49 protein-coding genes, 2 tRNA genes and 1 pseudogene (2 of these 52 cut by a window edge) are annotated in these 57,671 nt (G+C 35.0%); 16 read left to right on the top strand and 36 right to left on the bottom strand.

What is annotated here, in order from left to right; genetic code table 11:
* A protein-coding gene (mscL, locus tag BA1379B_RS00535) for a large conductance mechanosensitive channel protein MscL (protein ID WP_035005692.1) crosses the window boundary here: on the top strand, window positions 1–128 show its end. 286 nt of this gene lie to the left of the window's left edge; 128 of the gene's 414 nt are visible here — the last part of the coding sequence; the start codon falls outside the window, past its left edge; its stop codon occupies window positions 126–128.
* Between the two features lie 437 nt (window positions 129–565).
* Here mscL and BA1379B_RS00530 read toward each other — a convergent pair whose 3' ends face one another.
* On the bottom strand, window positions 566–3,142 hold the full coding sequence (locus BA1379B_RS00530) for a DNA translocase FtsK (protein ID WP_078692281.1): 2,577 nt from the start codon (window positions 3,140–3,142) through the stop codon (window positions 566–568).
* A gap of 269 nt (window positions 3,143–3,411) precedes the next feature.
* On the opposite strand from BA1379B_RS00530, the gene BA1379B_RS00525 reads away from it, so the two are divergent.
* The 3 genes from BA1379B_RS00525 (at window position 3,412) to rpoH (ending at window position 6,955) form a co-directional block, all read left to right on the top strand.
* Window positions 3,412–4,842: an aldehyde dehydrogenase family protein gene (locus BA1379B_RS00525; protein ID WP_078673543.1), complete on the top strand. Its 1,431-nt coding sequence runs from the start codon at window positions 3,412–3,414 to the stop codon at window positions 4,840–4,842.
* Window positions 4,843–4,879: 37 nt separating this feature from the next.
* On the top strand, window positions 4,880–5,881 hold the full coding sequence (locus tag BA1379B_RS00520) for an RluA family pseudouridine synthase (RefSeq protein ID WP_035005687.1): 1,002 nt from the start codon (window positions 4,880–4,882) through the stop codon (window positions 5,879–5,881).
* 156 nt (window positions 5,882–6,037) lie between these two features.
* Window positions 6,038–6,955, top strand: coding sequence for an RNA polymerase sigma factor RpoH (gene rpoH / locus BA1379B_RS00515; protein ID WP_078692280.1), 918 nt, complete (start codon window positions 6,038–6,040; stop codon window positions 6,953–6,955).
* Window positions 6,956–7,034: 79 nt separating this feature from the next.
* On the opposite strand, the gene BA1379B_RS00510 is transcribed toward rpoH, so the two are convergent.
* Window positions 7,035–8,468 carry a hypothetical protein gene (locus BA1379B_RS00510; RefSeq protein WP_078673540.1) on the bottom strand — a complete coding sequence of 478 codons (1,434 nt, stop codon included), beginning with the start codon at window positions 8,466–8,468 and terminating at the stop codon, window positions 7,035–7,037.
* A 221-nt stretch (window positions 8,469–8,689) separates the two neighbouring features.
* A complete protein-coding gene (locus BA1379B_RS00505) occupies window positions 8,690–9,979 on the bottom strand; it encodes an adenylosuccinate synthase (protein ID WP_035005682.1) in 1,290 nt (429 codons plus the stop codon).
* A gap of 751 nt (window positions 9,980–10,730) precedes the next feature.
* Between BA1379B_RS00505 and BA1379B_RS00500 the strand changes: the two genes are divergently transcribed.
* Window positions 10,731–10,806, top strand: a tRNA-Phe gene (locus BA1379B_RS00500).
* Window positions 10,807–11,099: 293 nt separating this feature from the next.
* On the opposite strand, the gene BA1379B_RS00490 is transcribed toward BA1379B_RS00500, so the two are convergent.
* Together BA1379B_RS00490 and BA1379B_RS00485 are read right to left on the bottom strand one after the other, a co-directional pair.
* Window positions 11,100–11,315, bottom strand: a complete 216-nt coding sequence (locus tag BA1379B_RS00490; RefSeq protein ID WP_051668833.1) for a hypothetical protein — start codon at window positions 11,313–11,315, stop codon at window positions 11,100–11,102.
* A gap of 4 nt (window positions 11,316–11,319) precedes the next feature.
* Window positions 11,320–11,943 carry a lysozyme gene (locus BA1379B_RS00485; protein WP_078673539.1) on the bottom strand — a complete coding sequence of 208 codons (624 nt, stop codon included), beginning with the start codon at window positions 11,941–11,943 and terminating at the stop codon, window positions 11,320–11,322.
* Between the two features lie 124 nt (window positions 11,944–12,067).
* On the opposite strand from BA1379B_RS00485, the gene BA1379B_RS07100 reads away from it, so the two are divergent.
* Together BA1379B_RS07100 and BA1379B_RS00470 are read left to right on the top strand one after the other, a co-directional pair.
* Complete coding sequence (locus BA1379B_RS07100) at window positions 12,068–12,277, top strand: hypothetical protein (RefSeq protein WP_335617746.1); 210 nt, start codon at window positions 12,068–12,070, stop codon at window positions 12,275–12,277.
* 854 nt (window positions 12,278–13,131) lie between these two features.
* A complete protein-coding gene (locus tag BA1379B_RS00470) occupies window positions 13,132–13,644 on the top strand; it encodes a hypothetical protein (RefSeq protein ID WP_236829045.1) in 513 nt (170 codons plus the stop codon).
* A 128-nt stretch (window positions 13,645–13,772) separates the two neighbouring features.
* Here the strand turns inward: BA1379B_RS00470 and BA1379B_RS00465 are convergent, their stop codons facing one another.
* The 3 genes from BA1379B_RS00465 to BA1379B_RS00450 form a co-directional block, all read right to left on the bottom strand.
* Window positions 13,773–14,480 (bottom strand): hypothetical protein, encoded by a 708-nt coding sequence (locus BA1379B_RS00465; protein WP_235692181.1) that lies wholly within the window; start codon window positions 14,478–14,480, stop codon window positions 13,773–13,775.
* Window positions 14,481–14,711: 231 nt separating this feature from the next.
* Window positions 14,712–15,155, bottom strand: coding sequence for a type II toxin-antitoxin system HicB family antitoxin (locus tag BA1379B_RS00460; protein ID WP_078673538.1), 444 nt, complete (start codon window positions 15,153–15,155; stop codon window positions 14,712–14,714).
* 1,571 nt (window positions 15,156–16,726) lie between these two features.
* Window positions 16,727–16,802 (bottom strand) — tRNA-Thr (locus BA1379B_RS00450).
* 466 nt (window positions 16,803–17,268) lie between these two features.
* Here BA1379B_RS00450 and BA1379B_RS00445 point away from each other — a divergent pair.
* From BA1379B_RS00445 to BA1379B_RS00425, 5 genes are all read left to right on the top strand, one after another.
* Window positions 17,269–17,475, top strand: a complete 207-nt coding sequence (locus BA1379B_RS00445; protein ID WP_035005680.1) for a SlyX family protein — start codon at window positions 17,269–17,271, stop codon at window positions 17,473–17,475.
* 774 nt (window positions 17,476–18,249) lie between these two features.
* Window positions 18,250–19,683: an amino acid permease gene (locus BA1379B_RS00440; protein WP_035005679.1), complete on the top strand. Its 1,434-nt coding sequence runs from the start codon at window positions 18,250–18,252 to the stop codon at window positions 19,681–19,683.
* A gap of 37 nt (window positions 19,684–19,720) precedes the next feature.
* Window positions 19,721–20,398 (top strand): energy-coupling factor ABC transporter ATP-binding protein, encoded by a 678-nt coding sequence (locus BA1379B_RS00435; RefSeq protein WP_035005677.1) that lies wholly within the window; start codon window positions 19,721–19,723, stop codon window positions 20,396–20,398.
* Window positions 20,395–21,018: an energy-coupling factor transporter transmembrane component T family protein gene (locus BA1379B_RS00430; protein WP_035005675.1), complete on the top strand. Its 624-nt coding sequence runs from the start codon at window positions 20,395–20,397 to the stop codon at window positions 21,016–21,018. The genes BA1379B_RS00435 and BA1379B_RS00430 overlap by 4 nt, the downstream gene beginning before the upstream one ends.
* Before the next feature lie 4 nt (window positions 21,019–21,022).
* The gene (locus tag BA1379B_RS00425) at window positions 21,023–21,577 is read left to right on the top strand and encodes a biotin transporter BioY (RefSeq protein WP_078673537.1); all 555 of its coding nucleotides are present in this window, start codon (window positions 21,023–21,025) and stop codon (window positions 21,575–21,577) included.
* Window positions 21,578–22,179: 602 nt separating this feature from the next.
* Here BA1379B_RS00425 and lldD read toward each other — a convergent pair.
* Together lldD and BA1379B_RS00415 are read right to left on the bottom strand one after the other, a co-directional pair.
* On the bottom strand, window positions 22,180–23,331 hold the full coding sequence (lldD, locus tag BA1379B_RS00420) for an FMN-dependent L-lactate dehydrogenase LldD (RefSeq protein WP_078673536.1): 1,152 nt from the start codon (window positions 23,329–23,331) through the stop codon (window positions 22,180–22,182).
* A gap of 89 nt (window positions 23,332–23,420) precedes the next feature.
* Complete coding sequence (locus BA1379B_RS00415; protein ID WP_078673535.1) at window positions 23,421–24,509, bottom strand: 2'-deoxycytidine 5'-triphosphate deaminase; 1,089 nt, start codon at window positions 24,507–24,509, stop codon at window positions 23,421–23,423.
* Between the two features lie 325 nt (window positions 24,510–24,834).
* Between BA1379B_RS00415 and mutL the strand changes: the two genes are divergently transcribed.
* Entirely contained in the window at window positions 24,835–26,673 is a 1,839-nt protein-coding gene (gene mutL / locus BA1379B_RS00410; RefSeq protein ID WP_078673534.1) for a DNA mismatch repair endonuclease MutL, read from the top strand.
* A 119-nt stretch (window positions 26,674–26,792) separates the two neighbouring features.
* Window positions 26,793–27,026: a DUF2093 domain-containing protein gene (locus tag BA1379B_RS00405; protein ID WP_035005667.1), complete on the top strand. Its 234-nt coding sequence runs from the start codon at window positions 26,793–26,795 to the stop codon at window positions 27,024–27,026.
* A gap of 44 nt (window positions 27,027–27,070) precedes the next feature.
* Here the strand turns inward: BA1379B_RS00405 and lpxK are convergent, their stop codons facing one another.
* From lpxK to BA1379B_RS00360, 9 genes are all read right to left on the bottom strand, one after another.
* Window positions 27,071–28,093: a tetraacyldisaccharide 4'-kinase gene (gene lpxK, locus BA1379B_RS00400; protein WP_078673533.1), complete on the bottom strand. Its 1,023-nt coding sequence runs from the start codon at window positions 28,091–28,093 to the stop codon at window positions 27,071–27,073.
* A gap of 2 nt (window positions 28,094–28,095) precedes the next feature.
* On the bottom strand, window positions 28,096–29,406 hold the full coding sequence (gene waaA, locus BA1379B_RS00395) for a lipid IV(A) 3-deoxy-D-manno-octulosonic acid transferase (protein WP_035006648.1): 1,311 nt from the start codon (window positions 29,404–29,406) through the stop codon (window positions 28,096–28,098).
* 10 nt (window positions 29,407–29,416) lie between these two features.
* Window positions 29,417–30,172 (bottom strand): lysophospholipid acyltransferase family protein, encoded by a 756-nt coding sequence (locus BA1379B_RS00390; RefSeq protein ID WP_035005663.1) that lies wholly within the window; start codon window positions 30,170–30,172, stop codon window positions 29,417–29,419.
* Window positions 30,173–30,247: 75 nt separating this feature from the next.
* Entirely contained in the window at window positions 30,248–30,493 is a 246-nt protein-coding gene (locus tag BA1379B_RS00385) for a DUF4170 domain-containing protein (RefSeq protein WP_035005662.1), read from the bottom strand.
* Window positions 30,494–30,537: 44 nt separating this feature from the next.
* The gene (locus BA1379B_RS00380) at window positions 30,538–31,341 is read right to left on the bottom strand and encodes a 3'(2'),5'-bisphosphate nucleotidase CysQ (protein ID WP_078692279.1); all 804 of its coding nucleotides are present in this window, start codon (window positions 31,339–31,341) and stop codon (window positions 30,538–30,540) included.
* Entirely contained in the window at window positions 31,328–32,656 is a 1,329-nt protein-coding gene (locus tag BA1379B_RS00375; RefSeq protein ID WP_078673531.1) for a TldD/PmbA family protein, read from the bottom strand. The genes BA1379B_RS00380 and BA1379B_RS00375 overlap by 14 nt, the downstream gene beginning before the upstream one ends.
* Before the next feature lie 90 nt (window positions 32,657–32,746).
* A complete protein-coding gene (locus BA1379B_RS00370; RefSeq protein WP_078692278.1) occupies window positions 32,747–33,589 on the bottom strand; it encodes a patatin-like phospholipase family protein in 843 nt (280 codons plus the stop codon).
* Between the two features lie 390 nt (window positions 33,590–33,979).
* Entirely contained in the window at window positions 33,980–34,537 is a 558-nt protein-coding gene (gene rsmD, locus BA1379B_RS00365) for a 16S rRNA (guanine(966)-N(2))-methyltransferase RsmD (protein ID WP_035005657.1), read from the bottom strand.
* 1 nt (window position 34,538) lies between these two features.
* On the bottom strand, window positions 34,539–35,918 hold the full coding sequence (locus BA1379B_RS00360) for a pseudouridine synthase (RefSeq protein ID WP_078692539.1): 1,380 nt from the start codon (window positions 35,916–35,918) through the stop codon (window positions 34,539–34,541).
* Window positions 35,919–36,191: 273 nt separating this feature from the next.
* On the opposite strand from BA1379B_RS00360, the gene BA1379B_RS00355 reads away from it, so the two are divergent.
* Window positions 36,192–36,644, top strand: coding sequence for a nucleoside deaminase (locus BA1379B_RS00355; protein ID WP_035005656.1), 453 nt, complete (start codon window positions 36,192–36,194; stop codon window positions 36,642–36,644).
* Between the two features lie 117 nt (window positions 36,645–36,761).
* Here the strand turns inward: BA1379B_RS00355 and BA1379B_RS00350 are convergent, their stop codons facing one another.
* From BA1379B_RS00350 to gshB, 17 genes and pseudogenes are all read right to left on the bottom strand, one after another.
* Window positions 36,762–37,328, bottom strand: coding sequence for a hypothetical protein (locus BA1379B_RS00350; RefSeq protein WP_035005655.1), 567 nt, complete (start codon window positions 37,326–37,328; stop codon window positions 36,762–36,764).
* 226 nt (window positions 37,329–37,554) lie between these two features.
* Window positions 37,555–40,470 (bottom strand): isoleucine--tRNA ligase, encoded by a 2,916-nt coding sequence (gene ileS, locus BA1379B_RS00345; RefSeq protein ID WP_078692277.1) that lies wholly within the window; start codon window positions 40,468–40,470, stop codon window positions 37,555–37,557.
* 266 nt (window positions 40,471–40,736) lie between these two features.
* Window positions 40,737–41,657, bottom strand: coding sequence for an outer membrane beta-barrel protein (locus BA1379B_RS00340; protein WP_236829044.1), 921 nt, complete (start codon window positions 41,655–41,657; stop codon window positions 40,737–40,739).
* A 136-nt stretch (window positions 41,658–41,793) separates the two neighbouring features.
* Complete coding sequence (locus BA1379B_RS00335; RefSeq protein WP_078692276.1) at window positions 41,794–42,582, bottom strand: outer membrane protein; 789 nt, start codon at window positions 42,580–42,582, stop codon at window positions 41,794–41,796.
* A gap of 146 nt (window positions 42,583–42,728) precedes the next feature.
* Window positions 42,729–43,610, bottom strand: a complete 882-nt coding sequence (locus BA1379B_RS00330) for an outer membrane protein (RefSeq protein WP_078692275.1) — start codon at window positions 43,608–43,610, stop codon at window positions 42,729–42,731.
* A 375-nt stretch (window positions 43,611–43,985) separates the two neighbouring features.
* Window positions 43,986–44,309: a hypothetical protein gene (locus BA1379B_RS00325; RefSeq protein WP_035005647.1), complete on the bottom strand. Its 324-nt coding sequence runs from the start codon at window positions 44,307–44,309 to the stop codon at window positions 43,986–43,988.
* Between the two features lie 641 nt (window positions 44,310–44,950).
* A complete protein-coding gene (locus BA1379B_RS00320) occupies window positions 44,951–45,571 on the bottom strand; it encodes a ribonuclease D (protein WP_035005646.1) in 621 nt (206 codons plus the stop codon).
* Window positions 45,543–46,958, bottom strand: coding sequence for a dipeptidase (locus tag BA1379B_RS00315; protein WP_078674133.1), 1,416 nt, complete (start codon window positions 46,956–46,958; stop codon window positions 45,543–45,545). The genes BA1379B_RS00320 and BA1379B_RS00315 overlap by 29 nt, the downstream gene beginning before the upstream one ends.
* 75 nt (window positions 46,959–47,033) lie before the next feature.
* Window positions 47,034–47,908: pseudogene (mutM, locus tag BA1379B_RS00310) on the bottom strand (bifunctional DNA-formamidopyrimidine glycosylase/DNA-(apurinic or apyrimidinic site) lyase).
* Window positions 47,909–47,937: 29 nt separating this feature from the next.
* Complete coding sequence (locus tag BA1379B_RS00305; RefSeq protein WP_078692274.1) at window positions 47,938–49,185, bottom strand: aminopeptidase; 1,248 nt, start codon at window positions 49,183–49,185, stop codon at window positions 47,938–47,940.
* Window positions 49,186–49,216: 31 nt separating this feature from the next.
* The gene (locus BA1379B_RS00300) at window positions 49,217–50,065 is read right to left on the bottom strand and encodes a cell wall hydrolase (RefSeq protein WP_078673524.1); all 849 of its coding nucleotides are present in this window, start codon (window positions 50,063–50,065) and stop codon (window positions 49,217–49,219) included.
* A gap of 438 nt (window positions 50,066–50,503) precedes the next feature.
* On the bottom strand, window positions 50,504–51,220 hold the full coding sequence (gene phoU / locus BA1379B_RS00295) for a phosphate signaling complex protein PhoU (RefSeq protein ID WP_035005639.1): 717 nt from the start codon (window positions 51,218–51,220) through the stop codon (window positions 50,504–50,506).
* Window positions 51,221–51,247: 27 nt separating this feature from the next.
* Window positions 51,248–52,006: a phosphate ABC transporter ATP-binding protein PstB gene (pstB, locus tag BA1379B_RS00290; RefSeq protein ID WP_035005638.1), complete on the bottom strand. Its 759-nt coding sequence runs from the start codon at window positions 52,004–52,006 to the stop codon at window positions 51,248–51,250.
* Window positions 52,007–52,048: 42 nt separating this feature from the next.
* Window positions 52,049–53,341 carry a phosphate ABC transporter permease PstA gene (gene pstA / locus BA1379B_RS00285; protein ID WP_078673522.1) on the bottom strand — a complete coding sequence of 431 codons (1,293 nt, stop codon included), beginning with the start codon at window positions 53,339–53,341 and terminating at the stop codon, window positions 52,049–52,051.
* The gene (gene pstC / locus BA1379B_RS00280) at window positions 53,338–54,786 is read right to left on the bottom strand and encodes a phosphate ABC transporter permease subunit PstC (RefSeq protein WP_078692273.1); all 1,449 of its coding nucleotides are present in this window, start codon (window positions 54,784–54,786) and stop codon (window positions 53,338–53,340) included. The genes pstA and pstC overlap by 4 nt, the downstream gene beginning before the upstream one ends.
* 62 nt (window positions 54,787–54,848) lie before the next feature.
* Window positions 54,849–55,895, bottom strand: a complete 1,047-nt coding sequence (locus tag BA1379B_RS00275; protein WP_035005633.1) for a PstS family phosphate ABC transporter substrate-binding protein — start codon at window positions 55,893–55,895, stop codon at window positions 54,849–54,851.
* A 101-nt stretch (window positions 55,896–55,996) separates the two neighbouring features.
* Complete coding sequence (gene gshB / locus BA1379B_RS00270) at window positions 55,997–56,935, bottom strand: glutathione synthase (RefSeq protein ID WP_078673520.1); 939 nt, start codon at window positions 56,933–56,935, stop codon at window positions 55,997–55,999.
* A gap of 88 nt (window positions 56,936–57,023) precedes the next feature.
* On the opposite strand from gshB, the gene BA1379B_RS00265 reads away from it, so the two are divergent.
* On the top strand, window positions 57,024–57,671 hold the 5' portion of the coding sequence (locus BA1379B_RS00265; RefSeq protein ID WP_078673519.1) for a molybdopterin-synthase adenylyltransferase MoeB. Its footprint extends 141 nt past the window's final position; 648 of the gene's 789 nt are visible here — the first part of the coding sequence; its start codon is at window positions 57,024–57,026; its stop codon lies beyond the right edge, outside the window.

Raw genomic sequence — 57,671 nt, 5'->3', positions numbered from 1 at the left:
TTTTCCTTTTTGTCAAAGGTATCAATAAAATTCGCCGTCAACAAAAAGAAGCAGAAAATCCAACAGACATGTCTCTTGAAGAAAAACTTTTAACAGAAATCCGCGATTTATTAGCCAATAAAAAATAAGTTTACATATATAGCTCTTTAATCATGGAACATAGAAAAATAATTCTGACCTTTGTTCCGTGATTAAGTTTTTAAACTAATAAGTTTGATTCCCAATCCCTTTTACATTATTTGGCACCTAATAAAATCGAAACCGGTTCCAATAAGCGCTTACACAATGCCTACTATCTATTTGATCATAAAGCTATATCGTTCGTACAATTTCTTATCGTCTCTATTGCAACTGTTATCTCTCATTACAATTTTGAAGTCTGTTTTTCCTCTATAAGAATAGATGGGTGACAATTTATTAAACTGAAATCTTCAAATAGTTCTTTTACTCTACCACTTTTTATTCAATCTTATGAAGATTTACCATAAAATATGAGCTTTTAAAAATGAATCATTTAGCTCTAATATAGATCTGATAGTTATAAGATATTAATATCGCTTTTAAATCACTTACTAAGCAAAATTTCACGTTTCCCTACATGATTAGCAGCCCCAACAATACCCTCCTCTTCCATTCGTTCTACAAGAGCAGCCGCTTTATTATAGCCAATTGAAAGACGACGCTGAATATAAGACGTTGAACATTTTTTATCACGCAATACAATTTTAACTGCTTGCACATAAAGCTCTTCACCATCTTCACTAGAATTTCCTGCTGCAACAATTTCAGAAACAGAATCAGCAACTTCAGAATCGTCATCATCCTCCTCACTATCTGTTACTGTTGCTAAATAATCAGGTTTCCCCTGCTTTTTAAGGTGTGCAACAACTGACTCTACTTCTTTATCAGAAACAAAAGGTCCATGCACACGCACAATACGGCCACCACCAACCATGTGAAGCATATCTCCCTGCCCTAAAAGGGTTTCAGCACCTTGTTCACCTAAAATTGTACGACTATCAATTTTCGATGTAACTTGAAAAGAAATACGAGTAGGAAAATTTGCCTTAATTGTGCCTGTAATTACATCAACAGAAGGGCGCTGTGTAGCCATAATAAGATGAATACCAGCAGCCCGAGCCATTTGTGCTAAACGTTGAATAGCGCCTTCAATCTCTTTACCTGCCACCATCATGAGATCCGCCATTTCATCAACAATAACAACAATATAAGGCAACTGTGTCAAATCCATAGTTTCTTCATGATAAAGTATTTCTCCACTTTCCTTATCAAAGCCCGACTGTACAGTACACATAATTGTCTCACCTTTTTCCACAGCAAGCGCAACCCGTGCATTAAAACCATCAATATTACGTACACCCAATTTAGCCATTTTTCGGTAACGTTCTTCCATTTCACGAACCACCCATTTTAAAGCCGTTACAGCTTTTTTAGGATCAGTTACAACAGGTGTTAGAAGATGCGGAATACCATCATAAATAGATAATTCCAGCATTTTAGGATCAACCATAATCAAACGACACTGCTCTGGCGAAAGTCGATAAAGAATCGACAAAATCATTGTATTAATAGCAACTGACTTTCCTGATCCTGTCGTTCCAGCAACTAATAAATGAGGCATTTTTGCCAATTCTGCTGTTACAGGATCACCATTAATCCCTTTCCCTAAAGCGAGAGCTAATTTAAATTCGCTATCACCAAAAGTACTTGATTGAATTAATTCGCGCAAATAAACAGTCTCACGAACTGCATTTGGCAACTCAATTCCAATAACATTCCGTCCAGGAATCACAGCAACACGAGCAGAAATAGCAGACATAGAACGAGCAATATCATCAGAAAGGCCAATAACACGTGATGATTTAACCCCAGCTGCTGGTTCAAATTCGTACATTGTTACCACTGGCCCTGGGCGAACATGAATAATTTCACCCTTAATGCCAAAATCTTCTAAAACACTTTCCAAAAGCCCTGCACTACGCTCCAATGTTTCTTGCGAAATAATTGCGCCATCCTTAAAAACAGGTTCTTGTAATAAATCAATTGGAGGAAATTCATAAGCACCGCAGTTTACAGAATGCAAACTTGGTATAAAAGCTGAATCACGACCACGAAATGGTACACCTGTCGTTTTCTGTCCGCTTTCTTTTTCTCTCATTGGAGAAGCATTCACTATATCCTCTCTTACTGTTATGCAATCAGTAACATGGGACAAGTTATTATGCGCTACAGCATCCGTTATATTGTTTGCTTCATAAATAGATTCTTCAACAACAGAAGAATCTTGGCTCTTTATAACTTCATTATCTTCGTCTTTCAAAGAAGATTCAACATGACACATTTGAATTTCTTGAACAACTTCACTTTCCGTATAATTCAAATCAAAAAATTTTTCAGAATCCTTGATCTCTCCTGTTGAAGCTTTTGATTCACCCATATTACAAAGCTGAGGATGATGAAATTCAAACACACGATAAAAAGCAGTAATTGATTCATCAATAACAGAATCAGTCTCCAATAAATCTTTATTATGAATAAAATTAACCAATGCTTCTTCTCTTGAAGTCTTCTGATTAATTTGTCCTAATATAAAAGGATCGCACTCAAAAAATGCATCATCAGACAAATAATCAGATAGATATAACGTATGATCTGTTTTTTGGGTTACGTTTTCTTCTTCTATCACAGATGAATGATGTACTCTATTTTCTTTAATTGGCGTAACCATAGTCTGTTGTATAAATTGTTTAAAAGCAGCTGAAGAATAAAGCGATGCTTTCTTTTCAGACAACGAAATATTTATTTCATTTTCTGTCAATTGAGATTCCATTTCCACCCTATCTAATTTCGTCATATCCGTAAATCTTTGCTGCTTTTTCCCCGTAAAACCTTTAAATTGTTTTGCAAAAATTGGATCTGTTTCTATACGACGACGCAAAATCTCTACTTCTGGTGTTCGGGTAAAACGTACGTTCTGCCCAAGAGAAAATGCTTTTTTCCACACCGCAGGATAAGAAAGCATTTCAACAACATTCGCTGATGAATCTTTTTTTGATACATCTTCTTCACTTTTATCAGCAGGACAAGACGTAGAAATAGATTTTGTTTTCAAATGACGCATGATAACCAACAAATTATAGAAATGAGAATAATTATTTTACAAAGAGAATACGTAATTTTATATTATGAAGGTTAATAACCTTTTGCCAAACGTTAAATTTTTTAAAATTCGCAATAAAAGAAATTAATTAAAGAAAAATATAATTCACTGATATGGTAATGTGATACTGCTCTTATGCTTTAAACCTGTTCGCTTTTCATTGAAAAACCTCTTGTTACAAAAGCAAACTGTATTCTATAATTTACAGACAAAGAAATGGTAAATAGATTATGTTAAATAAGAGACAATTTTATATCAACGGTCTATGGGAAAATCCAAATACAAACAATGATCTTCATGTTATTAACCCATCAACAGAAGAAATCTGTGCTGTTATTAGTGTTGGGAATATCAAAGACGTAGATAAAGCAATTACAGCTGCCAAAAATGCTTTTCAAAATTGGAAAACAACTACACCAAAACAACGTCTTGCCTTTATTGAAAAAGTTTTAGAAATTTACGAAAAACGCTCTGAAAATATTGCCAAAACTATTTCAATGGAAATGGGTGCACCTATTGATATGGCGCGAAATTCTCAAACTGCTGCTGGTAGCTACCATATTCGCAATTTTATTAAAGCTTTCAAAGACTTTTCTTTTCAAAAAGTTTTAATAAAAGGCTGTAATCATGCAGTTTTGCAATATGACCCTATTGGTGTTGTCGGATTGATTACACCATGGAATTGGCCCATGAATCAAATAACTTTAAAAGTTATTCCTGCATTATTGGCTGGCTGTACTATGATCTTAAAGCCCTCTGAACTTGCTCCTCTTTCTGCAATGCTTTTCGCTGAAATTTTAGATGAAGCTGCTTTACCTGCTGGTGTTTTTAATTTAATCAACGGTGATGGAATCAATGTAGGCTCTTATTTATCTTCACATCCAGATTTAGAAATGATCAGTTTCACTGGCTCAACAAGAGCAGGAAAAGCTATTTCTAAAAATGCTAGTGATACCTTAAAACGGGTCTGCTTAGAACTAGGAGGGAAAGGGGCTAATCTTATTTTTGCTGATGCTTCTGATGATGCGATTCAACGTGGCGTAAACGACTGTTTTCATAATAGTGGGCAAAGCTGCAATGCACCAACACGTATGCTTGTAGAGCATTCGATCTATAATAAAGCTGTAACAATAGCACAACATATTGCTGCAAAAACAATAGTAGGACTAAGTTCTCAATCAGGAAATCATATTGGTCCCGTAGTATCAAAACAACAGTACGATAAAATTCAAGCGCTTATTCAATCTGGAATCGACGAAGGAGCAACTCTTGTTGCTGGTGGTACAGGTCTCCCTATAAATATGAAAAGAGGTTATTATGTACGGCCAACAGTCTTTGCTGATGTGAAACCGCACATGCGTATTTTCCGAGAAGAAATATTTGGTCCAGTTCTTTCAATTATTCCCTTTAATACAGAGGAAGAAGCTATAACCTTAGCCAATAATACAGAATATGGTCTCACCAATTATATACAATCACAAGACCGAAATAGATGTCAACGTATTGCTACACAACTACGTTCTGGTATGGTAGAAATTAACGGATACGATTTGCCTGATGGCAGTTATTTTGGGGGTGTAAAACAATCTGGACGTGCTCGTGAAGGTGGACGTTGGGGAATTGAAGAATTTTTAGATACCAAAGCGATTTCATATTGGTAAAAAATCCCATAAAAAACCTCAAAAAGAGGATCATGTAGTGACACAACACATAACGAATGAAAATGCATGTGGACAACGAATTGATCAATGGCTCGCTAAACAATATAAAGGTGAATTATCACGTTCACGTTTGCAAACTCTAATCCGCGAGGGTTATTTAAAAATTGATGGTCAATTAATAAAGGAACCAAAAACAAAATTAAAATCTAATCAAATCATTGAATTAACAATACCGACTCCTAATGAGGCACAACCTCAAGGTGAAGCTCTAGTTCTTGATATTTTGTTTGAAGATAATCATATTATTGTTATTAATAAACCAGCTGGTCTTGTTGTCCATCCTGGCAATGGTAATTGGACAGGAACTTTAGTAAACGGACTTATTTATCATTGTCGTGATAGTTTATCTGGTATCGGAGGTATTAAGCGTCCTGGTATTGTTCATCGTCTTGATAAAGACACAAGCGGTGTTATGGTTATCGCTAAAAACGACCTTGCTCATAGAAACCTTAATGCACAATTTGCTGATCATGGACGAACTAGCGCATTAGACCGACGTTATCATGCTGTCATTTGGGGTTCTCCTAATCGCAATATTGCGACAATTGATACGTTCCTTGCTCGTTCTTCTCGTGATCGAACAAAGCGCACTGTTGTTCATAGTGAATATGCTCATGCTCGCCGTGCTATTACGCATTTTTCTCTATTAGAAAAATACGGAACCTGTAATGATACAACATCTTTGGCTAGTCTTCTAGAATGTCGTCTAGAAACCGGGCGCACACACCAAATTCGCGTCCATATGTCTCATATTGGTCATCCCCTTATAGGAGACAAAGTATACGGAAACGCTTTTAAAACAAAATCAAATACTCTTGATCCTGAAATTAAAAATACAATCGATCAGTTTAATCGGCAAGCGCTCCATGCAACTAGTCTTACCTTTGAGCACCCAGCTAACAGTGAAATTATGTCTTTTTCCTCGCCATTTCCAAAAGATCTGGCTGACCTTCTCAACCATTTAAAAAAACTTAATTGAAACCTTTAATCATTACAAGATTTTATAATAAAATATCCAGTTTCGAATAAAATCAAGAATTATAATAGTGTAAATAAAGAAAGAAATGTGTTATATATATAATGTTTGTAAATAAAATTCGCCTTTAAGGGAATTCATGCAAAAGGAGGGTGCTCTATGGCCCATATAAATTTACCATCATTTATAGCAAATGATAATGGTCTGAACCGTTATTTAGAAGAAATTCGCCGTTTTCCAGTACTTGAGCCACAAGAAGAATACATGTTAGCTAAGCGTTATCGTGAGTATAATGACCCAAAAGCAGCGCATAAATTGGTAACCAGTCACTTACGTCTTGTAGCGAAAATTGCAATAGGATATCGAGGTTACGGTTTACCCATTGGAGAAGTTATTTCAGAAGGAAATATTGGACTTATGCAAGCTGTTAAGCGTTTCGAGCCAGAACGTGGTTTTCGGCTTGCAACTTATGCAATGTGGTGGATTAAAGCATCAATTCAAGAATATGTTCTGCGATCATGGAGTTTAGTGAAAATAGGAACGACTGCTAATCAAAAGCGTCTTTTTTTCAATCTTCGTAAATTAAAAAATAAACTTCAGATGCTTGATAACGGTGATCTCAATGCGCAACAAGTTAAAGAAATTGCAACACGATTAAAAGTTACAGAAGATGAAGTGGTATCAATGAACCGTAGACTTAATGGTGATGCTTCTCTTAATGCTCCTCTTCTTACAAATAAAGGTGAGAGTTATGAATGGCAAGACTGGTTAGTTGATGATTCAAATAACCAAGAACAAACTTTAATTGAGCAAAATGAATTAGAGAATCGTTATTCCATATTAATACACGCTATGGATAATCTTAATGAACGCGAGAAACGTATTTTTAAAGCTCGCCGTTTAAGAGATGATCCGCTAACGCTAGAAGAACTCTCAAATGAATTTAACATTAGCAGAGAACGCGTTAGACAGATTGAAGCGCGCGCATTTGAAAAAATACAAAATTTCATTACAACCTCTGCTTTATTCCAGAAGAAAGTACGAAATCAGGTTGATTTGCATAAATCTGAAAAGTAAAAGAAACTTAGCATCATAACGTATATTCATACTACAAAATGATTTATTTAAAGTAGGTTGAGAACAACTTCAGTGTTTTTTACATCAAAGGCTTATGATTGTTTTCTTTCATAAGCCATTTTCCAATAACCTCTTTAAAAATGGCTTGGCCTGCTGGTCCTTTTGCAAAATTTAATTCATGCATACGGCCATTTTTATCGCTTATCACTAAATGAAACCAATCTAGATCACGTATCAGCTGTAAATTTCTATCAAGAAACGGGTGATTGCCAACCAATGCAAAAACGAAAAAATCATTATCAATCTTAGCAGTTACAGTTCCAACTAAAGTTTGACTGATCGATTTTCCACTTTCCTTAAAAGTCAATGATTTAATATTATTGATTGCTTGTCCTGAAAATTTATCAGAAATAATAAAAATTAGATCTATAATATAAGCGGCATGCAAAGCTTCATCAGTATTACGACGTAAAGTTAACCGTAATGATAACCCTTCATCTGGAATTGTAATATCACCTCTTATAGCCAATTCTCCTTGAATCCCTTTAACAGAATCTTCTGTTATCAATGACCATGATACACTACCCGTCGTTGCTTTTCCTGAATCATGTTTGGTAGCCATTTGATATAATACAGCCTCACCTACCTGCCCAAACGATTTTAAATTAGTTGCAACAACTGTTGATGTCCCTTCTGCACTTGGAGATTCGGTTCTTTCAGCTGGACCAACATCAACCTCACTTCCATCCTCTAATAAGCGTTGTGTTAATTTTCGATTTGTTTGAGTTGCTTTCTGTAGTGCGTTCGACGTTTGAATATTTTTCTCCTGCAAATTTTTATTGCCCGATATAAATATGCGTCCACTAACAAAAAAAATACCACTAAACAAAATAATAATAGTAAAAAAAGAAACAACACTTACTAAAATATGCTTCTGCAGCGATGAACGATTAGCGCGCCGTAAAGCTTGCGAAAAGATATGTGACACAATATGAGCATTATCCACTTGCGAAGTAGACACTAAAAGAGCATTATTAGACATATCTTTTTTAATATTCTGATCCTTTTCATGGGCATTAAAAGCGTCTAACTTAACAAGTTCCGCATCCGGTATATCTGACATTACAGATGCCTCATCACAAATCTCATTATCAACTAAATGAGGAATAGATAATTGTTGCTGTTTTTCTGTAGCCAAAACCGAAGCATTATTTTCTAATGATGATATAGAGCTTTGCTCATTTTTCTCACCACTGTTTCTGTCTGTACAATTCCATCCTATAATTAAAGAAAGTTGTTCTTTTTCAACAGCTAAATATTCCTCTTCAACAATCGTAATAGCACTTTGCAAAGCACTTCTTTGCGCTTCTATTGCTTCTTTTGGCAATTTCATATTTACGATTGTATGCTCTAATGTTTTAGTAGCATGCTCATAAATTTGTTTACGTAATCTGGGCGTAATATCTTTTTGCGCATTAATTTTATTTTTTAAGATCCCAACGAAATCTATCATATTCTGTATAGTCTTTCTTAAACTTAAGAGGAAAACTCCTCAGTTTACAAAATTAAAGCGCTAATCATTCATTACTTTAGCCCTCAACTAACGTAATTGACATTAGTAGAAACGATATAGCAATCTAGATGAGTACAAAAATAAACAACGCTATTTTGTACCTTGTCTATTATATAGTCTTAGATGCTTATTTTTGCTATCATTAAGGTATAAGATAAAACTTAATCCCCAAAAGGATCAGCAATGAGGATTGTATCTTTTCGCTCAGGGCTAGTTGATAATAAAACTACTGGTATACCAATTAATTCTTCAATATAGCGCACATATTTGATAGCTTGCGCTGGTAGTTCTGTCAAATTTGATACACGCGCTGTTGTTTCTTTCCAACCCTCTAATGTCTCATAAATAGGCTGAACACGGGCTTGCGCTCCCATAGAGGATGGCAGATAATCTATTCTTTTACCATCAAGTTCATAACCAATACAAACTTTAATTTCATCTAAACCATCAAAAACATCAAGCTTTGTCAGTGCAAGACCATTGACGCCACCAATAGTCACCATCTGACGCACTAAAACAGCATCAAACCAACCACATCGACGTTTCCGACCAGTCACAACACCAAATTCATTTCCGCGCTCTCCAAGAAATTCACCAATTTTATTCATTTCTTCCGTCGGAAATGGTCCTTCTCCCACACGCGTTGTATAAGCCTTTGCAATACCCAATACATAATGAATTGAACTAAGACTCAAACCAGAGCCAATAAAAGCCTGCCCAGCAACTGTATTAGAAGAGGTTACATAGGGATAAGTTCCAAAATCATTATCCAATAATGCACCCTGTGCACCTTCAAATAGAATACGCCGCCCTATACGGTAACTTTCATCCAAAAGACGCCACGTACACTCCATAAAGGGTAAAATTTCATCTGCGACTTGCATCAATTCGTCATAAATTGTTTGTGGATCAATTTCTGCAACCCCCATACCACGACGTAAAGCATTGTGATGCCCCATAAGCCTTTCAATCTTTGGCATTAAAGTATCAGCCTCTGCCAAATCTACTACTCGTATGGAACGGCGACCTACTTTATCTTCATAAGCAGGACCAATACCACGTTTTGTCGTACCAATTATCAAACCAGAAACATTACTATCCCGAGCTGTATCAAGATCACGATGCACAAAAAGAATCAAAGGAGCATTTTCAGCAACACGCAAAATTTCCGGTGTAATCTTTATACCCTGAGCACGTAATTTTTTTAATTCTGCAACAAAATGATGGGGATCAATAACTACACCATTCCCGATAATTGATAGCTTTCCACGAACTACACCAGATGGTAACAGTGATAATTTATAACTAATCCCATCAATAACCAATGTATGACCAGCATTGTGCCCACCTTGATATCTTACTACAATATCCGCCCGCTCAGACAACCAATCTACGATTTTACCCTTGCCTTCATCTCCCCATTGTGTGCCGACAACTACTACATTGGCCATAACTTTCTCCGTTGTATTTGGAAAATAACACCAGTGTTCAAAAACAAATGGTTCTTTATAATAAAATTTTATAGCAAGTGTGCCTATTCATTTCAACTTTTTGCTTATTTTCATATGAACAAGCATTTTTAAATCACCAAAATAGACTGCACGTCAATATTAAAAAATACCTCTCTTCATTCAAACACATCACAACTCTTTAAAAAGCCTATACTCTAATACTCACAACAGCAATAACAAAGACCATAATCGTTGCACAATAAAAGTATTATACATATTTGGATAATTTTTCTTAAAGATAAGGTCAAACCATCATCACTACCGACCACAACCTTTCCTAATAACAAAACAATGTAACTTAAAGACGATCAAACTTCCCTAAAATCTAAAGTTCCAGTTTTAAACTTAATAATATTATTATGGCTTTTTACAAATCAATCATTAAGGAAAAAAATATTAGAATATTTTCTCTTTAAAAAATTTTTAAAAATTTCTCATTATACTAATAATAAACTTTCTTCTAACCTACATTATATATTATTCTGAATTTATTATCTTGATGATCACTTTATATTTGGGATACTTGAATGTTTCTCTTAATATATGAAAAAATAGAATATAGTGTAGCTTCACATTCTGAAATAGATACCAAAGAATAAATTTAAAAAAATAGATTATTTTTATTTTGGCGACTAGACAGAAAAAATTTTGATGTTATAACCTCACGAACTCTATGAATTTGTTGAGATATGCCCAGATAGCTCAGTTGGTAGAGCAGCGGACTGAAAATCCGCGTGTCCGTGGTTCGAATCCGCGTCTGGGCACCATCTGCTTTTTAGCAACACATAACTTATTGATTTTATTTATCTTTTTTAAGGTGAGGGATACAAAAATAAAGGTGAGGGAATAGGATTTTAGATTCTTCTCTAAAATCTGTGACAAATTAATCCTGTTTTTTGATCTCTTTATCTTTGTGTTTTAACTTTTTGGACCTGTTTCCATCCACACAGCTGTTCACCATATTTGTTATGCTTCAAGATTTGTTTGGCCAAGTTGATACTGATGACAGTGAGATCTTTCTGATCTAAATACAGGGGAGACCACGATACAAGAAAAGCTTCTACTTCCGCACCCACTGAGAAAGATCAGAACGCACATCGCCATCACTTTGCTTATTAACTTCATTTTCTATTTCCAGCCGGGTTATTGCTCTCTTGATAAGGGTTTCTGTTTGTTTTTGCTGTTCAGTCTTCTTGCCTAAACGAAAAGCTCTTACTAAGGCTATAAAAAAGCGGCTATAGCCGCCGTCATCACCACACAATATTTTCTTCCCCACACGATCACAAACGTTCCTCCCGTAAGCGCTTAGCAATCAAGATTAACCCCACACAGGACGCAAGAACTATAATCGTTGCTAAAACCCATTGCACAGGTCCACTTCCTTCTAACAATTCTGCAATTCCCGAAAAAGAAGCTATGAGAGGAGCAAGAATTTCTGCTTTTAAAAGCTTGGGTGATTCTTGTTTTTCAACAAGCTGATAATTAGACGAAACATAAGCGCTCTTCGCCCATAATCCTGCTTCTGCTGCACGACGGTGCACTAAACCCTTTAAACGCTTGCCTCCCGCTTTTGTCCATTTCTGCAATTCAATGGGGACAGATTCGTAATCGCCTTTATTAAGCTTTTTCAATAAGGTAGAATTTTGGAAAGCTGTAATCCCTATATTATAGCAAAAAGAAACAAGAGCTCCAAACTGCTCATCACTTAAGTCAACATAAACCGCTTTCTCTACCGCTCGCTCATATTGACGCAAATCAGTTAAAAGAATCGTTTCGGCTCTTCTTTCGTAAAGATGACGGAGAGGAAGTATGGTATTCAATTCCTTAAGTTCATTTTTGAGGAATGTGGAAGGAAAACCCTGCAAGCGCAGTTCATCGATCATTTTTTCAGGGCTTCCAAGCATTCATCGGTTGCTTTTTGGTGCTCCATTAAAGCGCTTAAAAAACATGCTGCATCCTGATCAAAGCAATGATCTTATTTAAGGTCGCATAAACCATTCTACGGCTAGCATAAAAAAGAACCCGGATTTGCTTTGGGTCAGCAATATCATCAATAGCAAACGGATTATTGAGCATTATGAAATTAAGCTGACGGCAGGAAAAATTGATGCGGTGTATTTTGAAGAAGTACGCCAACGTGTAAGGACAAATGCAGCACGGGTTTGTGATAACTTATTAGCAACCTTAACAACGCAGTGTAAGTATTATCATATCCCTTATGTAAGAAAGAGACAATAGGGAAAAGAAATGCCTCGAAAGAAGAGATGATGAAAACAGTATATGCCAAAGGCATACGCTTCAAGATGATAATGAAGTAGATGCTTTGGCAATTTTATATTTAAGGAAAAAAGAGGAAATACATATCTAATGCAATGCCATGGATAAGATTCCATTTGGATGACTGGATAAGTAGGACAGATAGCATAACATTGGAATAACGTGATGTTTATATAATACTTCTTGTTCATATATACGACAAAAAAGCACCAATTAGAGAAGATTTTTGAACGCTCACACGCGTTTGCAATTTTTCACAAAAAGTTTGCAAATATCTTTAAGTAGATTTGGAAGGGAAGTTTCAGCAAATTAGTGAGAACTGCTGATTGTTTTATGATTTTATATGCGTTTTTAAGAGTGACTAAAAAGTTTTTTTAAGATATAATATTTTCCTGAAATTGTATATAGTATCAGATTTATAAACTAAATGAATCCTTATAATACAAATTAAGAATTTTAGGATGTGTAAATTTCAAAGTATTTGTTAAAAAAGCATAAACAGCCAATATCAATGTAAAAAATATTGCATTAGTCATGAAGTTCTTTCGTGTACTTTTGAAATAACAGAGTGTTTCTCTAATCTTTATGAAAGGTTAGGGGATTTTAGTGCTTAAAGCGATCATCAACTATAGATAAATCATAGATGAGGTTAACTAAAAGAAACTGGCTTTAATAAAAGACATTGCTATTAAAAGAAAAGCAAACGCGAAAAAACTAAAGTTAGTTTATAGCTTCTATCAGAAAATAATTTAAGAAATTGAAATCATTATTTTTCACAGGAAATAAGTATGTTTACAGATAAGTAACTAAGAGCCTTGTTTGGTATTATAACTTTTATATTTTTATGTTTTTCAGGAATAACAAAAAACCTTGAATTTATTCAGGGTGTTTTAACATTTGCGTCTGTTGGTTTAATAATAGTAACAACTATTTTTGCAATTTTATGCAATTCTAATATTCCTTCTGAGTTGCAGAATAACCCAAAATATAAAGATGATGGTACAACGAGTTGGGTGAAACTAACATGCGATTTACAACAGTATATGCACAGACTCTTAAATATAATAATTTTAGCGCTTATCGCTTTAATTTTCCCAAATAGTTATAAAAACACTGTTTCTTTGCCTGTCATTTCTAGGTATGTGGAGCACAAGTTTCCTTTTTCATTAGATACCGTACTTTGGTACTCAGATATTGCTCTTTGGTATTTAAATATTGTACTTTGGTATTATTTTTTATGCCGTGTACTTTTTCTTATGTTGTATACACGCAGTTTAATAAATATATCTATCCTTACGCTACAGTCTTCGATTATCAAGCAACAATGAAATTTCCGATTTCAAATATTAATTCTTCTTTTACAAAATCTTTATTATATCTGCCATTATCATCTTTAAATGCTTTAATAGAGATTTTATGCTGAAAACTTTCAGTATTAAATATTACATCAAACTTATCATATGTATTTCCCACAAAATTTAATTTGTGTAATATGGTTTTTTTTATCTTTTCTTAAAAAATTCCACAAATACTCCCTTAAATTATTTTCTTCTTTAAATTTGATATCTAAAATAAGTTCTATTTCAGTAACATCATCAGTGGGAAGCCCATCAAGAGAATTTTTAGCCAACTCCACTAAATACTTTTCTGATTGTTTTCCAAAAAGTTCTAATTGTTTTTGTTTTTTATATTTTAGTTTTATTTCTTTAATTGAATGCAATTTTTTTTCGAAATCTTCCTTATCAATAAGCTCAGGTAAAATATTAATTTCTTCCTTGAAATTTTCTTTGTAGTATGACTGTAAGCATTGGTTTAACTTTTTACTTGAAGAAAAAAGAAGGAATTTTGTAGGAATCAAAACTCCAAAATATTGTTGATTTTGTTCAATTTGTTTTTTAGAATGCGGATTAGGAACGCTTTGAAAACCATTTTCGGAATCAATAACTTCAGGATTATAAGGACTTTCTTCTCCTGTTAAAACATAAACCCAATAGTAGGTAATTGATTCTACAGAAAATTTCTCAATTGTTAAGGTAGCACATTGATTCTTAACGGTAAGAGTGTAAGTTCCTTCCTGTAAAAATTTATCAATACAATTTGTATTAACTAATTTTGAGTCTGTATCTATTTCATATTTATAAGAAAGGAATTTAATGGTATTCATAAAGCTAATACAATTACAACGTTCGTAGTCTTATGGGTGGAAGACGCTATTCAAGTTATCTCGGTGATTATCAAAGTAGATGGTTTATATCTAAAATATTTTGTGTTTTTTAGAATCATTCAACTAAAAAGCGCGGGCTATAAAATTTTAATTGTAGAAGCAATATGAATTTTAGAAGAATCTATTTAAAAGCTGCTAAGTTTAAAGGAAGTAAGATCATTTTACCCGCCTTTAAGTCGAAAAGAAATCAAGCAGCATCTTTGTTTTAATAACAACTTTCTTTCCAAGAACAGTTAGTGTTTGCTCTAGTGTCTGAAGTTTAGTTGGATAGTTTAGATCAAGAATGCGTCTTGCTTCTGTTTCTTTCTTGCCAAGACGATGAGCCAATTCTGTTTTTTTGATATTCGCTTCATTAAAAGATTCTGCCACTGCGAACTTCAGAGCATTCCATGCATCCAGCATTACCTCTACAAGGTCTTTATACTGCTGATGTCTGGGTAAAGGTAGGTCACGCATAAGATAACTACGCAGTGCTAATCCTAAAGCTTCGTTAGCATTTTCTAGTACTTCAACTCTATTTTCTCCAGCTGTAATTGCTTCCGGTACATCTGGAAAAGTCACAAAAAAATTATCATCAGGATCAGTTTCAAATTTTACTTGATAAGCATATTCCATATTTAAATCTCCTCACCGTAATCGAAATACCTTTGAAACAAAAGATAAAAGCACTTAAGAGAGTGACTCGTACCTCCAATTCTTTTTTATTATTTTCACGTAAAGCGGAGTTAATTCACCAGATTTTATAACAGTTATTTTGTCTCCAAAAGTTACCAAATAATGTGATCTTTACCTGTATCAGGAACTTCACTGTAATGAACACTTCTTTTCTGTCCTCTTTACGTAATTATCTCAGCAGCACTTCTCGTTCCAACTCATCCTCCTTCATCTTTATAAAATAAAGATCGCACAAAAAAGTTCGATAATTAATAATAAATCGAATAAAAAAGTTTGATATAGCATTTTATAGAAGATATTTTTTGAAGAGCGATGAAAAACACAACAAAAAGAAAAGAATAAAAAGATAAATAAACTATTATTTTCAATTGTTTATAATATTTTTCTATTGAAGAATAAGAGAGGGATACGCTATAATAATTATTGGTAAAAAGAATATTCTCTAATAATAAATCAATTTGTTATTTGTTTAACATTTGCTTTCTTTGTAATTGCTCATCATTTTAAATTGATCTTTTAATACTAGAGCTGTAAAAAATCCGTCAGCTCAAAAAGTAATAACAAATTCTTTTAAATAAGCCTCTATAACCTGCAAGGCCGCAAAAATTCACCGCCAATACTAAAAAATATACACATCTATACGCTTTTACACATATTTACATAACTTGAATTCCGTTGCTATACCCCCGCCTGCCGCATTTAGATAACATTTTTTATTTTTAGTATATTGAAATATATAAATTTTTCTTTAATTGTCTGTTTTTAGATTACCTCTTATGATTTATACAATGTTACCTAATTTGTTATTATTTGCTCTGTATTTTCTTCTAGAATAAATGCTAAGATCTCTTTTTTTCTCGATCTCAAATACTCCACCATAACCAAAGTAACAGAAATAGCCTTTGCAAAATCAATGCAGAGTGGTTTTCACTAATAAGTTTAAAAGCAGCCTCTATTCACATATCGTAACAGATCAATCAATATTATCTTAATTGCTTTCTATTTTGCTATATTATATGAATCGATAGTGTACTTTAAGAGACTACAAAAGCACATTCCATATAATTAATAAGTAGCTTTAGTTAAAATTTATTTCATATCTTATGCAATTCTCTATAAACAGCCTCAACAGCTTTTGACTAAGAAATGAACTGTATCATGAATACTTTCAGAAAAATAATTAATCAGAAAACTATTCAAATCATAAATAGAGGTGAACTGCACACATTTTTAGCTATAAAACGTTTTATAGTTTGAATTATTTATTGCACTCTAAGAATACAATTTTCAATAAGGTAAAGATTTCACGAATTTTACTAAAATTAAGGAAATTCCTCACATAGATGTCTTTTTAAAGACTATACTCTACATTAGATATAGCAAGATAATCAATTAAAGAACAATACAGAGCAAATAAGCATAAATTATGTAAAATTGTATAAATTGCAAAAAATAGCCCTAAAATAGCGAATTAAAGGAAAAATATTGTATTTTAATTTTTAAAGAAGTTATGGTGCCGCATGCCGGATTCGAACCAGCGACCCCATCATTACGAATGATGTGCTCTACCAACTGAGCTAATACGGCATAAACTTGTACATTATTTAAAACTAAAGGCTAATTCGAGGGTAATAACTAAAAGTATATATAAAAGCAAGCAGGTAATTTTTTCAATAATTCATAAATGCAACAGTTACTAAAATAAAACAATAAATCCTTATAAGCAAAAGGATTAAGGCTACATTTCTTGAGTTTCTGTTGTTTAAAAATGAATTAAATATTTCTTCAATTTATGATCATATCTAATTTCAAAAGTAGGACTGAAAGTAAAATTTTTGTGTAATGAAATGATGCTAAATGTTCTGTTTAGAAGAGTGTTTATAATTTTGCGAAGAATGAAAAAATTATTTGACAAGTTATTTTTTGGATGGAAAAAATAAGAGTGTTTGTGTTTTTATACAATCCAAACCATACTAGTATGATAATTATTGGATAGAAAAGTGTTCCTCATTTCTGGACCTAGAGATATCAAGTTAAATGGAGTCAGAAGACGATGTCACATGACAATAGAATGACAGAATTAGAGATTAAACTAGCTCATCAAGAAAAGCTTGTTGAAGAACTTTCTTGTGTGGTGACTGATCAATGGAAAAGTTTAGATGAAATATCTAAAAAATTAAATGCTTTAACAAAACGATTACTCGATTTAGAAGAGCGAAATTCTTCCGAAATTCCTGTTGAACGCCCTCCTCACTGGTAAAAGTATAGTAAAATTAGTATACTCATCCCTCGCAAAATTATAAAAGTATTTTTTGTGTTTTATTAAAAAGTCTGTTTAGTGACTGAATCAAATTATTATTCTTGTTGTTATATTTATTATAATTTTTCTTTAATGTAGTGTAAAAAATATCTTTAATTTGGACTTACTAAAACAGCCAATTTCCGTTATCTTTTAAAAATGTGAATGCTTGAGAAATTATTTTATGAGTAAATATAATAAATCTTAAAAAAAATTCTTTAATATTGAATATATTTTCCTTATTGACAGGCAATTCTATGAAACGATTTTTATAGTTAGTAACTTAAAATATAAGAATGTTATTGTCAAAATGCCAAATATAAATCACGCTGGGAAATTATTGAGAATAGCATTGAAGATAGAAGAAATGATACAATACTACATATAAATTGATTGAGACTATTAATACCTGTCTGAAAAAAGAAACTGCCAATATTTCACTAAATGGATTTAATAATCCAGCTTAATGTGCTAATAGAACATACGCCATCAATAACGAATTATCATATATGTCAATGTAACAAAATAAGCGTCATTAATTTAACTAAAGAGTAAAACATATCTTATTCCTATTATTTTAATAGAATATTTGATATAAGCTATAAAAAATAGAAAGTTGCATTATCATGACAATAAACATGAATTCATTTTTATTGTAATTTTTTATCTAGAACAAAAATATGTAGAAACTGTATTTTGTTTTTATATAAAATTTAGGTTGAATACATCAGAATAATGAAAAATGTTGAGCTAAAACACGATGAATTAAAACGGAGACTTAAAAATCGTCATGTTCAAATGATTGCCTTAGGAGGTGTTATTGGAACAGGTCTTTTCTATGGATCAACAGAAGCTATTCAATTAGCTGGCCCTTCAACCATTTTAGCATATCTTGTTGGAGGGTTCATTATCTATCTTATTATGCGAATACTTGGTGAAATGTCAGCAGAAGAACCAACTTCAGGTGCTTTTAGCTTTTTTGCTTATAAGTATTGGGGATGCCTTGCTGGTTTTATAACAGGTTGGAATTATTGGTTTCTTTATATTCTTGTTGGTATGACTGAACTAACAGTTATTGGGTTTTATCTTGACCACTGGATTTTGATTGATCATTGGAAATCATCTTTGTTGGTTCTTTTGTTTGTCACATCGATTAACCTTATAGATGTACGTTTTTACGGAGAATTTGAATTTGCTCTAGCTTTAATTAAAGTTATTGCTGTTATTGGTATGATCGTATTTGGAACTTTTATCATTATAACGGGGATAAGTGGAAGCCAGGCCAGTATCAGCTATCTTTGGAATCATGGTGGTTTTTTTCCTTATGGCGCAACAGGAGTTATATTTGCTACTGCTGTACTCATGTTCTCTTTTGGTGGCACAGAGCTTATTAGTATTGCCGCAGGAGAAACATCAGATCCACAAAAAACAATTCCATCAGCCATTCGTAAAGTTATGTGGCGTGTTATCATTTTTTATATCGGTTCTATAAGTGTAATTATGATGATAAGCCCATGGAATATGATTAAAAAAAACGGGAGTCCTTTTGTAACTATTTTTGAAACTATAGGTATCCCTGCGGCTGGTCATATTTTGAATTTCGTGGTGATTATGGCTGCTATTTCAGTCTATAATAGCGGTATTTACTCAAATGGTCGTATACTTTATAGCTTAGCGATGCAAAAAAATGCACCGCATATTTTTAGTAAACTTAATGCTACTTGTGTTCCTTATGTTGCTATTCTTTTTTCATCAATTTGTACTGCAACAATTATTGTCATTAATGTTCTTATGCCGAATAATAGTTTTATGCGGATCATGGCTATTACAACGGTAACAGCAGCTATTACTTGGGCTATTATTGTTATTGTGCATTTCAAGTTTCGAAAAGCACATAAAGGTCAAGAAAAATCCTTCGTTTATGCGTTTGGTTTCTATCCTTATGCAAATTATCTTTGTCTTTTTTTTCTTGCACTATTGTTTTGTGTTATGTTTATAAGTGGTTTAGGAAAAAATGGGTTAATTACCCAACTCTTTGAAATGATAGGAATAAAAATAAGCTTTATTGAATCCTATATTCCTACACAAATGCCTGATATGAGTTTAGCAGTTATTATCATTCCTATATGGTGTTCACTTTTATTATTAGGATATAAACTCAAACGATAGTTCTGAAATCATATAAAGGAATTGATTGGAATAAACATTGGCGATAAAATTTGATAAGGTAACGCAAATTTTTGATGATTTATGTGTTTTGAAAAATATTACCGTAAATCTCACGGAAAAACGAATTGCAATTATTGGTGCAAACGGTTCTGGAAAAAGTACATTTGTTCGCCTTATTAATGGTTTACAACTTCCATCAAGGGGGTCTGTTAATGTTGATGGATTGGATACAAAACATGATGCAAAAGCAATAAGACTGAAAGTAGGATTTGTTTTTCAAAATCCCGATAATCAAATTGTATTACCATTGGTAGAAGAAGACTTATCTTTTGGGCTTAAAAACTTAAAATTAAGTAAGGATGAAATTAAAAAACGAGTAGATGAAGTTTTACAGTATTATAACCTACAAGCATTCAGAAACCATGCCATTCATTTATTAAGTGGTGGACAGAAACAATTAATTGCTATCTCAAGTGTAGTAGCAATGAAACCAAGCTATATCGTTTTTGATGAACCAACAACATCACTTGATTTACAAAATAAACGCCGCGTTACCCAAGCCATTAAAGAATTACCGCAAACAACTATCGTTGTATCACACGATTTGGAATTCCTAAAAGAATTTGATAGAGTACTTGTTTTTGATAAAGGAGCAATAGCAGTTGATGATATACCCTTGGTTGCAATCAAAGAATATATGAAAAGAATGTCATGATTAGTTTATATATCTCTCAAGATACAGTCATCCACCAACTTAGACCAGGGATTAAATTATCACTTCTTATCCTGTGTGGAACTATTATCTTTATGGTTTCATCAGTATCTACTTTTTTATTTTTTTTATTATTTATATCTTTATTATATAAAATAGCTAAAATTCCCTTCAACAAAATAATAAAACAGTTTAAATCGGTATGGCTATTTTTAGTCTTTATATTTATTTTTCAAGCTATTTTTGATAATTGGTTTACAGGTTTTGCGATTATATTGCGCTTTATTATTCTTATTTCTCTAGCGTCACTTATTTCATTCACAACAAAAGTTTCAGACGTGATAGCTTCAATTGAAGCAGGGTTTCGATTCTTTCAATGTTTCGGTGTTAATCCATCAAAATTAAGTATTGCCTTATCTATGGCAATTAGATTTATTCCAGTTATTAATGAAAAATTCAATGAGATATGTGAAGCACAGAAAGCGCGTGGACTTAATATAAACATTATAGCTCTTGCAATACCCTTAATTATTCGAATAATAAGAATGGCATCAGAAGTAGCAGAAGCATTAGATGCGCGCTCTTATGATTCTAATGATAACCGATTGTATTTAAGGAAATAATTCAGTGACAACCAAAGATTTAACGTATATTTCTTTATTTGCCGCCCTTTATGCAGTTCTAGGTTTTTTTCCTCCTATTTTTCTTCCTTTTTTTCTTGGCCTTCCTATTACTGCTCAATCTATGGGGCCAATGTTAGCTGGATCTATCCTTGGAGCAAAAAGAGGCGCTGCAGCATCAGCACTATTTCTTTTTCTGGTCGCTATCGGCTTACCTCTGTTGGCTGGTGGACGTGGAGGCATTGGTGTTTTTTGGGGACCTGGTGGTGGCTACATGATTGGTTATCCATTTGCAGCATTCTTTATTGGTCTTATGGTTAAATTGTTTTGGCGACGACTAAATTTTATAAAATTGGTTATAATAAATAGTATAGGTGGAATTGGAGTTGTCTATCTCTTTGGAATATCTTGGATCGTTTATATTTCTAAAATTCCTTTATGGACAGCTTTAACAATGTCATTAGGATTTATGGTAGGTGACTTTTTTAAAGTTCTGATTGCGTCATTTATTGCACTTACAGTCAAAAAATCCGTTCCACTCATTACTCCCTCAAAAAAGTAATAGCCATTCACATCAACTGCAAGGGTTTTATTCTTAAGGATCGGAAAAAAATGATTAAAATATTTCCAAACCATATGAAAATATATTGATGATTTATTTAAGCCATTTGACTTCTAATTCTTAGAATTAATGAATTCTTATTTTTAAAATTATGGATAAAATTTTGAATGAGAATTTCAATATTCCAGAATTAATTTTCTACAATCTAAATAAATTATTCACATACTCCATTACAACACGACTATCTTTATAATCTGAGATTTTTGTCGTAGCGCTAATTATATAATTTTTTTCCAATTTAAGAGCAGTTGCAGGATTTTTTATAAAAGATAAAATATTTTTCATATTAATACAAACCTATTAATATCTTTTTTTATCTTGTGGAAGTTATTGTTTTTATTAAATAGATTTAATTTTTAGAAAAAATTATCGATCTATTTGCAAAAATACCATAACATAATGTGTTGAAGGCACATTATAAAATTTATCAAAAATTACTGATAAGAGTACAAGGGCATCACATAACAATATATCATACTCTTTATCGTATTTAATAAAAATAACTTTGGGTGATCTACAACACTAAACTCTTCTTATCTTGATCACCCTTTTAGATTCTCTGGACGAACTAAATTCTCACGTGTAATTTCTTTAATTGTACGTACACCAGTTAATGTCATAGCCACACGCATTTCTTGAGAAAAAAGCTCCAAGAGATGAGTAACACCTTTCTCACCCGCTGCGGCAAGCGCATAAACAAAAGCACGACCAATCATAACAGCATCCGCACCTTGCGCTATCATACGAACTACGTCAAGGCCAGAACGAATACCAGAATCAACTAAAATGGTTAAATCGCCTTTTATAATATCCGCAATTTTCGGCAATGCCCGCGCTGTTGACAATACCCCATCAAGCTGACGCCCACCGTGATTGGAAACAACAATACCATCAGCTCCAAATCGTACAGCTTCACGTGCATCCTCTGGATCAAGAATACCTTTTAAAATCATTTTTCCTTTCCAAAAGTCTCTAATCCATTGCAAATCACCCCAACTAATTGATGGGTCAAAGTTTGCACCAAGCCAACCAATATAATCTTTTAATGTCGTTTTCTTTTTAAGATAAGTAGAAACATTTCCAAGATCATGTGGGTGCCCCATAACACCAACATTCCAAGCCCAATGTGGGTGAAAAATAAACTGTATAATACGTCGCAATCCAGCATAAGGCCCAGACATCCCCGAATGAGCATCACGATAACGTGCTCCAGGAACTGGCATATCAACTGTAAAAACCAAGGTACGAACACCAGAAGCCCAGGATCTTTCCAGTACATCCCGCATAAACCCACGATCCTTAAGAACATAAAGTTGAAACCAAAATTCTTTTCCAACTGCTGCATGTACTTCTGAAATAGGACAAACTGAGACTGAGGACAAAGTGAAAGGAATACCTTTCGCAACAGCTGCACGTGCAGCTTTTACTTCACCACGACGTGCATACATACCAGTCAACCCGACAGGCGCAAGTACAATTGGCATACCAAGTTTTTGACCCAAAATTTCCGTTGAAAGATCAACGTCACCAACCTGCTTTAGAATCCGTTGACGTAATGCAAGTTCTTGAAGATCTGTACAATTACGCCGCATTGTTTCTTCAGCATAAGCACCACCATCAATGTAGTGAAATAGAAAAGAAGGTAAGCGGCGTTTTGCTGCTTCGCGATAATCAACTGTTGAAGAAATAATCATAGTAACACCATTACTCCAGTAAAATACAAAAAGATTTTTTCAACGGCAAATCTCTTGTATATATTTTGTTAAAATTTATATTGTTAAACTCATTTAAAATGCTTAGATAATTTTAACCCTTGTTCTTGATAATGTGATCCAATACCATCTCCATAAAGTTTCACTGGCCGATTAAGCATATGTTCATAAATCAAACGGCCGATGATTTGCCCGTGCTCTAAAATAAACGGAACCTCGTGGTTCCTTACTTCTAAAACTGCACGCGCTCCTTTTCTACTTATTGCCATACTCCCAAATCCTGGATCAAAAAAACCTGCATAATGTACCCTAAATTCTCCCACTAAGGGATCGAATGGTTTCATTTCAGCAGCATAAAAGGGAGGAATATGAATAGCCTCTCGTGAAACTAAAATATAAAATTCATGGGGATCAAGAACTATTTCTCTTGTTCCATCATCATAAATAGGTTCCCAAAAATCTAAAATAGGAGCAACAGCGCTTTTATCAACATCGATAACACCAGTATGACGTTTACCCCGATACCCAATAAGTCCATTTTCATGGCCTTCTAAATTAATGGAAATTCCAATACCACCATCGTTAATATTAGGAGTATCATCAGATACAAGCATTTCACTTTTATGCAACGCATATAATTCAACTTCTTTTAAATAACTATATCCTTTACGAAATCGAAGTTGTGATAAGCGTGAACCCGTACGGACCAAAATCGGAAATGTTCGTGGACTAATTTCGAGATAAAGTGGACCATGATAACCCGAACAAATTTTATCAAATTCCTGAGCGTAGTCTGAAATCACGCGCGTAAAAACATCCAACCGCCCCGTAGAACTTTTAGGATTAGCAACCGCAGACAAAACTTTTGATAAGGCTAAATTTTCTAAAAGAGGAACGATATAAACACAACCCGTTTCTAAAACCGCTCCATCTTGTAAATCAAATTCATGCAACTTTAATCGTTCAAGTTTATCAATAACGGTTGCATCAGGCCCTGGCATAAAAGAAGCGCGTATACGATATGCTTTATTTCCTAAACGTAAATCAAGACTTGCAGGTTGTATTTGCCTCTCATCAAGAGAGTCAATGGCATGAACCATACCATTGTTAATTAAATCATGTATATCACTATCAGCAAGAATACCATTCATGCGCATCATATGTTGTGCCTTCCATCTTTTTCTCCCTTTTTATCAGTATTATTAACTGGAGCAAACCCTTTCAAAAATAACCAATGGTTTATTCCAAATTTAACGACTTGGTTCACAAGCGTAATAAATGATTTTAACCTATAAAACAGCATTCGGTAAAGTGCTCTTCCGTAGGACAAACTCTAGAATTCATCATAGATAACTTTTTACTCACAACCTATACACTCATCTTTTAGAATACATTTTCAGCTTTTTTGCATAAAAGTTGATAAATAGTGTTATTATAGTTGAAAGTATTCTATACAATAAGAGAAAAACTCGTTAAAATTCAGATATGATTATACGTCATCTTAGCGAAACTATTATTAATCAAATTGCAGCAGGTGAAGTTATTGAACGACCCGCTAATGTTGTTAAAGAGCTTATTGAAAATGCTATTGATGCAGGAGCAAGTCGTATCGAAATTGTCATAGCAAATGGTGGAAAAAGCCTGATAAGAGTGAGTGACAATGGTTGTGGTATCCCAGAAGATCAATTAACTTTAGCAATTTCTCGGCATTGTACATCTAAAATTACTGATGATGTACATAATATCTGTTTTCTTGGTTTTCGTGGAGAAGCATTGCCCTCTATTGGTTCTGTTTCAAAACTTAAACTGACCTCACGAACAAAAAATTCCGATAGCGCAGCTGAAATTATTGTTAATGCGGGAAAAATTGAAGGACCAAAACCCTCTGCTGCTAATCCTGGAACTATCGTTGAAGTACGTGATCTCTTTTTTGTTACACCAGCACGATTGAAATTTATGAAATCTGATCGTTCTGAAACAATTGCTATCACGGATACAATTAAACGAATTGCAATCGCCTTTCCACATATCCGTTTTTCTCTTGCCGGTATAGATCGAGCTCCCATGGAATTTCCTGCTATGGAACAAAATACCCAAGGGCAATTACAACGCATTACACAAATTATGGGAAAAGAATTTGCTCCAAACAGCCTTATCCTCGATGCTAAACGTGAATCTGTTCATCTAACCGGTTTTATCGGTTTGCCATCTTTCAATCGCAGTAACAGCCTTCATCAATTTGCTTATGTTAATGGGCGTCCAGTACGTGATAAACTCCTGTGGGGAGCAATCCGAGGAGCATATGCCGATGTTATTGCTCGAGATCGTCATGCTGTAGCCATTCTTTTTATTCATTTACCACCCACTGATGTAGACGTTAATGTACACCCTGCAAAAATGGACGTGCGGTTTCGCGACCCAAGTCTCATTCGTGGTTTAATTATTGGAGCGATCCGTGAAGCATTGCATCAAACTGGCATTCGCCCTACATCAACAGGCTCTGAAGCCATGTTGGCTGCGTTTCGAACAGAACCTTTAGAAACTGCAAAAATGCATCAACCTTTTTCTTATGATGCACGACCACGCCATATTGATCCAAACCTTACATCAATATTTCATAAACCATTAGATATAAACAGCTCTATTGACTTCCAAGAAGATACGGTTCCTATTATGGAGCATCTTAGCACACCAAGTGGTGATACACGCGCTACAATTAATGCACTAACATCAGAAGAATTACATTATCCTTTAGGGGCTGCAAGAGCGCAAATCCATAAAAACTATATTGTCGCTCAAACTCAAGACAGTCTTGTCATTGTAGACCAGCATGCTGCTCATGAGAGACTGGTTTATGAAGCACTTAAAAATGCTCTGTATTCTAAGCCACTTCCTTCACAATTATTACTTATTCCTGAAATTGTAGAACTCTCTGAAGAAGATGCCACATGCCTTTTATCTCACAAAGATGCTTTAAAAAAATTTGGATTAGGAATTGAATCCTTTGGAATTGGGGCAATCGCTGTACACGAAACACCTTCGATGTTAGGAGAAATTAATGTCCAAGCTTTAATTAAAGATCTCGCCGATGAAGCAGCTGAATATGACACAATAGATAATTTAAAAGGAATGCTTGATTATGTTGCAGCAACTATGGCCTGTCATAGTTCAATACGTTCAGGACGTCTTTTGCATCCTGAAGAAATGAATGCACTTTTACGACAAATAGAAGCAACGCCTAATTCAGCCACATGTAACCATGGACGTCCTACTTATATTGAACTTAAACTCGCTGATATAGAACGCCTTTTTGGTAGAAAATAAAATTTCATAACTATTTTGACTAAAAACTACTTGCTTCATTTATACTCAACTTTATAAAATATCTATAATATTTTATCAGCATTATTTTTTCATAAATACATAGAAAGGGCGCATAAAATATGTTCTCTCATAATGAATGCGAAGCAACAATCCATTATTTTAATAATAGTTATAAAATTGTTAAATATGGAACTTATACTATTTGTGCAGTTAGTGGACAAAAAATCCCTATCGATGATCTCAAATACTGGAATCATCAGCGTCAAGAAGCATATGCCAGTTGTGAATTATCCTATCAGCGTGAACTTGAGTGTAATCCATATCTTAGTCAATTACTAAAAAACATAAAATAACCTATAAGAAACTCTAAAATAGTATCCATATGTTTTTAAATATATCAATTAAAGGTGATATTTCGTTTCTTAAAACGAGCAATAGTCTCCTCAAGAAGCATACGACAAAAATCTCTTTGAACAAAATCAACTTTAACATCAAAGACAATAAGATTTTCTAAGATTTTATGTAAATTGTTAGCCTGTATGCGTATATAGTCCTTAGCAGTCGTAGCTAGCCACAGATTATGAATTTTGGCCTTCCGTGCCAAATTCTTTAGATCCGTAGCTGTAAAAAAATAATGATCAGGATAAGAATAAGCTTGCACAACATGACCAGACATTTCTTTAATGGATTTGAAAAATTTATCTGGATTGCCAATACCTGCAAATGCTAAAAAAGATTTTCCAGCAACTTCATCATTAACATGTGATTTAAAATGCCCATAACGCAAAGGTTTTCCAGTGCGTGAAACAAAAAGAGCTACCTCATCACTCTCATCCAAACAACCAATGACTAAAACGCTGTCCATGAAAGATAATTGCGTTTTTAATGGTGCACGTAAAGGTCCCGCTGGAAAAACAGCTTTATTACCAAAACCACGCATTGCATCCACAACAAGCAATGCATAATCCATATAAAGGCGACGGCTTTGAAAACCATCATCCATTAAAATAAAATTACATCCATTTTCTTTAAGCCGTTGTGCTGCTGCATAACGATCAGGTGATATAGCAACAAAAGCGTGACGTGCAAGTAAAAGCGACTCATCACCAACATCGCATGCATTATCACATTTAACATCAACGAGATGTACTTTCTTGACTCTTCCACCATAACCACGTGATACAATACCAGGTATTAAGCCAAGTTCCTTAGCCACCTGGGCAAAAGCAATAACAACAGGTGTTTTACCTGCCCCGCCTAATGTAAAATTTCCAACACACAAAACTGGCAAATCAATAGCAAGAGGCTCTCTTTCCATACAGAATCGTGCACAATAACCATAAACTCCAGCAATTGGTGCTAATAAAAAACGCAAAAAGCTTTTATTTTTCCACCAAAAGCGTGGAGAACAAATATGCATGCCTATTTTTGACACTGCCTTAAACCCATCTGTATCACAAGTGGTTGCAAAAATGGATCAAGAACCTTTAATGTACACTCAAGTGCACCAGCCATACTTGTTGCTACTTCATAAGCCTTATCGGTCACTTCTTTTCGCAAGGTTTCATTTGTTAAAAATTTATTCACTTGAACAGCAAGTTGCATTGTATCTTCAACTATATAAGCCGCATCACAGGATAAAAATCGCTCAAATGTATTTTGAAAATTTGCGATATGAGGCCCTGTTAAAATAGCTACTCCAAGCAAAGCAAGCTCTAATGGATTATGCCCACCATAGTCACACAATGATTTACCAATGAAAGCAACTTTCGACAAACGAAGAAAAAGACCCATTTCTCCAATCGTATCCCCTAATAAAATATCCGTATCTATATCTGGAACGATATTGCTATTTCTAAGAACATAACGCAAATCTTCTTGATCACATACTCTAATAATATCTTCTGAACGTTCAGGATGACGTGGAACAATAATCGTTAATAAATCTGGAAAATAACTCTTGAGCATTTTATGAACTTCACAAGCAATTTTTTCTTCTCCTTCATGGGTTGAAACAGCTGCCCAAACTGGACGATTACCGATAGCCTTACAATAATGCGCAAGTAATTCCTGATCCTCAACCGGACACACCTCAGCCTTAAGATTACCAGAAAGTGCAACTGATTTTACACCAAGTGTATAATAATATGTTACATCTGTTTCATTTTGGCCAATAGCCACATCAATATGTTTAAAAATATGTTTAGCAAGAAAGAGTCGTTTGTGCCAAGCTTTAAAAGACTGTTCCGACATACGGGCATTAACCAAAATCTGTGGAATGCGCATTTTAGCAAGTTCTTTAATACGTAAAGGCCAAATCTCAGATTCACAAATCAATGCCAAATCAGGTTTCCAATGACTAATAAAATGACGCACAGCTAATTCTAAATCTAATGGAGCATATTGATGAATTAATCGATTGCCAAAATATTTCTTAACAAGAGTAGAAGATGTCACAGTACATGTTGTCAATAATACTTGTATCTTTAAAGATAAAATGTAATTAATGAGTGGTAAAAGAGCTACTGTTTCTCCAATACTCGCCGCATGAAACCAAATTAACGGACTTTGAGGACGTGCTTTTTTGCTTTTACCTAAACGTTCCTTATGTCGTCCTCGTTCTTCTTTCCCACGCATCGCTCTAAAAAACAAATAAAGTGGTACCACAGGGTGTAAACAAAAGCCAACTATCCGATAGATTGAAAGAGCCACACGTGCCTTTAACTCCATCATTTTAAACCCCTTATTTCCTTGTTTTGAGATAGCTGTAAGCTTCATCTGTCAAATGATTCATTATGCTTGTTAATTGTATACGTTTTTCTTCTAACAAAGAATCATCTGCATCTTTAGGAACAAAAAATGCTTCACCTGCGAGAACAATTGAACGCCCAAAAGGAAGTGGAATTGCAGTTTTATCCCATGTTTTTTCAAGAATTTTTTCTCGCGAAAACGCATATACACAAGGTATAATAGGACGGCCAGATAATTTAGCTAATAAAATAATTCCTTTTCCCGACTCACGTGCTTTTCCACACGAGATATCTGCAATCATAGCAGCTGTTTTACCAGATTTAAGAGCATTTTTAAGCGTTAACAATGCTTTTGCTCCTCCTTTATGAGTGTGTTGGGTTTTACCGCGCCCCCCTGAACCACGAACAATTTCAAGTCCTAATTTTTGGGCCAATTGTGCATTTATTTCTGCATCAGCAGAACGAGAAAACATAGCAATAACTTCCTCACCTTGAGAACGTAAAAAAGGCCCCATAATATGACGTCCATGCCAAAAGGTTATAATAAACGGATTATAAGCATTATATATTTTGCTCATATCATCTGAGCATTTTAACCGCGGATTCGTCCAATAAACAAAGCGCAGATAGCTCGTCAAAATCCATACAACAAAAACTTTTACAAACCATGTTTTCATTAATGAATGACGATTATCCCGCCAAATTTTTTTCAAAATTCCATTTTTTTTCTTGTTAAAAGCTTCTCTCATAACGACATTAAAATTAGCAAACTCAATCTTGTAGTATTTTCGTAGAATAAAAAACAATAATTGAATATTTAAACTTTATGATCTATCGCTTGTTGAGTAATCAAGAAACTGATGTAAAGGCACAACATAATAACGTTGTAATGCATTATCTACACTGCTTTGCGCTTTTGCCCGCCATGCTTCCTGAGCTGATTGATAGTCTGGAAAAATACCAACCACATCCAAATTACTGGGATCTCTAAATTGATTATCATTTAGATCTTTTAATTCCCCACCAAACACAAGATGCAATAATTGTCTCTTTTCGTTGACTTCAGCCATATTTACCCTCCGTATCGTTTTAAAATTTAAGATTTTTTATTTGATTAAACTAACTTTGCTTGACGAACAACATGTATCATATTTTGACAACAATTACTTTCACCAGCAACTAAAAAACCATTTTGATAAGCTTCAATTCCATAAGAAATAAATGGCGCCTCAAGCGACATAAGACATCCACCACACTCCTGTAAAACAAGATCAGCAGCAGCAATATCCCAATCATGACAATTCGGACGAACCAATACAATATCAATTTCACCTTGAGCAATAAGAACAATACGGTAAGCAAGAGAAGGAATATAACGAAACAAACTGATTCGGTTGCTAAAATCATATGGTAATTTTTGCGCAATTGATCGATCAATCGAAATCCTATATTTTCGATTGATATTAGGTCTTAAAAGGGGCAGCTTAACGCCATTCAATGTTGCCCCTTCCCCTGTTACAGCTGCATATATTTCACCTTTAGCAGGACATTGTAAAACACCTACAATAGGACGATTATTCTCAATAATAGCAACAGAAATACACCACTCAATACTTCCAGAAAGAAAACCTCGAGTCCCATCAATGGGATCAACTACAAAACAGCGTTTATAAATAGCTTCTCCCCTCTTATCTTCTGTTTCTTCTGAAATCCAGCCATAATCCGGACGTGCACTAAGAAGTTTTTCTTTTAAAAAAACATCTATAGCAACATCCGCTTCACTAACTGGTGAATTACCATTTTTAAACCAAACATCGAACTCACATCCAAAATACTTCATTGCTAAATCTCCTGCCTCCCAACAAACATCGAGCAAAAGATTTAAGTCGGCATAATAATGTGCATTATTTTCCTGCAAGGATCATTCCTTCAATTAATAATGTCGGTGCCGATATACCATAACGTCGATCAATATCATTCGCAGGGACTAAATGCGCTAACATATGGAGGAGATCAGATCCTAGTGTTACTTCACTTACTGGATAAGTGATTTCGCCATTTTCAATCCAAAAACCAGAAGCTCCACGACTATATTGCCCTGTAATAAAATCAACACCATGCCCAAACAATTCTGTAACATAAAAACCATTTTGCACACTTTTTATCATATCATGAGGTGATACTAAACCTGGTTCAATAGAAAAATTAGTGCTTGCTGGCTGAACAAGGGATGCAGAACGTACACCACGGCCATTTGTTTTAAGTCCTAATTCACGAGCTGAAGATGATGAAAGAAGCCAGTTTTTTAAAACACCATTTTCAATAATATTCAGTGTATGTCCCTCTACCCCTTCACCATCAAAAGGACGAGAAGCATTTCCGCGTAATCTTAAAGGTTGATCCATAACATTAATACCCACCTTCATAACCCTTTCACCCCTTAAATTTTGCAAAAGGCTTGTTTTGCGAGCAATTGATGCTCCATTAACCATAGACGCAATATGACCCGCAATTCCACGAGCCACACGTGGATCAAAAACAACATTCACAACCCCAGTTTCTGCACGAACTGCTCCTAAACGTCGAACTGCTCCTAATCCAGCATTTTTACCTATCGTATCTGCTGATTCTAAATCAGAGAAATGTAAAGCCGTCGTATAATCATAATCTCGCTCCATTTCCGTTCCCTCACCAGCAAGGGCACTACAAGAACGCGAAAAATAGCTGGAACAATAAGATCCATAAAAACCATCACTATTCACAAGAACAAACCCATTCTTGCCATAAGCTGTTGCTGCACCGCCAGAATTGCTCACACCCTTTACATCAAGGGCTGCTGCTTCCATTTGCAAAGCATCTTGTGTTAAAAAATGACTTTGTGGAACAAAATGATCAAAAAGATCAAGATCTTTAGGATGAGTAACTAAACACTCTTTATCCGCCAAACCTTCAAATAAACTATCAGGCGAGGCTTTAGCCATTGCAATAGCACGTTCTGCTAATTCTTGCGGATTAACAACAAAATTAGCAGAAACACTTGCCACTTTTTTACCAACAAAAACCCTCAATGTAAAATCATCACTTTCTGAAGCTTCAGTCGATTCTACTTTGCCAAGACGAACTGCTACACAAACAGAATTTGAGTGGATAACAACAGCATCAGCAGCATCTGCTCCAAAACGCTTTGCCGCTTCAACCAACGAACTAGCTTTATCAAGCTGTTTTTTGTTCATCTTCCTAAATATCCTTTAAATAGTAATTATTCATTCTTAATAAGAAATTTTAAATGAAAAATATAATTTTTGTCTATTTATAGTTAAAAGTTATAAGCCACTATGTATCATTTTTCTTTCAACTAATTCAGAAATTTGCCTTTTAGCTTTTTCACGAAACGGCTCTACACGTTTTAAAATTTCTTTGACTTCAAAAAAATTTAAAATTTGGATCCCATTAACAGGAGGACATAATAAAAGATCTAATTTTGCACACTGCAAACGTGCTGTCACAAGCGCTTGTTGTCCTATAATACCTGTAGCAACAAGACTTTCAGAAACAGAAAAGTGTCCATTTTTACACTCAATAATCGGAAGCCCTGTAACATCAAAACCAATTGAAAGATCAACTGATTCAGTAAAACAATCAAAAGGGACTGGATTACAAATCGCCCCATCAATCAAAAAATCATGATTGCGTAAAACAGGCCTAAATAAACCAGGAAGAGCAGAAGAAGCTGCCAAAGCAGAACGCAAATCTCCTTCTTGAATAACGACCATCTCTGCTGTTTTTAAATTTGAAGCTACAGCACAAAAAGAAATTTCTAATGCACAAAAATCTCTCGGAAAGTTCAATGGTAAAAAATTTTCTAAAATTAACTCCAAATTAAATTGAAAAAGATGGAAACTGCATTCACAAAGCGCTCTCCATGATGTCGGCATTAAAGACCATAAACGCTTTAAAATATCATTTGAGTTAGAAAAAGTTGATAAAAAATACTCTTTCCAATCAGTCTCTGTCATTCCGGAAGCCACACCAGCACCAACAATAGAACCAATAGAAGATCCTGCAATAACATTTGGTTTCAAGCCTAAATCTTCGAATGCCCCAATCACTGGAAGATGACCTAAACCACGAGCCCCTCCACCACCGAATGCCACACCAATTTTCACTCTATCTCTCCTACAGCATGCTTCAATTCCCAAGTAAATACAAAAGAAATGTTGCCTTCTATGGTTACTATTTTTTATGTTTATAGAAGTCTTTGAGAAACGACAATAAAAATATGCACTCTTTATCTTCCTTTTAGTTCATCCACTAATCTCAGATAATGCCAGGTGATCTGAGTGATAACTCGAATACCAATTCCTCAATCACACTATCTTTATTCATTGATTAAAATGAAACTCTTTTGCAAAAATAGCTATTTTCTTTTCCTCAAAATCTTTAACCAAACCAGAAAAAATCCTGCAATAACGGAATAACTGCTTTATAAAGAAATATTGTAAAACTATGTAGAATAATCTTGTGTCACTTTATAAAAAAAATTTCTCAAATATACATTACTGTTGAAGTCTATAGATCCGTATTACTGTATCACTATAAAAACGCTCATCATCCAAATAAAATGGATCGGGCAAATTGATAATCGCTTCTTTTGCTTCTTCAAGAATAAAAAGTGTTTCAGTTTTTGCCCATCCTCCTTTAAGAGCTTGAATAAAAGCCTTCTCACCCAACGAAAAACCATAAGGAGGATCCGCAAAAATAACATCAAATGGAAGCATTGTCCCAATATTTCCAAGTTTGGTTGCATCACGGCGTAAAATTCGCCCAACGCCTTGCAACCCTAAAGTTTCAATATTCTTTTGAATTAAACTGCGCCCCTCTATTGTATTTTCAACAAAAACAGCGGTCTTTGCTCCACGTGAAAGCGCTTCAATTCCTAAAGCACCAGTGCCAGCGAAAAGATCAAGAACACGCCTATTTACCCAAAAATTTTCTTCCCGACTCGTAAGAATATTAAAAAGACTTTCACGCGTACGATCAGTTGTTGGGCGAATGGATAGACCAAGAGGTTTTGCCAAAATACGCCCCGAAAACTTACCACCGATAACCCGCACTTTATCCTCCAGATCGCTGAGATACTCTTGCACCATTATTATATTTCTTAAATTTTTTCATGGCCTTATCAAATGGCCTAGATTTCCTCTTATTATTCAAAAAATGTTCATCACGATCGTCTTGAATAACCTTTCTCTCTTTTTTTAATAATTGATCTTTCTTGCTAAAAATACGTGATTCAACAGAGGATGTTTTGCTATGTTTTTTAGAAAAATTAATGCATTTAGCTTTTTCTACTTGTCTTTCTGATCGTTTTTCCTTCCCTCTATCAGTAGATCTCTTACCAACCCAATTACTTTTACGATCATAATAATTATCTGTATCAGAAGAGGACTTTTTACGTACAATCTTCGGACAAGCACCAGGAGCCATCCAGACATTAGAACAACGTGAACGTAAAAAAGCACGCTCTTCCTTCCCACCTTTGTTTTGCTCTTTACCCCTTAATTTTTCATCAATTTTTTTACTCAATCGTACCTGACTGTGCCCTAAAAATCTGCTTTTTTTCCCATACGATAGATTTTCTTTGCTAGAAACAATCCAATTATCCTTAATCACAGGAGGTTTTGTAATGTTTTGTTTTTCACTAACAGCAGAATTTGAAAAAGGCTTTAAAATAGGCGCATCAAAATCCGCATTAGCTTGCATAATCAAACGCTCTCCTAATTGATCACGCAACATTCGACCTTTTAATTCACGAACTGCACCTTCTTTTAAATCAGACAACTGAAACGGACCATAAGACACCCGAATTAAGCGATTAACAGATAATCCTAAAGCTCCCAAAACATTCTTGATTTCACGATTTTTTCCTTCACACAAAGCTACAGAAAGCCATACATTTGATCCCTGCTCACGTTCAATCGAAGCTTCAATTGAACCATAAAAAATCCCATTAACTGCAATACCATTCTTTAAATCTTGAAGTGCACTCTGTTTAACTTTTCCATGAGCACGAACCCGATATTTGCGCACCCATCCCGTTAAAGGAAGTTCTAATACACGTGCTAAACCACCATCATTGGTTAAAAGCAAAAGTCCTTCTGTATTAATATCAAGCCTCCCCACAGAAAGAACACGAGGCATACCTTTTGGCAAATTATCAAATACTGTTGGTCTCCCTTGAGGATCACGATTAGTCGTAACAAATCCTATTGGTTTGTAATAAAGCCATAACCTCGTTCGTTCTATAGGAGGTAAAGGCTTACCATCAACCATAATAACATCAGAGCGAGTAACATTAAAAGCAGGCGTAGTGACAACTGCACCATTAACAACAATACGACCTGCAGCAATCATCATTTCTGCGTCACGGCGTGATGCTAATCCAGCACGCGCTAACCTTTTAGCAATTCGTTCACTTTCACTCTTTTCACTCACTCTCTTTTCATTTCTATTTTTTTCAAATTGTATAGAAAATTTATCACGCATACTATGTCGTTTATTCTGAACAGAAGGAGAAGTGCAGTCAGTCATCATATTTTATCCTTTGATATCCCTAAGGTCCCATTTACTTTTAAAGCAGCTCTTAACATTTTTAAGATGTAATGAAACCATTTCATTACCAAATGAGACATAATAAAAAAGCTTGCTCACTTCGTAGACCTCTTTAATATAGCTTTTTGGTTACTTATACTTCAATGGAAGAATAATATGAGACTTACTCCCATGGAAATAGCTCTTTTAGAAGCACAATCAGCAAAAAAACAAGATGAAATCCCCGTAGGGGCAGTTATCACACATGGTCAAACAATCATCGCACGTGCCGGTAATTACATAAAAAACCCACACGATCCTACAGGACACGCAGAAATGCGTGTTATTCGTATAGCTTGTCAAATTTTCAAAAGTGAAAGAATTCCTGAATGCGATATTTATGTAACACTCGAACCATGTGCAATGTGTGCCGCAGCCATTTCATTTGCACGCATAAGAAACTTGTATTATGCAACGAGCGATTCAAAAGGTGGCGCTATTGAACACGGACCGCGTTTCTACCAACAACCAACCTGCCACCATAGGCCTAATGTTTATTCTGGTTTTAAAGAAAAAGAAGCCTCTCAATTGCTTAAAGATTTTTTTATACAAAAACGACATCAAAAATAAACTTTATTTCAACCTGAATCTCTAATCTTTAAACGACATCCCCCTTTTTTAACTCCTTATTGCTTTCTACTGGCAAACGGATATTCCTTTTTCACATATTTTTTTATTTCTTGTTCTTTACCTTTTTGGCCCTGCAGGTGCGGTTACTGCTGGTTGACGATAAATTAAAGGCGGCTCACTAAGATACCGACGATAATTTGCACTCCCACCAGCAGCCTCCTTCCGCCGACGCAAATATTCCTCACGTTGTTGTTTCTCATTAAGCTGTACAATACCCTCTGGATCATCAAGATTTGTACGATCTTTTCTTACTAATTTTTTATCTGAAGAATTACCATGAGAATTTACTCTATTAGCCTCCACTCCGCCTCGCAAATTCTTCTGAGACTGTCCTGACATCTCCATCTCATTATGAGAATTAATCTCCGTACTATCTATCTGAGGTGGAGGTAAAACTACATGTGCATTAGGTTCTGGGAAGACAAGTTTTGAACGCTGTTTCATCACAATTTGACTATTTTTATTTTTTGATCTTAAGGAAGCAAGATTAGTTATATCATCAAAAAATTGTAATGAAGCTGTTTTATCTGTACCATAAGTAGGAGCAGACAAATTACACCCCGTCAATATACAACATACACTCAGCGTGCTTGCTAAAAATATTTTCATTGCATATCTATTCATTGCTCACTCACTTCCTTAAGCGCACAGTTCACTGACATTATTATGACTCTTTGGAGACTGCCAACAACACACAAATCGCCTATTCATAGACAAAACAACGCATTTCATTTCTAACATAAATTTCCTCTTCATCAATGATAGAATCTAAGTGATGTTAAATTTATTGAATACTACCCTTTCAAATGACCCTATTCAAAGCATCTTCTACTGATATATGCTAAACCTCTTAAATTTTGCCAAGTGCTTGTAATTCTCGCAAAGCAGCTGCATCACGAGCAGAAACATCAGGATAATTTGGATCACTCCCAACATCTTGTGTATAACGCCATGATCGAGCACATTTAGTACCCACCGCCTTATTCGAGCAGACACCGACACCTTCAACATCACTCAAAATAAAAGCATCCGCAGGAGGTATATCTTGAACGATTATTAAAGCACTGGTAATACAAATCTCTGCCATATCTAAATTGTTCAAAGATTCTAATAAAACAGGGTTAGAAATAAAAACAATAGGCGCTGCTTCTAAAGATGATCCAATCCGTCTATTTACTCGCTCAATCTCTAAAGCACCTGTTACAACTTTACGAACCTGTCTGATTTTTTTCCAACGTTCTGCTAAAAGTTCATTTTTCCATTCTGTCAATATAGGGCGAAACTGTTGTAAGTGCACCGAACAACTTTCTGGATAACGTTCTAACCATGCTTCCTCCATTGTAAAAGGTAACATTGGAGCAAGCCATGTTACCATTCGATCAAAAATCTCACGAATAACTTGTAAAGAAGCTTTACGCTTTTTTGATGAAGGGGGATCACAATAAAGAGTATCTTTACGAATATCAAAATAAAACGCAGATAACTCAACAATTGAAAAATCCAATAATGCACGCATAATTTTCTTAAAATCAAACTCATCATAAGATCGATTAATCAACTGATCAAGTTCATAAAGTCGGTGCAATATCAATTTTTCAAGATCCGGTAGTGTACAATAGGGTATTTCTTCTCCTTCATCATACACTAAAATACCAAGCATCCAACGAATTGCATTTCGCAATTTGCGATATGAATCCACATTTGTTTGAAGAATCTTTTTACCCAAACGCTGATCTTCCCAATAGTCAGTTGTCATCACCCAAAGACGAAAAATATCAGCACCAGATGTTTTAATGATATCTTGTGGCATAATCGTATTGCCCAAAGACTTAGACATTTTTTTGCCATTCTCATCCAAAGTAAAACCATGTGTAACAACAGTTTTATAGGGTGAACAAGCTCGTGTCCCACAACTTTCTAAAAGAGAAGACTGAAACCATCCACGATGCTGATCAGATCCCTCAAAATAAACATCAGCAGGCCATTTCAAGTCAGCACGATCTTCTAGCACAAAACTATGACTTGCTCCAGAATCAAACCAAACATCCAAAATATCATACACTTGTACCCAACTCTCATGGGCACGTTCATTTAAAAAACGCTCTCGAGCCCCTTCTGCAAACCATGCATCTGCCCCTTCTGCTTCAAAAGCTTGTAAAATACGCTTATTCACTTGCTCATCTTTAAGAATAAGCCCATCTTCATTAACAAAAATACAAATTGGAACACCCCAAGCACGCTGACGAGAAAGCACCCAATCTGGACGATCTGTAATCATAGAAGCCAAACGATTTTGGGCGGAAGGTGGAACAAAACGTGTCGTCATAACAGCTTCCAAAGCTCGGCTGCGTAAGGTTGAACCATCACCAAGATCTTTATCCATTGCAATAAACCATTGAGGCGTATTCCGAAAAATAATTGGCTTTTTTGAACGCCAACTATGAGGATAAGAATGTTTTAAACGACCACGCGCAAATAATAGTCCTGCTTTTATTAAAGCATTAATAACTTCTTTATTAGCACTCCCCATTTTTCCATTATCATCAATAACGCGGATAGCCCCTTCCTTACGATCTGGTCCAAAACCAGGAGCATCCTTCGTATAAAAACCTGCATCATCAACGGGAAAAGGTATAGTAGTGTCAATACCAGCTTGCTCCAATACAGACTTATAAGCATTCCAAATTTCAAAATCCTCACGCCCATGGCTAGGTGCTGTATGGACAAAACCTGTACCAGCACTCTCTGTCACATGGGAGCCATCAAGCATCGCAATCTTATGGTTATATCCCCCAGCCAAACCTTTAAGCGGATGAGAAAGAATAAGAGTTTTAAGTTCATCAGCACACACAGAACGCAAACGTTTTAAAATAAGTTTCGCTTTTGCTGCACAATTCTCAACTAAAGCATCAGCAAAAAGAAGCTTTTCCCCAGCTTGAGGTCCAAAATCATTTTCTGCACTTTCAACAAGATAAACGCCATAAGAAATTTGTGAAGAATAACTAACCGCACGATTACCAGGAATTGTCCATGGCGTCGTTGTCCAAATTACAACATAGGTATCATATAAATCATGAAAACACGTTTCCAAAATAGGAAATTTAACCCAGATAACATCAGATTCATGATCATGATATTCAATTTCTGCTTCAGCCAAAGCTGTACGCTCAACAACAGACCACATCACAGGTTTTGAACCACAATAAAGTTGATCAGACATAGCAAATTTTATTAATTCGTTAGCAATACGTGCTTCTGAATGAAATGCCATTGTTGTATAAGGATTTTTAAAATTTCCTATAATACCAAGTCTCTTAAATTCTTCACTTTGAACTGTTATCCAAGACTGTGCAAAATCGCGACATTCCTGACGAAATTCACTAAGAAGAACATCATCCTTACTTTTCCCTTGCGCGCGATACTTTTCCTCAATTTTCCACTCAATTGGAAGTCCGTGACAGTCCCAACCAGGAACATAATTCGCATTAAAACCCCGCATTTGAAACGAACGGACAATAACATCCTTTAAAACTTTGTTTAAAGCATGTCCAATATGAATATTGCCATTTGCATAAGGTGGACCATCATGAAGAATGTAAAATGGACGATCTTTTGCTTGTTGCCGCAATTGAGTATAAAGATCTATCTCTTCCCATCGTCTTATTAATTCAAGCTCTTTTTGTGGTAACCCTGCACGCATAGGAAAATCAGTTTTGGGCAAATAAAGAGTTTTTGAGTAATCTATTACTTCATTTTTCACAGACATTGTGAAATATTCCTGTCCACTTTTACTATTTTAGTTTTGTATCATTTCCCTGAACCCTGAAACTATAGCTACCCACTCTATAAGGAGTCTGGACTAATAATTAAGGAGTCTGGACTAATAATTCGTATTCAGCAGTGATCAAGAATACATAATATTGTAAATTTTATCATGAAACTATTAAAAAAGAAAACAAAAAATAACTCTCAAAAAAAAGACTCTGCATAAGCAGAATCTTTTCGCAATAAAAATATAAATTTCTCAATAAATTAGAATTTATAAGCTACACCAACACGGAAGTCATTAGTTTTATAACTAAGCTCAACTTCTCCTTTTGCAAATTTCTTTTTGCCAAAGTCTGAATAACGGTATTCAGTGCGCATAATAAAACTCTTAGCGATTGCTATATCAAAACCACCACCAAAGGTGTAACCAACCATTTTCTTTTCTTCATCTGCTTCAGCGTTTCTTCTAGATACCAATACTGATAAAGTATCTTGAAGCTCCGTATAAGAAACACCAGCAGCAATATAAGGCATAATACGATCAGCAGCAAAACCAATACGTACTCGTGTAGCACCAGCCCATTTTTCTTTTAAACAGTGATTAAAAACGATACCTGTTTGTGCGTTATTTTTTGCTTGAGCCATATAATAATACATTACACTCTTATTTCTAAAACCTCCGATAGGATTAAGTATCGCTCTCGCTTCCATTTGAGGTTGTTGTGTAGAGTTAGCACCTATTTCACTGCCTGCTCCACCTGATCGATACGTTGGAATACCATTATCATCAATGATAAAATTTCTGCTATCTTCTTTTCCGGACCACATTATATCCGTATCAACACCTACAATAAGGTTATTACCAAGATCAACGTTGGATCCTGCATAAATACCACCTCTCATCCCCAGGGGTTTAGGCAAAAATTTCGGATCAACTGGTGCCCATTTATTATTACGTCCAGAACTCTGTGCACCACCTATTAGAGGAACCTCAAAATCCAAAGAGCTTGCAGAAACCGTACTTGAAAAACTACTAATCTGACCACCAATATAAAATCCAGTCCACGAAGGTTGAAAAGAAGCTGGTGACAATGACTCTTGAAAAGACACACTTCCTGATGCTTGTACTACGGGAATACAAGTTGAAGTAATAGCCAATGTAATAAAAAAAGATTTAATATTCACAGATCTATCTCCATATAAATTTCAGAGTGTATTTTATATAACGTTTTAATTTTAAAAATCTGTAGTAAAAATAACACAATAAAAAAATCTCTGCTGTAAAGCAGAGATTTCACTTATAGTTCAATCTTCTAGTAAATTAGAATTTATAAGCTACACCAACACGAAAGTCATTGGTTTTATAACTAAGATCCACATTATCCTTCGCAAATTTCTTTTTACCAAAGTCTGAATAACGATACTCCGCACGCATAATAACATTATCAGTCATTGCAACATCAACACCACCACCAACACTATAACCAACTAGAATCTTTGTTTCATCTAAGAATTTTGGCTCAGAATCAGAAGGTGAAGTGTTCCTTCTTTCTCTTACTACTGCTTTAGCTAATCCCTCCTCTGTAAAAACATTTTGAAGCTGCACATAAGAAACACCACCAGAAACATAAGGCATCACACGATCCACAGCAAAACCAACACGCATCCGCATAGCACCAGCCCACTTTTCTTTTATGCTCATATCTATGCTCATATCCTGTACATCAAATACTTTTGTATTTTTTTTTTCAGACCACACCATATCTGTATCAATACCTAAAATAAGGTCTTTGCTCAAACTAACATTTGAACCTGCATAAATCCCCCCTATAAAACCTGAAAGTTTGGGTGATTTTATTTCAGAAAATCCTTGACCTTCGCTATCCTCCTCCACACTATCTTGAATAGGACTTAAGGTAGCTTCACCTGAAAAACCACCAATCTGAGCGCCTACATAAAAACCCGTCCAAGAAAAATTGTTAGAAGAGGAAATCACCGGTACTGGCTGATAGCTCTGTGACTGATGCGGTTTCATAATATCAGCTGCTTGCACCATAGAAACCGGAATAAAAGTCCAACTACATGCAACCAGTAAATGTTTTATATTCATATAATATCTCCTAATTCCAAATAATCCAAACTGGTTTTTATAAAACATTTTATTTTAAATATCTGTAACTCAAATAACACTTTTCGCAAAAAATAAAGGCCCTATCAGAGATAGGGCCTCTTTATAGTTTAAATTTTGCCTATAAATTAGAATTTGTAAGCTACACCAACGCGGAAATCATTGGCTTTATAATTAACTTCAAATTTGTCATTATGCAATTTCTTTTTACCAAAATCTGAGTAACGATACTCTGCACGGAGCAATACGTTGTCAGTCATTGCAAAATCAACACCAGCAGCAAGAGTATAGCCAATCATTGTTTTTGATTCATCAACTGTATTACTCTTACCAGAAGTTTCTTTGTCTGTTCCCTCAGCTTTTTGCGCAGGAACTTTCTTTATACCAGTTAACGTTGTAAAGGTGTCTTGGAGCTGTGTATAAGCAACACCTCCAGCAACATAAGGCATAATACGATCAGCAGCAAAACCAATACGAATGCGTGTAGCACCAGCCCACTTCGCTTTTAAAGTATGATCGTATTGTGTAAATTTAACGTCTTTTTCTTTCTCTGGTTCTTTCTCTGGTTCAGGCTTTCCATTATCTTTTGCGCCTGCAGGTGCGTTGTTGTTATTATTGTCTTTATCCAATTCAGATGTTACTTTGTCATTTTTTGTGTCTTTCTGCCCAGAAAAAACAACATCCGTATCAACACCTAGAATCAGACCGTTCCCTAAATCAACATTAGAACCTGCATAGAAACCACCTATGAAACCTGAAGGCTTAGGCGACAATTTTTTATCAAGCGGAAGCCACTTTTTAGAATCATCATCAGCAGGGCCACTAAAAGAAGTCTTACTAGAAAAACCACCAATCTGGGCACCTAAATAAAAACCTGTCCAAGAAAAAGCTGGAGCAACAACAATTGTTTCTCCTATTTCTTGAGGAACTCTAATATCTGCTGCTTGCACTGCAGAAGCTGTTATCAAAGCAACAACAGATGTTGTGATTAAACATTTCATATTATTCATAAATTTGCTCCATAGCTAATGTTCATATACACATAGTTACACATTTCCTTCAAAAGATCTGTAGTAAAAATGATACAAACATAAAAAAAACCACAATTATATGATATAATTTTTAGTTTTATTTTACGGTTATTATAAATAATGAAAAACGCAATTACAAAATATCGCAGTTATATTGATTATTATGAAGTCACCAATATCATGAATATAATTAAATCACATCTTAAGTTATATTCAGTCACCAAAAACACGTTCTAGTCAGCCACTTTTCTCACTGACTAGAAATAAAACTAAGCCTTTCCAACAAGTGATAACAAAATATATCTCCTAATAAACCTAATAAAAAAGCACACGTAAAAACTGTATACTTATCAACTAAAAACTGAATGGACTGCGCTTAAATAAATTAGGTCTTTTGTTTTTATGATTAGATGTCTCTGGCTTTTTCTTTTTTTTAGATTTTGACTTTTTTGAACCACTCGATGCAAAAGCCACATGTACTGGTTCTGTCATTTTTTCCCACTTGCTGTAAACAACACGACCAAAAGAATCTTTTAAAAGTAAAGGGTCCTTATTCCATTCACTAACACGAAAAGTTGGAGAAATAAGCGGTATCTCCTCTTTAAGATCAGATCCTTGAACCGTAGCAGCTGTCATCATAGTAAAACTCGAAACTGTAATAAAATACTTCATATTCATAACTTATCTCCATATTATAAAATACAAAATGTATTTTATAAACTATTTCATCACACATATCTATGAAAAAATGGTGTAAACACAGAAAAAACAAAAGCCTTGTCTTTAACAAAGACTCCCTATAATTTATTCTCATAACACATTAAAATTTATGAGATCTTCCAATGCAAAAATCATTAATAAAGAAAATTTTGAATTTTAAATAAAATCTGAATAATGATATTCTGTACGCTCAATGTTATCGCTTGACTCTTAAAATGAAGGATAACCTTAGAAAACCAGAAGGTATTTTTATTGTATCTATCTTATAATCAGTTTAATAAGGTTTTGATAAGTTCAATTTAATTTGAAAAATATCTTACCAAATTCATTTTTCTGAGTAGTACATTTACTTACTAATCATATTCCTAAAAATAATTCTAACAACAATACGAAATCTCATCTTCATAAAAGATTCATTTGTAATCTACTATTTCATTATATTTTATAAAAATATAATCTATTTACTTTTTGTAAAATTGGTAATTGATATTCCTCAAAATGATACAGGAAAATGAGTAAAGAAAGATTTGCAACGTACAAATATTCTGTACTAACGAGATCAACTATTTCTTTTCAATTTTAGAAATAAATTTTAAAGTTCAAACATGCGCAAAAATATCAACTTCTGACCATCCCAAAAGATCAAGCTTTGCTCTTACAGGCAAAAATTGAAAACACGCTTTTGCAATATCTTCGCGTTCTTCACGTTTTAAACGTTCTTCAAATATACTCTTTAAACGGTGTAAATACAAAACATCAGATGCAGCATATTCAATTTGTGCACGAGATAAAGCATCTGCTGCCCAATCTGATGATTGTTGCTGTTTAGAAATATTAACATTCAATAATTCACTACAAATTTCCTTCAAGCCATGACGATCAGTATAAGTACGCGTCAGTTTTGAAGCAAGCTTCGTGCAAAAAACAGCATCGGGCATCACACCAAATGTATGCGCTAAAATAGCAAGATCAAAACGCCCAAAATGAAATATTTTCGTAATTGTTTTATCTTCAAGCAACGTAACTAAATTAGGAGCGCTATTTTGTCCTTTAGCAATCTGTATAATATCAGCAGTACCATCTCCAGAAGAAAGTTGAACCACACATAAACGATCACGGTGTGGTTGCAATCCTAAAGTTTCAGTATCAATTGCAATAGAATCAACACAATAATTATCCAAATTTGGTAAATCACCTTGATGAACACGAATTTCTGCCATTTATTCTCCTGTTTGCTAGGGCTGCAAGAATGCGTACCCAAGACCGTTGCCCCTTATGAAATGATTTTAAATTATATTTCTCATTAGGTGAATGAATCCGATCATCAGCTAATGCAAATCCAACTAAAATAGTTTCCATATTAAAAATTGATTGAAAATCCCCGACAATCGGAATAGATCCTCCCATAGCAGTTAACAAAGCAGGTGTCTCCCATTCCTGAAATAAAGCATCTTGCGCCGCTTGAATAAAAGGTGAATCATAAGGAAGTTGAACCGCCGGAGAAGCACCGTGTTCTTTAAATGCAACTGTACAATCTGCAGGAATAAGAGAGCGCACATAATTACGAAAAGCTTGGCTTATCTTTTCTGGATTCTGCTTATGCACTAAACGAAAAGAAACTTTTGCAGACGCTTGAGAAGGAATCACCGTCTTAAATCCTTCACCCTCATATCCCCCACTCATGCCATTAATTTCTGCTGTAGGACGAGCCCATACTTGTTCTAAAAGACTTCGTCCCTTTTCTCCAGTAGAGATAGAAAGACCAACAGGACTAAGAAATGTCTCAGCATTACAACCAAGTTTATCCCATGATTGTAAAATCTGTAAAGGCGTCTCTTCTACACCATCATAAAATCCAGGAAGTTGTATTCTACCATTTTCATCATGAAGCCCAGCCAAAATTTTAGCTAAAATGCGAATAGGATTAGCTGCTGCGCCTCCAAAATAACCTGAGTGCAGATCACAATTAGCAGCCGTAACGACAACCTCTTCTCCTAAAATTCCTCGAAGACCCACAGAAATAGATGGTGTATTCGCATCCCACATTGAGGTATCACAAACTAATGCACAATCAGCCTTCAATTCATCAGCATTTTCCTTTAAAAAAGGAATAAGTGAAGGTGAACCACTTTCTTCTTCACCTTCCAACAAAATGGTAACCTTTACAGGAAGCTGTTTTGTTTTTTCTTTAAAAGCACGACATGCCTCAATAAAAGTCATGAGCTGGCCTTTATCATCTGAAGCACCACGAGCACAGATGATCTTGTTTCCATTTTGTTCTTTTAAAGAAGGCTCAAACGGATTATTTTCCCATAAATCCAGTGGATCAACTGGTTGTACATCATAATGCCCATAAAATAACACATGCAAACAATCATCAAAAGGTCCTGGATGATGACCAACAACCATTGGATGACCAGGTGTATCGCGACGTGAAGCTGTAAAACCTATACTTTTCAAATCTTCCACCAACCAATCAGCTGTTTTACGGCATTCATCTTTATATGCTGGATCTGTAGAAATAGATTGAAAACGTAAAAGAGAAAAAAGATGTTCAAGGTTTTTTTCTAGATTCTTATCAAGATACTCTAACACTTTATTAAGCATAAAAAAACCTTTCAATCTTCGCAAAATTATAAATATGACTTTAAGCTTGTTATAAAATTTTGCAAGACACATTCTTCATTTTTGACATTGTGGACAATAAAAGCTTGAACGACCTGACTGTACAATACGCACAATAGGTACCCTACAATTCAAACATTCTTTTCCTTCACGTCCATAAACCGAAAAATGGTGTTGAAAATATCCAAGTGAACTATCTGCATGCATATAATCACGTAAAGAAGTCCCCCAGAAGCAATTGCTTCAGTAATCACATTACATATATTTTGTGCAAGAAAATTTGTAGATTCTAGTGTATGTACATCTTCTAACGCCAATGTAAATGCATTCCGCTGTGGTGATAAATGGCTACGCCAAAGTGCTTCACAAACATAAATATTCCCAAGGCCAGCAACAATAGATTGATCAAGCAAAGCTGTTTTCAGAGATGTTTTTTTATTAGCAAAAGCTTTTTTTAAATAAGCACCAGAAAGCGTATTGTTCATAGGCTCAACCCCTAGCCTTCTTAAAAATGGATGTTCATAAAGCTTTGTTGTATCTGTTAAAAGCATAAAACCAAAACGGCGAACATCATTATAAGTAAGACGATAAATTTTATCATCTTTTGCCCGAATATTTATAATGCAATGATCATGCTCAACTAATTTGCTTATAGAAGAATGCTCCTTGCTTAAAAATTCACCCTCTATACGCCACGATCCTGACATACCTAAATGACTCAAAATCGTTTCATTGCTTGAAAAAGAAAATAATAAATATTTCGCGCGACGACTAAGTTGTATAATCGTTCTGCCTACTAATCGCTCAGAAAATGCTTCTGGAAAAGGAAAACGCAAATTTTTACGATTAAGTTGAACAGATATAATTTTTGCACCAGTTAAAAACGGATCAAGCCCACGGCGAACCGTTTCCACTTCAGGAAGTTCAGGCATTATCTCCCCAATGATTACACATGTGCAAATTAAGCCCACTCACCCTGACGAAATACAGGAATTTTTGTACCATCCTGCATAACACCGTCTATGTTGATTTCATTTGATCCAATCATCCAATCTATATGAATAATACTCTTATTCCCACCACGCATCGCAATCTCTTCCGGCGTCAATGTTGCCCCATTTAAAAAACACTTAGAATAACATTGCCCTAAAGCAATATGACACGCAGCATTTTCATCAAACAATGTATTATAAAAAAGTAAACCACTCTTAGAAATAGGTGAAGAATGCGGGACAAGAGCGACTTCACCTAATCGACTAGCACCCTCATCACTTTGTAAAACCTTTTGCAAAACTTCTTGCCCCTTTGAAGCTGATGCATTGACAATACGGCCTGCTTCAAAACGAACGTCAATATTATCAATGAGCGTTCCTTGATAGGAAAGTGGCTTTGTTGAACGAACAAAACCATCAACTCTATAAGTATGAGGAGTTGTAAATACTTCTTCAGTGGGAATATTAGGATTACAGATAACACCATTTTGAGCAATCGAGGCACCCCCATGCCATTCATGCTCATCAGCTAAACCAACTGTTAAATCGGTTCCTGGACCGGTAAAATGCAAAGCAGCAAAACGTTGATCATTAAGCCAAGATGAACGTTGCTTTAAATTGGCATTGTGCGCATGCCAAGCATCTACAGCATTATCCTGTGTCACACGTGAAGCAGAAAAAATAGCTCCTGCTAATTTCTGAATTGCTTGCTCAAGAGGTAAATCAGGAAACATTGCCGTAGCCCATCCCGCTGTTGGATAAGCGATAATCGACCAATTAATCGCAAAATTTGATATCTTGTTCAGAGCTGGCTGATAAGCTATCGAAGTGGCCTTATTCAAACGTGAAACCTTATTCAAATCTTGGTTGGAAAGTAACAATGAATTATCACCAACAATTGCCAAACGTGCAGCTCCATTTTCAAATGCTTTTGCCATTCCTTCATAAAGCCAAGAAGGTGCACGATCAAAACTAGCAGAATGCGCATTTTCAAACCGAATAAGTGATAATGCCTCATCACCAAAAAGTGGTGTAATAACACCAGCACCAGCCTTATAAGCATGAAGGGCTATCTGTCGAACCAAAGGTAAAGCCGTAACTGGAGCTGTCAAAACAAGATCCTGTCCTTCTTGTAAATTGAGCCCTACTTTTATTGTAACTTCTGCAAGGCGGTCAAGCATTTCAGGAGAAATCATTTCATCACGATCAAAACGCATAACCCTTATCCTTATTCAACTGCGAAAAAAATTACCGACTTCTATACCGTTCTTCTAACATTGCAACAACTGCATTTAATTGATGTTGTGAAGGCATAGCATACGCCACAATTGTTGTGTTTTCTCTTAGCTCATCTCCATAACGAGGTGCAGATGTAGGAATAGGAATTTTATCAAGCTGTGCAACAACAAAAGGTGTAAAACTCTTTTTATCTGCTTGTGCAATCTCTATTGAAACAGGTACTTCCTGTATTTCTTCTGTTTTTACTTCTCCACTGTCTACACTTGAGTTTATAAAGTTGGACATATTATCAGAACGTTCTTGAGAAAAAGCAAACGCAACATCATAAGGACGGTCATTAACCGGAACTTGAAGTGATCCATTACGGGAACGTTTTTCATAAAAAGCGTTACCTCCCGCAACACGAACATAATGCATATTCTTATAAGGAAAAGATAAACCAGCAGTGTGGAAAAACATGGCATTTTTACTTTTCTTATCTCGCTCACCACGTAAAACAGCATCAGCAGCCTCTTTAACACGAGCAACAGATGCCTTCTCAAGCATAGGGCGGGTTAAAACACCGGGAGCAAATTGCTTGCGCTGGCCAACAACACCACAAATAGTCTTTGGATAAGCACTTGAATTCACACGGTTCATAACAACCGTTCCAACAGCAATCATTCCTTCACGACTTGAACGATTTGATTCAAAATACATCGCACGCATAAGACATTGGCGTTCTGTTAATGGATAATCGACTGATTTAGTGTTTTTATAATCGTCCGTTTTTTGAAGCTTCACATGATTTGATGAGCACCCTACAATAACGGATGATATAACGCAAAGAACAATAATAAACCACTGGTTTTTTTTCATTTTATACAATATATTCCTATGTCTTCAAATATCTAAAATTCAAATGAATTTTTAAATACAAATCAAAAAAATATACAATTAATTGCTAATTGCTCACATATATAATCTAATAATTTAATCGTCAAAACATGCTTCTACACAAAAAACAATAAAAAAATCTTAATTCAAAACATCTCTTATTGCCTAAATGATTCAATGAATATTGTGTTAATCTTAAGCTTTTAAAATAATCCTCAAACACTAATATCTCTATAACTGACTATAGTATTTGATAACCATTAAACACCACACCTGAGTACCATTTAAAAAACTTTTTACATAAAAAGTTTTACCAAACTCAAATGCAATTCAAAACAGATTAAGAAATCTTATAGAGCGCGCCAGTTAATAATAAAACCTATCTCACTCCTTAATAATCGGTTCATTGAAAATAAAAACCTAATCTGTTTTCTTCTCATTCACTCCAACTTTATACGTCATATCATCACGGGGACGACCAAATGTCATATGATTGCCTGTAATAATATAATGAAGTGTTTCAGCAATATTAGTCACATGATCACCAATCCGTTCAATATTTTTTGCACAAAAAAGTAGGTGTGTACAAACTGTAATATTACGCATATCTTCCATCATATAAGTCAAAAGTTCACGAAAAAGAGACGTATATAAAGCATCAATTTTATCATCACTTTCACGTACTGCATCAATGCGATCCAATAAACGACTCTTATAAGCGTCAAGGACTTCCTTTAACTGATTGCGCGCTAAAACTGTAATCGTTTCAAGCCCACGGTAAAAAGCTGCAGGTTGACGGATTTCAGAAATAGCAACTGTCCGCTTTGCAATGTTTTTTGCCATATCTCCAATTCGTTCAAGATCAGAAGCAATCCGGATAGCTCCAACAATTTCACGTAAATCAACAGCCATTGGTTGGCGTTTACAAATAATGGTAATCGCTTTTTCATCAAGATCACGTTCTGCTTCATCTAAAAATAAATCATCGGCAATAACTGAAGCTGCTAACTCAGAATCATCACACACAATTGATGCCACAGAACGTTCAATCATTCTTTCAGCATGGCGACCCATTTCTGAAATCTTGGATTCCAAATATTCTAATTCTATATCATAAGAATGAACAATATGACTCATGATAGTCCCTTATACCCTTCAATTCACTTACCCAAAACGTCCAGTAATATAATCCTGCGTCTGTTGCTCTTTTGGTGATGTAAACATCATTTCTGTTGCGCCAACTTCTACCAAGTGCCCTACATGAAACATAGCCGTATATTGAGAAACACGTGCCGCCTGCTGCATAGAGTGTGTCACAATTACAATTGTATAACTTTGTCTCAACGCATCGATCAGCTCTTCAATACGTGCCGTTGCAATTGGATCAAGAGCTGAACAGGGCTCATCCATCAATATAACTTCAGGACTTACAGCAATAGCACGTGCAATACATAAACGTTGTTGTTGTCCGCCTGATAAACTTGTTCCTGGCATATGAAGGCGATCTTTCACTTCTTCGAATAATCCCGCTTGTATCAAGCTTTTTTCAACAATCTCCTGCAATTCAACACGAGATTTCGCTAAACCGTGAATACGCGGTCCATAAGCAACATTCTCAAAAATAGATTTTGGAAAAGGATTAGGTTTCTGAAAAACCATTCCAACACGCGCACGTAATTCTACAACATCAATACGTGAGGTATAAATATCCTCCTCATCTAAAGTAATCAAACCTGTTACTTTGGCGCCTTCAATTGTATCATTCATACGGTTAAAACATCGTAAAAAAGTCGATTTTCCACAACCTGAAGGCCCAATTAATGCAGTGACTTGATGTTCGATAATATCAAGAGTAATGCCGTGAATAACTTCTTTCTTTCCGTAAAAAACACGAACATCTTGACCACGCATTTTGATCTTCATACTCGATTCAACCTTAGTGTTATGCATCAACTCTCTCAAAAATTACCAACGTCGTTCAAACCGCCGGCGTAAAAGAACAGCTGCAATATTCATAAAAATGAGAAAAATCATTAATATAATAATAGCACCTGATGTCTTCTCCACAAAAGAACGCTCTGCTTCACTTGCCCACATAAAAATTTGAACAGGCAAAGCTGTTGCTGGATCCATTGGCGTAATGGGAATATCCACAACAAAAGCAACCATCCCAATCAAAAGCAAAGGCGCTGTCTCACCCAGTGCTTGAGCCAAACCAATAATTGTGCCTGTCAGAATACCAGGAGCTGCTAAAGGAATCACATGATGAAAAACCATTTGCGTCTTCGATGCACCCAACCCTAAAGCTCCTGCACGAATAGAGAATGGAACAGCTCGTAAAGCAGAACGCGTAGCAATAATAATTGTTGGTAATGTCATAAGAGCCAAAACAAGCCCTCCAACAAATGATGCTGAACGCGGCATCCCCATAAAATTGATAAAAACAGCAAGTCCTAGAAGACCAAAAACAATCGAAGGAACAGCAGCAAGATTATTAATATTAATTTCAATAAAATCTGTGAATTTATTTTTTCGTGCATATTCTTCAAGATAAAGAGCTGTCGCTATCCCTATTGGTAATGAAATTACTAAAACAATAATCATCATATAAAGAGAACCAATCATCGCGACACCTAAACCCGAAGTCTCAGGACGACTTGATGCACCAAATGTAAAAAAATGACGGTTGAAAGTCTTATAAAGAGTACCGTCATTAATTAAATATTTCATCCATTGTATCTGTTGATCAGAAATTTTACGATTTTTTTCTGGTACATGTAAATTAATCTGCCCCTTATATGCTGAATCAATATCTGACGCAGCTAAAACTTTAACTTTTTGCGTTGTTCCAATTAAATGAGGATTTTTCACCACTATATCACGCAACTGAACACGAACACTCTGCGAAAACATACGGTTAACATTACGCATAGATATCTGATGATTGAGATCGACCCCAAGTTTTGTTGCCAAAGCATTCTGTACAAGAAGTGGATAATTAGCAGTTACTAATATCTTTGGATTACTCTCACGCTGACCACTAGGGTCAATCACTTTTTCATCCAAATAAACTGATAAAATCATCTCACTTTGAAAAAAAGCTGTATAACCTTGACTAACAATAGACCATAAAAGAATTGCCAAAAAAAACAAACTAATAAAGATAGCACTTAAACCATAAATACGAAAACGGCGTTCAGCTCGATAACGACCTTTAAGGTCAATATTACGACGATGTAAAAAAAAAGCTTCACTCATTCATATCGTTCCTGATATCTACGTACTATATAAAGAGCTAAAATATTCATTAAAAGAGTCAGAATAAAAAGTGTCATTCCCAAAGCAAAAGCTACAAGTGTCTGTGGAGAATTAAACTCAAAATCACCCGTTAATTGATTAACAATTTTAACCGTCATTGTTGTCATCGCTTCAAATGGATTAAAAGTAAAATTTGCAGCAACACCAGCTGCCAATACCACAATCATTGTCTCTCCAATTGCACGTGATGCAGTCAACAGAAGTGCTCCCATAATCCCAGGAAGAGCAGCTGGTATAACTACTTTTTTAATTGTTTCAGATTGTGTTGCTCCTAAACCATAAGAACCTTCACGTAAAAAACGTGGAACAGCAGTAATAATATCATCTGATAAAGATGAAACAAAAGGAATCAACATAATTCCCATAACAATACCAGCCGTCAAAACACTTTGAGCCATAATAAAACTAACCCCACCAGAAAGAGACAGTGAAAGATTGTGCAAAAAAGGCCCAACAATCTTCAAAGCAAAGAAACCGTACACAATAGTTGGGATGCCAGCAAGTACTTCTACTAATGGTTTCACAATCGACCGTAATCGAATTGAAGCATATTCAGCCATATAAAGAGCAGCAAATAACCCAACAGGTACAGCAAAAAGCATAGCAATAAAAGCAATATAAAGCGTACCAGCTAATAATGGTATTAAACCAAATTGTCCCACACTATTTTCTGCATGATTCATTGAAAAACGGGGATCCCATACTGTCCCCAAAAAGAAATTTGATAATGACACAGATTGAAAGAAATTCATTGTTTGAAAAAACATAGAAACCACAATACCAACCGTTGTTAAAATAGCAATTGTAGATGCACAAACCAATCCAATAATAATCAAACGCTCAACTTTATTACGGGCACGTTGGCGCGGAGAAACTTGCATAATACCAAAAATAAAACAGAAAAATGTAATAATAGAAAACAAAATATGACCAATAAATTGCAATTTATCATAAAAAAAATGCCATAACTCTGTAATTTTCAATATATAATCTGGCACTGTTACGGGCAAAACAAATCCTTGCACTAACAATTGAGCTCTCACATCCTCATATAAAGTAGCGGTAAGAGCTCCTTTAAAGTGAGGCATCATTTTGATTAACCCGCGGATAAGCCCATGCTTATCTATTTCTATCATAGACACCATATGAGCTTCCAACTCTCGTGAAACAATATATTCCAAATAAGCAGAACTACCAACATTCCAAAAAATTAAAAAAATCAGAGCTGGAATAATAGTTATTAAAAATGTCCACCAACCATAATAATGTGCACGAGAATGCATCTTAAATCCTGAACGTTCAAGGCAACGCGCTCGCATATAAGAAATGCAAAAGCCAATGATACTAAAAGTCAACAAGAGAAAAATAATGAAAGAAATAGCCATCTTGTTTTTCAATTTCTGTAAAAAAGAAACATAAAATAATTCCACATCATCAATATAAAAAATTACTGCAAAACCATGACTTTACCAGAAGAAAAAGCATCTCGTTGCAGCTGTCTTTCTCTTTCAGAAAGAGGAACTAAACCATATTCAGTTAATGGACTATGTAAACCAATCATTTGATCAGAAAGAAAGAAATCAACATATTCTTGCATACCTGGTACAATGTTTAAATGCAATTTCTTAACATAGAAAAACAACGGACGTGCAATCAAATATGTACCATCAGAAATTGTTTCAACAGTTGGATAAATACCATTAATAGATGCAACCTTAAGTTTATCTGCATTGTTTTCATAAAAAAACAAACCAAAAACCCCAATTCCTGTTTTAGAAGAAGTAAGACGAGCAAATGTCTCAGAATAATCACCATCGATATCAATAACTTTTCCATCTTTACGGACAGCAATACAAGTAGCATTAATAGCCTTATCACTCATTCCCAAAGCCTTCATCTGCTCAACTGCACCACTGGCTTTACAGCCAATAGAAAGCACTTTTTCTTCAAGAACTTCACGAGTTCCATGCTTTTCACCAGGAATATAAGCTGTAATTGTCCAATCAGGAAGATCACTATTGACTGCACTCCATTTCATAAATTTATTTGGTTGCAATTTTCCATCCACAATGACCTGCGCAGCTAATGCTCTATACAAATCCACTGGCTGCAATTTCCAATCAGGACCATTGATATCTGTCGCAAAAACAATGCCATCATACCCAATACGCATTTCTTCAATATCCTTTACGCCAGCATCAAAACAAGATCGTAATTCATCTGATTTCATTGCTCGCGAAGTATGAACAATATCAACTGTTTTCTTCCCAATACCACGACAGAATTCCTTAATACCAGCTCCTGAACCTCCCGATTCAATAACAGGAACTTTAAAATCAGAGTACATTTCTCCAAAGACCTCAGCAACAATTTTCCCATAAGGCAAAACTGTCGATGAACCTACAATATGAACTCGATTGCGAGCATAACTAATATCAACCAATAATATAATAGAGGAAATAAACCCTATTCCAATTGATAACAATTTCCTCATTTATAATTCCTTTAAATTTAATTCAAGATCTATCGTTGCATTACCGTAACATACAAAATTAATTCATATCAGTCATATGATAAACTATGTTATAGTCATTTTTAATTTAAGCGTTTAAGTTCAACAATATCCCAAAAAAGAGAAGCGATATCTGCGCCTCCAAAGCGTTTAATTTCACGAACTCCTGTAGGAGATGTAACATTGATTTCTGTTATATAGTCCCCAATCACATCAATCCCTACAAGAAGCAAACCACGTTTTTTTAAAGATGGGCCAATACGTGCACAAATTTCATAATCACGTTCTGTCAAACCAATATATTCTACATGACCTCCAACATGAATATTAGAACGAACATCGGTAGCTGTAGGAATTCGATTAATTGCCCCAACTGGCTCACCATCAAGCAAAATAATTCGTTTATCTCCCCTTCGTACGCCCTCTAAATAACGCTGCACAATAAAAGGCTCTTTATAACTTTTTTCAAACATTTCAACCAGTGATGCGAAATTGCGATCGTCATGTTTTAAATGAAAAACACCCGCCCCTCCATTCCCATAAAGTGGCTTAAGAATGATATCGCCAAATCTAGATCTAAATGCCTTTATTTCTTCAATATCCTTTGTAATGATTGTCTCGGGCATTAAATCAAAGAATTCAGTCACAAAAATCTTTTCCGGACTATTACGCACCCACATTGGATCGTTCACAACTAGTGTTTTAGGATGAATACGTTCTAAAAAATGAGTGGTAGTGATATAATGCATATCAAAAGGTGGATCTTGTCGTAACAAAACCACATCCATATCCATTAATTCCGTACGTACAGACTCACCTAATTGGTAATGAGATCCTTCTTCATCACGTACAGTTAGTGGCTCTAACCGAGCAATCACACACCCATCACGTATAAATAAGGAATCCGGTGTATAATGGAAAAGAGAATGTCCACGTTCTTGAGCTGCCAAAGCAAGTGCAAACGTAGTATCTCCTCGGATCTCAATCGTCGCAATATGATCCATCTGAATAGCAATTTTCATTAATAAAACCTCCTACCGCTGACTGCCAACTGGTCAAGCAAACATAAATTTATTAAACAGTAAAGGAAACTATGACAAGAGAGAGCCTATGATAAAAGAAAGTGATAAAAAATTAAGTAAAGAAGAAATCGAACGCTACGCACGCCATATCATCCTCCCTGAAATTGGTGGAATAGGACAACAAAGACTTAAAACTGCACGTGTTCTTGTCATTGGTGTAGGTGGTCTTGGAGCTCCTGTCTTACTCTATCTTGCTGCAGCAGGGGTTGGAACTATTGGAATTGTTGATGATGACATTGTTTCATTATCCAATTTACAACGTCAAGTTATTCACAGCACAAACACAATTAACCAATACAAAACCATCAGTGCAGAAACAACAATAAAAGCAATAAACCCTCATGTTAAAGTTAAAAAATACAACTTTCGACTGAATGAAAATAATGTGGATCAACTGCTTAACGCCTATCACATCATTATTGATGGTAGCGATAATTTTTCCACGCGCTATCTCCTTGCAGATCATGCTGCCCAATGTTCTAAGCCTTTAATAAGCGGAGCTATACACCGATTCAAAGGTTCACTAACAGTACTTATGCCTTATAAAGACAATAATCCACACTATCGGGATTTATTTCCTAATCCACCAGCTCCAGATACGACACCGACATGTGCTGAAACTGGAATCATCGGTGCCTTGCCTGGAGTTATCGGTACATTACAAGCAATGGAAGCA

Origin of the sequence: Bartonella sp. A1379B, from assembly GCF_002022485.1 — a bacterium.
Classification (GTDB): Bacteria; Pseudomonadota; Alphaproteobacteria; order Rhizobiales; family Rhizobiaceae; genus Bartonella; species Bartonella rochalimae.
This window is presented reverse-complemented; position numbering and strand designations above follow the sequence as displayed.

Bases quoted from the DNA above. Each gene is read 5' to 3' on its own strand.
- BA1379B_RS00335 (WP_078692276.1), bottom strand. From the start codon at position 42,582: ATGAATATAAAACATTTACTGGTTGCATGTAGTTGGACTTTTATTCCG.
- BA1379B_RS00505 (WP_035005682.1), bottom strand. From the start codon at position 9,979: ATGGCCAATGTAGTAGTTGTCGGCACACAATGGGGAGATGAAGGCAAG.
- BA1379B_RS00485 (WP_078673539.1), bottom strand. From the start codon at position 11,943: ATGCTTGGAAGCCCTGAAAAAATGATCGATGAACTGCGCTTGCAGGGT.
- pstC (WP_078692273.1), bottom strand. From the start codon at position 54,786: ATGGCTATTTCTTTCATTATTTTTCTCTTGTTGACTTTTAGTATCATT.
- lpxK (WP_078673533.1), bottom strand. From the start codon at position 28,093: ATGCATATTTGTTCTCCACGCTTTTGGTGGAAAAATAAAAGCTTTTTG.
- BA1379B_RS00445 (WP_035005680.1), top strand. From the start codon at position 17,269: ATGTCACATGACAATAGAATGACAGAATTAGAGATTAAACTAGCTCAT.
- BA1379B_RS00525 (WP_078673543.1), top strand. From the start codon at position 3,412: ATGTTAAATAAGAGACAATTTTATATCAACGGTCTATGGGAAAATCCA.
- BA1379B_RS00330 (WP_078692275.1), bottom strand. From the start codon at position 43,610: ATGAATAATATGAAATGTTTAATCACAACATCTGTTGTTGCTTTGATA.
- BA1379B_RS00355 (WP_035005656.1), top strand. From the start codon at position 36,192: ATGAGACTTACTCCCATGGAAATAGCTCTTTTAGAAGCACAATCAGCA.
- pstB (WP_035005638.1), bottom strand. From the start codon at position 52,006: ATGAAGATCAAAATGCGTGGTCAAGATGTTCGTGTTTTTTACGGAAAG.
- BA1379B_RS00440 (WP_035005679.1), top strand. From the start codon at position 18,250: ATGAAAAATGTTGAGCTAAAACACGATGAATTAAAACGGAGACTTAAA.
- BA1379B_RS00460 (WP_078673538.1), bottom strand. From the start codon at position 15,155: ATGGAATATGCTTATCAAGTAAAATTTGAAACTGATCCTGATGATAAT.
- mutL (WP_078673534.1), top strand. From the start codon at position 24,835: ATGATTATACGTCATCTTAGCGAAACTATTATTAATCAAATTGCAGCA.
- BA1379B_RS00305 (WP_078692274.1), bottom strand. From the start codon at position 49,185: ATGCGTTTTGATCGTGATGAAATGATTTCTCCTGAAATGCTTGACCGC.
- gshB (WP_078673520.1), bottom strand. From the start codon at position 56,935: ATGAAAATTGCTATTCAGATGGATCATATTGCGACGATTGAGATCCGA.
- BA1379B_RS00430 (WP_035005675.1), top strand. From the start codon at position 20,395: ATGATTAGTTTATATATCTCTCAAGATACAGTCATCCACCAACTTAGA.
- BA1379B_RS00320 (WP_035005646.1), bottom strand. From the start codon at position 45,571: ATGGCAGAAATTCGTGTTCATCAAGGTGATTTACCAAATTTGGATAAT.
- BA1379B_RS00530 (WP_078692281.1), bottom strand. From the start codon at position 3,142: ATGCGTCATTTGAAAACAAAATCTATTTCTACGTCTTGTCCTGCTGAT.
- BA1379B_RS00465 (WP_235692181.1), bottom strand. From the start codon at position 14,480: ATGAATACCATTAAATTCCTTTCTTATAAATATGAAATAGATACAGAC.
- lldD (WP_078673536.1), bottom strand. From the start codon at position 23,331: ATGATTATTTCTTCAACAGTTGATTATCGCGAAGCAGCAAAACGCCGC.
- BA1379B_RS00350 (WP_035005655.1), bottom strand. From the start codon at position 37,328: ATGAATAGATATGCAATGAAAATATTTTTAGCAAGCACGCTGAGTGTA.
- BA1379B_RS00325 (WP_035005647.1), bottom strand. From the start codon at position 44,309: ATGAATATGAAGTATTTTATTACAGTTTCGAGTTTTACTATGATGACA.
- BA1379B_RS00375 (WP_078673531.1), bottom strand. From the start codon at position 32,656: ATGAACAAAAAACAGCTTGATAAAGCTAGTTCGTTGGTTGAAGCGGCA.
- BA1379B_RS00275 (WP_035005633.1), bottom strand. From the start codon at position 55,895: ATGAGGAAATTGTTATCAATTGGAATAGGGTTTATTTCCTCTATTATA.
- waaA (WP_035006648.1), bottom strand. From the start codon at position 29,406: ATGATGGAGTTAAAGGCACGTGTGGCTCTTTCAATCTATCGGATAGTT.
- ileS (WP_078692277.1), bottom strand. From the start codon at position 40,470: ATGTCTGTGAAAAATGAAGTAATAGATTACTCAAAAACTCTTTATTTG.
- BA1379B_RS00300 (WP_078673524.1), bottom strand. From the start codon at position 50,065: ATGAAAAAAAACCAGTGGTTTATTATTGTTCTTTGCGTTATATCATCC.
- BA1379B_RS00415 (WP_078673535.1), bottom strand. From the start codon at position 24,509: ATGATGCGCATGAATGGTATTCTTGCTGATAGTGATATACATGATTTA.
- pstA (WP_078673522.1), bottom strand. From the start codon at position 53,341: ATGAGTGAAGCTTTTTTTTTACATCGTCGTAATATTGACCTTAAAGGT.
- BA1379B_RS00385 (WP_035005662.1), bottom strand. From the start codon at position 30,493: ATGGCTGAAGTCAACGAAAAGAGACAATTATTGCATCTTGTGTTTGGT.
- BA1379B_RS00405 (WP_035005667.1), top strand. From the start codon at position 26,793: ATGTTCTCTCATAATGAATGCGAAGCAACAATCCATTATTTTAATAAT.
- phoU (WP_035005639.1), bottom strand. From the start codon at position 51,220: ATGAGTCATATTGTTCATTCTTATGATATAGAATTAGAATATTTGGAA.
- BA1379B_RS00390 (WP_035005663.1), bottom strand. From the start codon at position 30,172: ATGAGAGAAGCTTTTAACAAGAAAAAAAATGGAATTTTGAAAAAAATT.
- rpoH (WP_078692280.1), top strand. From the start codon at position 6,038: ATGGCCCATATAAATTTACCATCATTTATAGCAAATGATAATGGTCTG.
- BA1379B_RS00315 (WP_078674133.1), bottom strand. From the start codon at position 46,958: ATGCTTAATAAAGTGTTAGAGTATCTTGATAAGAATCTAGAAAAAAAC.
- BA1379B_RS00510 (WP_078673540.1), bottom strand. From the start codon at position 8,468: ATGATAGATTTCGTTGGGATCTTAAAAAATAAAATTAATGCGCAAAAA.